Consider the following 57671-nt stretch of genomic DNA (forward strand, 5'->3'; position numbering starts at 1 on the left):
ACGCCCCCTCAGCCGGGCACCTCCGCTTCGCCACCGGCCGCGCGTGGCGGCGCAGTGCTGCTGCGCTCGACCAGCCGGGTGGCCAGGTCCACCCGGAGCGTGCCGGGCCGCACCCCCCGGGCCAGGTCGATCACCAGGCGGGTCGCCGTCTCGGCCATCTCGGTCAGCGGCTGGCGCACGGTGGTCAGCGGCGGGCCGACCCAGCGGGCCAGCGGGAGGTCGTCGAAGCCGACCACGCTGAGGTCCTCCGGGATGCGCAGCCCCAGTTCGCGGGCGGCCTCGTACAGGCCGAGCGCCTGGAGGTCGTTCCCGGCGAACACGGCGGTGGGCCGGTCCGGCAGGCGCAGCAGTTCGAGGCCGAGCCGGCGCCCGGACTCGTGGTGGAAGTCGCCCTCGCGGACCAGCGCCGGGTCGTACGGGAGGCCGGCCATGTCGAGCGCCGCCCGGTAGCCGTCGGCGCGGGCCCGGCTGCACATCATCCGGGCGGGGCCGCCGATCAGGCCGATCCGGCGGTGGCCGAGGTCGAGCAGGTGCCGGGTGGCGGCGAGGCCGCCGTCCCAGTTGGTGGTGCCGACGGCGGGCACCTCCTGGCCGGGGTCGCCGGCCGGGTCCAGCACCACGAAGGGGATGTCCCGGCGGGCGAGTTGCTCGCGCAGCGCGCGGTCCAGGTCGGAGAGCACCAGTACCACGCCGGTGGGCCGCCTGGCGAGCACCCCGTCCACCCAGGACTGCCCGGGGCCGTGCCGTTCGGCGGACTCGGAGAGCACTATGCTCAGGCCCTCCTCGCGGACGGCGTTCTCGACGCCGCGGATCACCTCCACCGCCCAGGCGCTCTCCAGTTCGTGGAAGACCAGTTCCAGCAGCGGGCTGGTCTGGCGGTTGCCGCGGCGCCGCCGGTAGCCGTACTGCTGGAGCAGTGCCTCCACCCGCTCCCGGGTGGCCGGGGCGACATCGGCGCGTCCGTTCAGGACTTTCGAAACAGTCGGGGCGGAGACCCCGGCCTCCTGGGCGATCTCGGCGAGCGTGGCCGCTCTGTTCACGGGTTCCTCCTGCACCGCCCCTTGCTGGGCGAACTCCGTCGTGGATGGCTGTCCGGCACGGTCCCGGGCGGTCCGCACCGCAGGGGATGCTAGCCCGCCGGTGGACCGGAACCGATCCTGTCAGCACTCTTGACGAGCGGTCAGGTCGGATCTAGGTTTCCCACAACATTCGGCAACTTGCTCGAAACATTCGAAACTGAGGGCAGGATATGCGATCCAAACTCGCCGCGGTCACCGCGGTCACCGCACTCGTCCTGGGTACGTCCGCGGCCTGCGGCTCCGGGAGCTCCTCCTCCGACTCCGGGGACGGCACGATCCACGTGCTGGTCTACGGGGACGCCGGCAACAAGGTCGAGAAGCAGATCATCGAGACCTTCAACAAGACCTCCAAGGTCAAGGCGGTGCTCGACACCGTCCCCGGTGCGGACTACCAGCAGAAGCTCCAGACCGTGATCAACAGCTCGCGGGCCCCGGACGTGTTCTTCAACTGGGGCGGCGGTTCCATCCAGCCGTTCGTCAAGGCGGACCTGCTGCTCCCGCTGGACGACTTCATCGCCAAGGACCCGGGCCTCAAGGACAACTTCCTGCCCTCGGTCTTCAACTCGGCGGTGATCGACGGCAAGGCGTACGGGGTGCCGATGCGCGGTACCCAGCCGGTGCTGCTGTTCCACAACAAGAAGGTGCTCGCCGACGCGGGCATCACCCCGCCGAAGACCTGGGACGAGCTGGTGGCCGCCACCAAGGCCCTGAAGGCCAAGGGCGTCACCCCGATCTCGCTCGGCGGCGGCGACCAGTGGCCCACCATGATGTGGTTCGAGTACCTCTACGACCGGATCGCCGGCCCCGGCCTGTTCCAGAAGGCCCTCGGCGGCGACAAGGAGGCCTGGGCGAGCGAGGACAGCCGCAAGGCGTTGGACACCCTCAAGCAGCTGGTCGACTCCGGGGCCTTCGGGACCAACTACGACTCCGTCAAGTTCACCGACGGCGGCTCCCCGGCCCTGGTCGCCAAGGGCAAGGCCGGCTTCGAGCTGATGGGCTCCTGGTACTACTCCACCCAGCAGGACGCCAACCCGGACTTCGCCAAGTCCGGCCTCGGCTACACCGGCTTCCCGTCCCTGAGCGGCGGCAAGGGCGACCCGGCCGACGTCGTCGGCAACACCAACAACTTCTACTCCGTGCTGAAGAAGACCAAGCACCCGGAGGCCGCCGCGGCCTTCCTCAAGCTGATGTACTCCGAGGAGTTCGTGAAGGCCCAGCTGGCGATCGGCAACCTGCCGACCACCACCAACACCCTCGACCACCTCGACCTCTCCGCCAGCCCCGCCTACTCCAAGGACCAGTACCAGCTGGTCAAGGCCGCGCCCTCGTTCCAGCTCTCCTGGGACCAGGCCTACCCGCCGAGCGCGATGACCCCGATGCACACCGCCGTCCAGCAGTTCTTCGACGGCAGGCTCGACGCCGACGGCTTCATCAAGGCCATGCAGGCCTTGCCGACCTCATGACCAGCCTGGCGACGAGCCGGGTGACACGCCGTACGGCCCGCCGTACGAAGCCCGGCGCGGGGGCGACCCGCCCGGGCTTCGTCTGGGCCCTCCCGGCGGCCGTGTTCTTCCTGTTGTTCGCGCTCACACCGCTGCTGCTGGTCGTCGTGCTCTCCTTCACCAGCTGGGACGGCATCGGCGAACCGCGCTTCAACGGCCTGGAGAACTGGACGGCCCTGATCGACGACCCGGTGATGCTCGAGTCCATCTGGACCACCCTGCTGCTCACCGTCCTCGGGGTGGTGACCCAGACGCCGGTCAGCATCCTGCTCGGCGTCTGGGCCGCCGGCAAGCAGCGCAACCGGGCCGTGCTCTCGGCGATCTACTTCGTGCCGCTGCTGCTCTCGGCGACCGCCGTCTCGGTGGTGTGGCGGGCCGTGCTCGATCCCAACTTCGGCGTACCGGCCGAGCTCACCTGGCTGTTCGGCGACGGCAACCTGCTCGGCACCAAGGGCGGGGCGATCGGCGTGCTGACCTTCGTCGGCGTTTGGCAGTTCACCCCGCTGCACGCGCTGATCTACCAGGGCGGGGCCCGGGCGATCCCCCAGGTGCTCTACCAGGCCGCGGCGGTCGACGGCGCGGGCCGGGTGCGGCAGTTCTTCCACATCACCCTGCCGCAGCTGCGCAACACCGTCATCACCTCGATGATCCTCATGGTGGTCGGAGGCCTGACCACCTTCGACACGGTGCTGATCCTCACCCAGGGCGGCCCCGGCAACGACACCACCGTGACGGCCTACTACATGTACCAGAAGGCCTTCAAGGGCTTCGACTTCGGCGTCGGCTCGGCGATCGCGCTGGTCCTGGTGGTGGTCGCCACCCTGATCTCGCTGGTGGTGGTCCGGGTCTCCGGCTACGACAAGATGCGCGGCACGACGGAGGGCCTGTGATGCGCCGACGCCCCAACGTCCTCGCCGGGTTCGGCTCGCTGGTCTGGCTGGTGCTGGTCGGCCTGCCGCTTTACGTGCTGCTGATCGCCACCTTCCGCACCCGCGCCGACTACTCCACCGAGGGCCCGCTCGGTCTGCCCGCCGAGTGGACGGTGCAGAACTACCTGACCGACCTCTCCAGCGGCTTCGGCCAGGACTTCCTCAACACCCTGACCGTCACGGTCGGCGTGGTCGCCATCGTCCTGCTGGTCGTCCCGCCGCTCGCCTACGCCATCGTCCGCGCCCGCGGCCGGGCGACCGGCTGGGTGTTCCGGCTGTTCCTGCTGGGCCTGGCGATCCCCGCCCAGGCGGTGATCGTGCCGATGTTCTACGTCATCAGCAAGACCGGCCTGTACGACCACCTGATCGGCGTCATCCTGCCGACCGCGGCCTTCTGCCTGCCGGTCTGCACCCTGGTGCTGACCGGCGCGATGCGTGACATCGGCCCCGAGCTGTACGAGGCGATGGCGATGGACGGCGCCTCCCCGGCCCGGGTGTTCCGGCAGCTGGTGCTCCCGATGTCCAAGGGCGGACTGGCCTCGATCACGGTCTTCGCCGCCCTCCAGGCCTGGAACGGCTTTCTCTTCCCGCTGATCCTCACCCAGTCCGAATCCACCAAGGTCGTCACCCTCGGCCTGTACGAGTTCCAGACCGAGCACGGCGTGGACGTCCCCGGACTGCTCAGCGCCGTCGTGCTGTCCATGCTCCCCGTCCTCGTCGTCTACCTGTTCGCCCGCCGCGCCCTGGTCCAGGGCCTGACGGGGGTCGGAGGAAAATGAACGACCACCGCAAGCCCGCGCCCGAGCTCGGGCTCCCGACCGAGTCGGCGTCCGCGTCCGAGGCCGCGTGGCACGACCCCACGCTCACCCCCGAGGCCCGGGCCGACGCCCTGATCGCCGCGATGACCCTGCGGGAGAAGACCGCCCAACTGGTCGGGGTCTGGGTCGGCGCCGACCCGGACGGCGAGGAAGTCGCCCCGCACCAGCACGAGATGACGCCGCAGCCCGACCTCGGCTCCCTGCTGCCCTTCGGGCTCGGCCAGCTGACCCGGCCGTTCGGCACCACCCCGGTCGACCCGGCGCTCGGCGCCCTCTCGCTGCTGCGCACCCAGCAGCGGATCGTCGCCGCCAACCGCTTCGGCATCCCGGCCCTCGCGCACGAGGAGTGCCTGGCCGGCCTCGCCGCCTGGGGGGCCACGGCTTACCCCGTCCCGCTCTCCTGGGGCGCCGCCTTCGACCCGGAGCTGGTCCGGCGGATGGCCGCCGCGATCGGCCGCGACATGCGTTCCGTCGGCGTGCACCAGGGGCTGGCCCCGGTGCTCGACGTGGTCCGCGACGCCCGCTGGGGCCGGGTCGAGGAGACCATCGGCGAGGACCCGTACCTGGTCGGCTCCATCGCCACCGCGTACGTCCAGGGCCTGGAGTCGGCCGGGGTCGTCGCCACCCTCAAGCACTTCGCGGGCTACTCCGCCTCCCGCGCCGGACGCAACCTCGCCCCCGTCTCGATGGGCCCGCGCGAGCGCGCCGACGTCATCCTGCCGCCCTTCGAGATGACCGTCCGGGAGGGCCGGCCCCGCTCGATCATGCCCGCCTACACCGACACCGACGGCCTTCCCTCCACCGCTGACCAGGCCCTGCTGACCGAACTCCTCCGGGACACCTGGGGATTCACCGGCACGGTGGTCGCCGACTACTTCGCCGTCGCCTTCCTCGCCACCCTGCACGGCGTGGCCGAGGACCGCTCCGACGCCGCCGGGCTCGCCCTGGCCGGGGGAGTCGACGTCGAACTGCCGACCGTCGACGCCTACGGACAGCCGCTGTTCGACGCCGTCGTGGCGGGCAGCGTCCCGGAGCGGCTGATCGACCGGGCGCTGCGCCGGGTCCTCGTCCAGAAGGCCGAACTCGGGCTGCTGGACGCTGACTGGAACCCCGTCCCGGCCGCCCTCGCCGACGCGGACCCGGGCGACCCGGCGGCGCTGCGCGGCCTGGTCGACCTGGACCGCCCCGCCAACCGCGCCCTCGCCGCCGAGCTCGCCGAGCAGGCCGTGGTGCTGCTGCGCAACGACGGCCTGCTGCCGTTGCGCGGCCCCGCCCGGATCGCGCTGATCGGCCCGAACGCCGAGGAGCCCACCGCGGTGCTCGGCTGCTACTCCTTCCCGGTGCACGTCGGCAGCCAGCACCCCGGGACGCCGCTCGGCATCGAACTCCCCACCCTGCGCGAGGCGTTGGCGGCCGAGTTCGAGGGCGCCGAGCTGCGCACGGTGCTCGGCGTGACGGTCGACGGCGAGGAGACCGCCGGCCTCGCCGAGGCGGTCGAGGCCGCCCGGTGGGCCGATGTGGTGGTGCTCGCCCTCGGCGACCGGGCCGGACTGTTCGGGCGCGGCACCAGCGGCGAGGGCTGCGACGTCGAGTCGCTCGAACTGCCCGGCAAGCAGCGGGAGTTGCTGGAGGCGGTGCTGGACGTCGGGACGCCCGCGGTGGTCACCCTGCTGGCCGGGCGGCCGTACGCGCTGGGCCGCGCCGTCACCGAGGCGGCCGGGATCGTCCAGTGCTTCTTCCCCGGAGAGGCCGGGACGAAGGCGCTCGCCGGGGTGCTGAGCGGCCGGGTCAACCCGTCCGGGCGGCTGCCCGTCTCCGTCCCCGCCCACCCCGGGGTCCAGCCCTCCACCTACCTGGCCGCCCGGCTGGCCCAGGCCGGCGGGGTCTCCAGCACCGACCCGACTCCGGCCTTCGGCTTCGGCCACGGGCTCGGCTACAGCGAGTTCAGCTGGTCCGCCCTCGCGGTGGCGACCGCCGAGACGGGCACCGACGGCGCGTTCCGGCTGGCCTTCGAGCTGCACAACACCGGCACCCGGGCGGGCACCGAGGTGGTGCAGCTCTACCTCCACGACCCGGTGGCCTCCGTCGTCCAGCCGGTGCAGCGGCTGATCGGCTACCGCCGGATCCCGCTGGACGCCGGCGCGGGCTGCCGGGTGGAGCTGACCGTCCCCGCCGACCTGGCCTCCTTCACCGGCCGCGACGGCCGGCGGATCGTCGAAGCCGGCGCCCTGGAACTGCGGATCTCCGCCTCCAGCACCGACCACCGGCTCACCGCGCCGCTGCGGCTCACCGGCCCGGTCCGCCCGGTCGACCACACCCGGCGGCTGCACCCGACCCTCACCGTCCACGCGCTCGCGCCGACCGGCGCGCCGTAACGGCGGATGCCGTACGGCCGGTCCCGCACCCTGGCGGGGCCGGCCGTACGGCGTTGTTTCAGCTGCGCAGGGTCCAGTGCTGGTTGCCCGCGCCCGAGCAGGCCCAGAGCTGGATCTTCGTCCCGTTCGCCGTGCCCGTGCCGGAAGCGTCCAGGCACAGACCCGACTGCACCCCGGTGATGGTGCCGTCGGAGCCGAGGTTCCACTGCTGGTCGGCCCCGCCGGTGCAGTCCGCGATCACCGCCGCTGCGCCGTTGCCGGTGCCCGCGGCGGCCAGGCACTTGGTGCCGTAGACCGTGAGCTGCTTGCCCGCCGTGGAGGTCCACCGCTGGTTGGTGCCGCCGTTGCAGTCCCACAGCTGGGCCTGGGTACCGTTGGCGGTGGAGGACTGGTTGATGTCCACGCAGCGGCCCGAGGCCTGGCCCACGATCTGCTGGCTGCCGCCGGACGGCGGAGCGGGGGTGGAGGAGCCGAACTGGCCGAAGAACTTCCACACCTCGCCGGACGTCCAGGTCCGCCAGCCGTCGCAGGTGCAGCCGTCGATCGGGCCCGGGTCGTGGCCCGCCCCGTCGAACGCGGCCCAGACCACCGGATACCCGGACTTGCACCCCGAGTAGGCGGTGACGACGTGCGTCAGGCTGCCGTACGCCGGCTCGGGCGGATTCTGCGCGTTGCAGCCGTTGTTCCGGACGAACTGGTCGCGCAGGGCCCGCCCGCCGTCGATGCCCAGGACGTTGTCCCGGAGGCCGTGCAGCCCCATGTAGGCGATCGGCTGGCTCCCGCCGTTGCAGCCGCTGAGGTTCGCGCCCGAGTAGACCGCGACCGCGCGGAAGACCGTCGGCCGGGCACAGGCGATCGCGTAGCTCATCGCGCCGCCGTAGCTGAAACCCCCGGCGAAGAGCTGGGTCTGGTCGATGCACAGGCCGGCTTCGAGCTGGCGGACCATGTCGTCGACGAAGGCGAGGTCCTGCCCGTCGGGGTTGGCCCAGCCGTCGCCGTTGCCCTGGGGCGCGACGAAGACGGTGCCGTTGCCGGCGGCGTCCGCCAGCTTCCGCAGGCCGTAGTAGGACCAGTTGTAGCCGTCGGTGCCGCCGGAGTCGACCTGGTCGGCGGTGCCGCCCCGCCAGTGGAATCCGAAGACCAGCCGGTAGGGGTGGTTGCGGTCGTACCCGGCAGGGACCCGCAGGATGTACGTGCGGTTCTGGCCGCCGCTGTTGATCGTGTGGGTGCCGCTCGCCAGCGGTGCGCTGCCGCAACCGGCCGTGCCCGCGGCGGCCGTGACCGGGGAGGCGGCCGTGGCGGTGCCCGGAACCAGGCCGAACACGGCCACGACGAAGGCCACCAGGGCCACCAGGGGCGCGAACGGGGATCTGCGTGACATGTGCTCTCCTTCACGCTGCGCTGCGGCAGCGGGTCTGACCGGCCGGGCCGAGAGGTGGTCGGCCCGGCCGTGGCGGATCAGGAGGCTCGGGTGGCGCCGGCGGAGTCCAGGCCCATGAAGTGGATGGCGTCGGCGGCCATCTGCGTGCCCTTGACCGGCAGTTCGTGCCCGGCGCCGGAGATGCCGTAGGTCTCGACCTGGGTCTTGCCGGAGCGGTCGTTGTACCGGGCCCGGTTCCAGTTGGCGGCCGGGGAGTCAGTCGACGAGGGGTTCTGGCCCACCCCGAGGACGTTCGTCCACTCCTTGGTCTCCTCGCCCAGGTTGCGGTAGTTCAGGATCGTGTCGTTGGTGCCGTGCCACAGCTGCACCCGGGGGCGCGGCCCGGTGTAGCCGGGATCGGCACGGCGCACCAGGTCGCCCCACTGCTGCGCGGTCATGTTGACCTGGCCTCCGGCGCAGGGCCCGTTCCAGCCGCGCACGGTGCCCGTGTAGAAGCAGTGGTACGGCACGCCCATGAACGCGGCGCCCGCCTTGAACACGTCCGGGTAGTCGGCGAGCATGACGTTGGTCATCATCCCGCCCGAGGACTCGCCGGTGACGTACACGGCGTCGCGGTTCCCGTTGTAGTGCTGCTCGACGTACGTGATCATCGACATCAGCCCGACCGGGTCGCTGCCGCCGCCGCGCCGCAGCGCCTGGTCGGAGGAGACGTCCCAGCAGCTGCCGGCGGGGTTGCTCGACGGGTAGATGACGACGAAGCCGTACCGGTCGGCCAGCCCGCCGAAGTCGGTGCTGGAGTACATGTACGGGCCGTTGCCCTGGCAGCCGTGCATCGCCAGCAGGACCGGCGGGTGGGCCTTGACGCTGTTCGGCACGTACACGTACATCTGGAGGCCGGTCGGGTTGTTGCCGAAGTCGGCGATCCGGGTCAACGAGGCGGCGCCGGCCTGGGGCGCGGTGGCCAGGTTCGCCCCGAGCGCGGCGCCGATGGCCAGGACTGGGGCGAGCAGGCGGGTCTTGAGGTGCCGGGAGCGCAGCAAGGGGATCTCTTCTCCGGGGAAGTGTCGACGGGTGGTGGTGGGCGAGCAGGCGCGTCCGGCTGCCCGGCGGCTCGTTCCCGGCTCATGTGAGCGTTCACATTCGGGGCCGGATACCAGGGTCGGGCACCTGCTCGTGTGTCGGGGATGTTTCGGACTGATGACGGTGCATCAGTGACCGCCACCTGTCAAGGAATTCGCGGGCCCTGCTCCGGAAGACCTGGGACGGCGGCCGGTGGGGGCGGTTCCACCGGTGAAAGTTTCACCGCGGCGGGGATGTACGGGGCTCCGGAGGCGGAGCGGTCATCCAGTGGCCGTCGACCGGCGGCGCCGACCGGCGGTGGGCGTTCGACCTCACCGGCAGCACGTACGCGCTGGTCAACGTCGCCAGCGGCCTGACCGTGGGCACCGGCGGCTCGACCGCGAAGGGAGCGGCGGTGCGGCAGGAGGCCGGAGACCGCGCGAAGGGCGCCGCCCGGAACCGGACCCCGTCCTGATCGGTTGAGAGGGCGGCGGGAGCCTGTCCCCGCCGCACCCTCAACGGCTCCCGGCGGGCTCAGGTGCACCAGAAGAGGACCGGCTTGCAGGTCGGCGTCGCGGAGGGTGTGGGGGAGGGTGTGGTCGGACTGGGGGAGCGCCCGGTGGTCGGCGCCGTGGTGGGCGGCGCGGGCTGGGGGGTGGTCGGCTGCTCGGTCGACGTGGCCGGGCGGGACGGGGTGGAGGTCGTCCGCGTCGCGCTGGGCCGGGCGGTGGTGGCCGACGGCTGCGCCGGGGCGCCCGTCGTGACCGGCGCGGCCGGGGTCGTCGTGGGGACGCTCGCAGAGCCGGGCGCGGAGGGCGCGGTGGTCGACGCGGGCGCCGTCGTCCCGCTCGACGGGAGCGGGGCGGCCGAGCCGTCGCCCTCGCCGAAGGCCACCACCGCGGTGGTCAGCCCGCCCGCCACCACGCCGAGCGCGACCAGGCCGAGCAGGGCGCCGCGCCGCCGCTTCGACCGCCGCCGGGTCCGCCGGACTGGGGGTGCCACGGCGGCCGGGGGCGCGGCCGGGTGGTCCGGCGCCTCCTGGGGGAGCGCCTCCGCGGGCCGCCCGCAGCCGGGGCAGGAGAAGGCGCCGTTGAGGTGCCGTTGGCAGAACGTGCAGTAACTCATTCGATCTTCCGTAGGTGCCCGCGTACCGCGACGGGTGTCTGCGGAGCCTACGCAGATCCGCCCCCGTCGCGACAGCCGTCCCGCGCGGGGCTTCTGCGGAGATCAAGTGTGCTTCGGGTGTGCGCGGCCGGCTCTCCGGAGACGTCGGACCATGGCGCCTGCCACCCGTCCGAGTGAGTGAAATACCGCTCCGCATTGACGGCGCGGCACTGTGCAGTCACATTCGGTCGATCATCTGCGGCACGTTTATCGCGTTGGATTTCCGTCCGGGAAATTGAATGGTGATAACAGTGCGAGAATATGACGGGGGCGCGGAATCGCCCCCCTCTCGGCCGCCCTCACAGCTGCGCCGGCTCCGCCGGCCGCTCGCCGCCCTGGCCGCCCTAGCCGTCTGCGCCGCCGTACCGGGCCTGGTGGCGGGCCGGGCCGCCGCCGACGTCGGCGACGGCACGGTCACCGTCCGGGTGGTCCGCGCGGTCGACGCGAGCGGGGTCTACGATCCCGTGCTGGAGCCGGGCATGGCCGGGGTGACGATCGACCTGACCGATGACGCGGGGGCGACCATCACCGGCACCACCGCGGCCGACGGCACCGTCACGCTGAACCCGAACGGCAGCCCGCTCAAGGGCGGCAAGTACCGGGTCCAGGTGATCAACCCCAAGCCCGGCCTGCTCTTCTCCGCCTTCGCCTCCCCGCAGGGCCTGGCCGGCGCCCCGCGCCAGCTCAGCAGCACCGAGGAGTTCGTCGACCTCTCCGCCGGGAAGAGCGTCTCCTACACCACGGCGCTGTGGAACCCCGGCGACTACTGCCAGAAGAACGCCCCGCTGGTCACCGCGTGCGTCCAGCCGCCGACCGCCGGCGCCTTCGCCCGCACCCTGGTCGAGTTCCCGTACAACGCGCGCGGGAACAACAACCAGACCACCGACCGGGCGACGGCCGACCAGACCGGTGCGGTGTACGGCATCGGGTGGAGCAAGCAGAAGAAGTGGATCTTCTCCGGCGCCCACGCCCACCGCGGCGCCGGCTACGGGCCGGGCGGCCAGGGCGCGGTCTACTTGACCGACCGGGCCGCCGGCACCACCGCGCTGTTCACCACCGTCCCCAACGCCGGCACCACCAAGCACGACCTCGCCACGGCGGGCGACGCGAACTTCATGGGCACCGTCGCCAAGGAGTCGCTCGGCGACGTCGAGGTCAGCGAGGACGGCAAGGACCTCTACGTCGTCAACCTCAACGACCGCAAGCTGTACCGCTACGACGCCACCCAGCGCACCGCCGCCGCCCCCAAGGCCGTCTACACCGTCCCCGACCCGGGCTGCGCCGCAGCCGGCGACTGGCGCCCGTACGGCCTCGGGGTACAGGACGGCACCGTGTACGTCGGGGGCACCTGCTCCGGCGAGAGCACCGGCAACCGGGCCGACCTGCGGGCCGTCGTCCAGACCTTCGACCCGGCCGCGGGCGCCTTCACCGCCACCGTGCTGGACCAGAAGCTCGACTACCCCCGGCAGCCCACCTACACGCTCACCGCCTGCCAGGGCACCGGCTGGTACACCTGGTCCGACGTGTGGCGCAACACCCAGGACGGCAAGACCTGCTCCGGGTACCTGAACGGCTATCCGCAGCCGATCCTGGGCGACATCGTGATCGACACCGACGGCAACATGATCCTCGGCTTCCGGGACCGCTTCGCCGACCAGATCGGCGCCGACGCCCGGATGTCGGCCACGGAGACCAGGCTCACCTCGGTGGCCTCCGGCGGCGACCTCAACCGGGCCTGTCCGGGCCCCGACGGCAGGTTCGTGCTGGACACCAACGGCGGCTGCGGGAAGACCGGTCGAGGCAACAAGTTCTACGACACCCAGCGGACGGTCTACCACTACAACGCGGCCTTCTCCGGCATCGCGCTGTCCAAGGTGGAGACCTCCATCGCCTCCTCCGCGATGGACCCGATCGCCAACGTCTACACCGGCGGCACCGGGTTCTTCCCCCGCACCGGGGCCAACAGCAACGGCGTCGGCAACCAGCTGACCGGCTCCTTCGGCAAGGCCGGTTCGATGGCCGACCTCGAAGTCCTCTGCGACGAGGCGCCGCTGCAGATCGGCAACCGGGTCTGGTACGACGTCAACAAGAACGGCATCCAGGACCCGAGCGAGCCGCCCGTCCCGGGCGCCACCGTCAACCTGTACGACGCCACCGGGAAGCTGGTCGCGACCACGAAGACCACCGGGCGCGGCGAGTACTACTTCGACGACACCAACGTGCCCGGCGGCCTCAAGCCACGCACCGCGTACACCATCCGCATCGACAACCCGGCCGACTACGCCTCCGGCGGGCCGCTGTTCCGCTGGGTGCCGACCGTCCCCGACGCGGGGAGCAACCGGTTCACCGACAGCAAGGGCGTCGTCCCGCCCGGCGGCCGGTTCCCCGAGTACTCGTTCACCACCGGCGGGCCGGGCGAGAACAACCACACCTACGACTTCGGCTACCACCAGGCCGAGGGCGCCGTCAGCGTGCTCAAGACCGCCCCGGAGGGCGGACCGCTCTCCGGGGCGGTGTTCCAGCTCTGGCAGGGCGATCCGGCGAACGGCGGGACGAAGGTCGGCGACCCGTGCACCACGGGCGCCGACGGCAAGTGCACCAGCACCGTCCCGCTCGGCACCTACTACTGGCAGGAGACCGCCCCGCCGCCCGGCTTCCAGCTGCCGGACCCGGCCGTGTTCGGGCCGCTGGAGCTGACCGAAACCAACTACCGGACGGGCGTGAGCACCACCGCCGTCGACCAGCCCGTCCGCGGCCAGGTGTCCGTGGCGAAGACCGACCCGGACGGCAAGGCCCTCTCCGGGGCCGTCTTCCAGCTCTGGCGGGGCGACCCGGCGAACGGCGGGACGAAGGTCGGCGACCCGTGCACCACCGGTGCCGACGGGCGCTGCTCGGCCGCCGTGCTGCCGGGCACGTACTACTGGGAGGAGACCAAGGCGCCCGCCGGGTACCAGCTGCCCAAGCCGGCCGTGTTCGGGCCGCTCGACCTCACCCTCGCGAACGCCGCCGTCGGCCTCACCGTGACGGCTGTCGACCAGCCGACCGTCGGGCGGGTGTCGGTGCTCAAGACCGACCCGGGCGGTGTGCCTTTGCCCGGTGCGGTGTTCCAGCTGTGGCGGGGTGACCCGGCGAACGGCGGGGCGAAGGTCGGCGGCCCGTGCAGCACGGGCGCTGACGGGATCTGCGCGGCCGCCGTCGGCCCGGGTTCGTACTACTGGGAGGAGACCCAGGCCCCGGTCGGTTTCCAGTTGCCGGAACCGGCCGTGTTCGGCCCGCTGGAGCTGACCGACGACAACGCCACGGCGGGCGTCTCGGCCACCGCGGTGGACCAGCCCACCCGGGGGCGGGTCCGGGTGCTCAAGGCGGACCCGGACGGCAACCCGCTCTCCGGCGCGGTGTTCCAGCTGTGGAAGGGCGACCCGGCCAACGGTGGCAGCAAGGTCGGCGGCCCGTGTACCACCGGCACCGACGGGACCTGCTCGGAGCTGGTCGGCCCGGGTTCGTACTACTGGGAGGAGACCCAGGCCCCGGCCGGGTACCAGCTGCCCAAGCCCGCCCTGTTCGGGCCGCTGACGATCACCGACGCCAACGCGGCCGCCGGGATGACCGTCACGGCGGTGGACCAGCCGACCCGGGGGCGGGTCAGCGTGGTGAAGACCGATCCGGGTGGCGCGCCGCTCGCCGGTGCGGTGTTCCAGCTGTGGCGGGGTGACCCGGCGAACGGCGGGGTGAAGGTCGGCAACCCGTGTACCACGGGCGTCGACGGGCTCTGCGCCGCCGAGGTCGGCCCGGGTTCGTACTACTGGGAGGAGACCAAGGCGCCCGCCGGGTACCAGCTGCCCAAGCCCGCCCTGTTCGGGCCGCTGACGATCACCGACGAGAACGCCACCGGCGGGCAGAGCGTCACCGCCGTGGACCAGCCGATCCTCGGCCGGGTGTCGGTGCTCAAGACCGACCCGGACGGCAAGCCGCTGTCCGGCGCGGTGTTCCAGCTCTGGCAGGGCGACCCGGCCAACGGCGGCACCAAGGTCGGAGCTCCGTGCACCACGGGGGCGGACGGCACCTGCTCCGTCACCGTGCGGGTCGGCACGTACTACTGGGAGGAGACCCAGGCCCCCGCCGGGCACCACCTGCCGGACCGGCCGGTGTTCGGGCCGCTCACGCTGACCGACGAGAACGCGGCGGCGGGTGTGTCGACCACGGCCGTGGACCAGCCGATCCTCGGGCGGGTCAGCGTGGTGAAGACCGACCCGAGCGGCAGGCCGCTCGCCGGTGCGGTGTTCCAGCTGTGGAGCGGGGACCCGGCCAACGGCGGTACGAAGGTGGGCGGTTCCTGCACCACTGGCGCCGATGGTACGTGCTCGGCCACCGTCCCGCCGGGGACGTACTACTGGGAGGAGACCAAGGCGCCGACCGGCTTCCAGCTGCCCGACCCGGCCGTGTTCGGGCCGCTGCGGCTGACGGACGCCAACGCGGCGGCCGGGCTGACGGTCACGGCAGTGGACCAGCGGACCCGCGGTCGGGTCAGCGTGCTCAAGACCGACCCGGACGGCAAGCCGCTCGCCGGAGCCGTCTTCCAGTTGTGGCAGGGCGATCCGGCCAACGGCGGTACGAAGGTGGGCAGTTCCTGCACGACGGCGGGTGACGGGCGTTGCTCGGCGACCGTCACCGTCGGGACGTACTACTGGGAGGAGACCAAGGCTCCGGTCGGTTTCCGGCTGCCCGACCCGGCGGTGTTCGGGCCGCTCGTCCTCAGCGACGAGAACGCGGCGGCGGGCGTGTCGGCCACCGCGGTGGACCAGCCGACCCGCGGTCAGGTCGGCGTGCTCAAGACCGACCCGGACGGCAAGCCGCTGGCGGGTGCGGAGTTCCAGCTGTGGAGCGGTGACCCGGCCAACGGCGGTACGAAGGTGGGCAGCTCCTGCACCACCGCTGCCGACGGGCGCTGCTCGGCGACCGTCACCGTCGGGACGTACTACTGGGAGGAGACCAAGGCTCCGGTCGGCTTCCGGCTGCCGGATCCGGCGGTGTTCGGGCCGCTCGTCCTGAGCGACGCCACCGCCGCCGCCGGGGTCACCCTCACCGCCGTCGACCAGCCCACCAGGGGCCAGGTCGGCGTGCTCAAGACCGACCCGGCCGGCAAGCCCCTCGCCGGCGCCGTCTTCCAGCTGTGGAGCGGCGACCCGGCCAACGGCGGCAGCAGGAACGGCGCGCCCTGCACCACGGGTGCCGACGGTGTCTGCACCGCCACCGCCGGCCCGGGGACGTACTACTGGGAGGAGACCAAGGCGCCGGAGGGCTACCGGCTCCCGGACCCGGCCGTCCTCGGCCCGCTGACGCTGACGGACGCCAACGCGGCCGCCGGGGTGAGCGTCACCGTCGTCGACCAGCCCGAGGAGGTGCCCACCGGCCAGGTCGGCGTGACCAAGACCGACCCGGCCGGCAACCCGCTCTCCGGCGCCGAGTTCCAGCTCTGGAGCGGCGACCCGGCCAACGGCGGCAGCAAGCTGGGCGCGCCCTGTACCACGGGCGGCGACGGACGGTGCAGCACGGTGGTGCCGCTGGGCACCTACTACTGGCAGGAGATCCGGGCGCCCCACGGCTACCAGCTGCCCGACCCGGCGGTCTTCGGGCCGCTGGTGCTCACCGCCGACAACCACCGGCAGGGCGTCGGCACCATCGCCGTCGACCGGCCGCTGCCCGGAGGGCTGCACATCGTCAAGCAGGACCGCCGGAGCCACCGGCGGCTCCCCGGCGCGGTGTTCGAGCTCTGGCACCGCACCGGTGAGCGGGAGGAGCGGATCGGCCGGGCCTGCACCACCGGGGCGGACGGCAGCTGCGACTTCGGCGACCGGGCTCCCGGCCGCTACCTGGTCAAGGAGACCGGCGCCCCGAAGGGCTACCGCCTGCCGGCCGACCCGGTCACCGAGGTGGAGATCCGGATCGGTGGGAACGGTCAGCTCGTGCTGACCATCGACAACGACCGGCTGCCCGAACTGCCCCCGACCGGCACCGAGGCGCTCCTCGCCGCCGCCGGGGGCGGGACGCTGCTGCTCGGCGGAGGCGTCCTCTACGCCGCCGTCCGGCGCCGCCGCGGCGCGTAACCGGGAGGTCGTCCCGAGACAGGGCGGGCGGTCGGCGTTCGAGCCGACCGCCCGCCCCTGTCGTGTTCGCCCTGACCGGCAGGCCCTGACGGGTGACCGGCCGCGCGTGTTGGGGGCGGGCCGGGCCTGCGGGGCGCTGGACTGTCCAGCGTGCTGAAACTCCGACACCCCCGCCGCCGCTGGTTCCGCCGTCCGCTCGTCCTGCTCGCCGGGGCCACCGCCCTCGCCGGGGCGCTCGCCGCCGGGGCGGTGTGGGCCGCCGCCACCCCCGGGGAGGGCGAGCGGCCCGTGACCACCGACGAGGCCGGGCTGCTCGCCGTCTCCCGGCTGACCACCTTCGAGGCCAGCCCGCTCCGGGTCCGGATCACCGTCCCCGCGCCCGGGCGGGCCGTGGTCGTGGACGGCCTGGTCGACTACCGCAGCCACCACGCCGTCGGCGCGTACCACCAGCGGGAAGGCGGCACCGACGGGCTGCTGGTCTGGGACGACCGGGGCCTCGGCCTCGCCCCCGGCGCCGCCACCGACACCCCCGCCCGCACCGCCGCCGACCTGCCGCACCAGGCCTGGTCGCCACGCGCCTACACCGCCGACCCGCTGGACGCCGCGCTGCGCCTCGCCATGGCCCTGGGCGCCGACCGCCCCGACAACCCCCAACTGCTCGCCCAGGCGGGCCCCCGCCGGCTGCGCACCGCCACCCTCGGCGGTCACCGCTACACCGTCTTCGCCGGTCCGCCGCCGGCCGAGGGCGCCCGCTCGCACCTCAGGTACTGGGTGGACGCGGACGGCCGGCTCGGCCGGGTCGAGGCGGACCTGCCGGGCCTGTCCGGCCCCGCCGTGGTGGAGCCCGCCGGACGGGCGGACGGCGAGCAGGTGCCGGACACGCCGTGGCAGGCGCTGCCGCAGGTGCCGTGACGCGAGCTCAGTGGATCGCGGGCACCGGCACGGCCACGGCGGGTGCCGGACGCTCCGGGATCTCGTTCCCGGGGTGATCAGGACGAAGGACGTACGGGTGGCGAGGCAGCCGGCTCAGGCGGCGGCCGGCTGGGCGGGCAGCACGTGGTCGCCGACCTTGTCGGTGCTGAGGCAGAGCGAGCAGACGGCCGCCTCGTGGATGGCGCAGGCCGTCAGGTCGGGGCGCTCGTAGGGCTGGTGGCAGACGTGGCAGTCGAGGGTGGCGGCGCTGGGGTTGCCCTCGGCGTCCAGCAGGGGCTCGGCGATGCCGTCGTCGGTGCGGCGCAGGTAGTAGTGGCCCTTGGTGACGACCGCCGTCAGCGGGGTGAGGACGAAGGCGATGACGGCGGCGGCCACCGGCGAGTACGGCTGGAGGGTGTCGCCGAGGGCGTGGAAGTACATGGCGATGGACAGCCCCGAGGCGGCGACGAAGGCCACCACGCCGACCGGATTGACGGCGTACAGCATGCCCCGGCGGAACTCGGGCTGGAGCGGGGAGAGCTTCAGGAGGTACTTGTTGACGCCGATGTCGGTGGCGACGGTGACGACCCAGGCGATCGCGCAGTTCGAGTAGAAGCCCAGGATGCTGTTGAGGAAGCTGAACATGTCGGCTTCCATCAGGGCGAGCGCGAAGCCCAGGTTGACCAGGACGAAGACCATCCGGCCGGGGTAGTGCCGGGTGACGCGGGTGAAGGAGTTCGTCCAGGCCAGCGAGCCGGAGTAGGCGTTGGTGACGTTGATCTTGATCTGGCTGATCACGACGAGGGCCACGGCGAGCGGCACGACGAGCCAGGAGGGCATCATCGCGTCGAAGGCGCCCCGGAACTGCTGGATCGGCTCGGGGGCGGCGTCCGCACCGACCTTGGCGAGGATGTAGACGGCGAGGAAGACGCCGATGGCCTGCTTCAAGGCGCCGAGCACCACCCAGCCCGGCCCGGCCATGACCACGGCCGTCCACCAACCGCGCTTGTTCGCTTCGGTCTTGGGCGGCATGAAGCGCAGGTAGTCGATCTGCTCGCCGATCTGCGCGATCAGGGACAGGCAGACCCCGGCGCCGAGGAGCACGGAGGCGGTGTCGACGCCGCCCCCGCCGTGGGTACCCGCGTAGGAGAGGAAGCGGTCGACGCTGCCGGGGTCGTGGGCGATCAGGTACACCAGCGGGGCGACCATCAGCACCAGCCAGACCGGCGTCGTCCACACCTGGAGCTTGCTGAGCGCCTTCATGCCGTAGATCACCAGCGGGATCACCATCAGCGTGGAGACCGCGTAGCCCAGCCACAGCGGGAGCCCGAGGCCGAGCTTGAGGCCCTGGGCCATGATCGATCCTTCGAGGGCGAAGAAGATGAAGGTGAAGCTGGCGAAGATGACGCTGGTCAGCACCGAGCCGTAGTAGCCGAAGCCGGAGCCGCGGGTGATCAGGTCGAGGTCGATGTTGTAGCGGGCGCCGTAGTAGGCGAGCGGGAAGCCGGTGATGAAGATGACCACCGCTGCCACGGCGATCGCCAGGAGCGCGTTGCCGGTGCCGTGGGCCAGGCCGATGCCGGCGCCGATGGAGAAGTCGGCCATGTAGGCGATGCCGCCGAGCGCGGTGGTCGCCACCACCATCGGGGTCCAGCGGCGGTAGCTGCGCGGGGCGAAGCGGAGGGTGTAGTCCTCCAGGGTCTCCTTCGTCGCCTGGCTCTTCTCGGCGCCGGGTGGTGCGGTCGTCGTGGTCGTCCGTGACTCGGTGGTGCTCATCATCAGCCCTTCCGATGGTGGGGGTCGGGGGTGCGGGGCGGACTGACGGGGCCTCGATCGCCCGTGCGACGCCGCGCGGTTCGGCGGTGACGCGGAGCTCGTGGAAGTCCTTCAACCGCGCCAGGTCGGGGATCGTGACGAAGAAGCCGCCGTCGCCCGCTCGATCGGCCCGTCGGCGGCCAGCCGCGCCGGCGCCTCGCGGACCGGCGTCCGCGACAACCCGAACCGCGCTGCCGGCCGCACCCCGCCCAGCCGCTCGCGCACGCCGAACTCGCCGTCGAGTACGGCCGCCCGGAGCCCCGTGCGGACCGCCTCGCGCAGCGAGGGCACGGGCGCCGTGGCCGCGGCCGGCGCGGTGACCAGGGGCGTGTACTGCCTCGCATCCATGGGCGGACACGCTAGGAACCGCGTGTTTCCCCGGCAGACCGCCCCGCGTGAACGGCTCGTTACCGGAACCTCGCCGACCCCCAAGGTCTGTCGGGCCGCTCTCCCCGTTCTCCCTGCACCCCCGCTCTCCCGGCACTCCGGTGCGCCTGGTGGCTCCCTGTCCTTCGGTTCGCCGATTCTTCGACGCTGGTTCGATGAATTCAATGGATATTTCGTTGCTATATATATTTTTTGACACACCATCAAGAGTTCTGGCAGATTTGGCGGAATGTTCGAATCGAAGCGCTTCGACAGTGCCGTTCGATCGTGGGGCGCCCATGCCGTCCTGCTGGTGCCCGGCCTGCTCAACCAGTACCTGCGCGTCCGCCAGGTGCAGCTCTTCACGAGGGTGTGGCGCGGCGGCGTCGAGCACGGGCTGCACGCCGACTCCTGGCGGGAGTCGCTCGTCGCGGTCGGCCCCAGCATGGAGGCGCGGGTCTTCGGCTTCGGCGAGTGGATGGCCGAGCGCGTCCAGTGGCACCTGCGGGAGATGTTCACTCCCGTCTGGACGGTGTCCCGCAAGCTGCTGCGCGACGAGTGGAGCCAGTTCCTGCTGGTCGGCGCCCCGATGCTGGCCGTGTACCTCGCGGTGGCCGGGGACGCCGCCCGCGGCTCGGTGGGCGTGCCGGTGCTGACCGCGGTGCTGACCGCCTCCTGGTCGCTGGTGCAGTCGTTCGGCTACAGCGATGACGTCCGCAGCATCCGCGCCGCCGCCGAGGGCATGAAGGCCTACCAGGAACTGCGGGAGGCCCTGGAGCCGCAGGCCGCCGCCGAGGCGGATGCGCAGAGCCTTCCGGCGCCCCGGGCGGAGCTGCGCCCCGGACCGCCGCTGGTCGCCTTCGAGGGCGTCTCCTTCACCTACCCGGGCACCGGGCGCACCGTGCTCGACGGGGCTGGACCTGGAGATCAGGCCCGGCGAACTGCTGGCCGTGGTGGGGCTCAACGGCGCCGGCAAGTCCACCATGATCAAGCTGCTGTCCGGGCTCTACCGCCCCACCGGGGGCCGGATCACGGCCGACGGGACGGACATCGCCGACCTGGGCGTCGCCGGCTGGCGGGAGCACGTCTCGGTTGTCTTCCAGGACTTCGTCAAGTACCAGCTGTCGGCGGCCGACAACGTCACGCTCGGGCACGCCACCGTCCCCGTCGACCAGGCCGCGCTGGCGGCCGCCGCCGAGGACTCCGGCTTCGACGCCGTGCTGGAGCGGCTGCCGGACGGCTCGGACACCCCGCTCGCGCGCACCCGCACCGACGGGGTCGACCTCTCCGGCGGCCAGTGGCAGCAGGCCGTCCTGGCCCGGGTCCTGTACTCCGTGCACACCGGCGCCGACCTGCTCGTCCTGGACGAACCCACCGCCCACCTGGACGTGCGTACCGAGTTCGAGGTCTTCAACCGCCTCGCCGAGCACCGTGGCCGGGCCGGCGTGGTGCTGATCTCGCACCGGCTCGCCACCGTCCGCCAGGCCGACCGGATCGTCCTCCTCGACGGCGGGCGGATCACCGAATCCGGCACCCACGACGAACTCGTCGCCCTCGGCGGCCGGTACGCCGAGCTCTACGGGATCCAGGAGACGGCCTACGCCGAGTCCTGAGCCCAGCCCACCCGGCCCGGTCTCCGCGTCTCGCATACATGGGATGTCCGAGGCTGTGAAGCGGCCCCGGAGGCCGCTGCTGGACGCGATCCCGGAGGCCCCGGCCGAGGCCGGTTTCGGCGCGACGCCCGTCGTCGTCGACGGTTTCACCCCGGCCGCCTCAACCACGAGCCACCCCCCCGTGACCGAGGAATCCTGACGTGCGAACACCAACACTCCCTGACGAACGGCGACCGTTGCGGCACCAGCGGTACCGCCCCCTGACCCCCTTCTTCCGGCACCTCCGCCCGGACGCCGGACCGAACCCGGTCCACTGGAAGGACGCCATGCCGATCGACGGCCGGCACCCCGCTACGGACCCGCTCTGGTACCGGCAGCCCGCCGCCGACTTGCTGGCCGCGCTGCCGCTCGGCAACGGCCGGCTCGGCGCCACGCTGTACGGAGGCGTGCGGACCGAGCGGATCGAGCTCAACGCGGACACCCTGTGGTCCGGCGGACCGGGCCCCCGCGACCGCGAGGCCGCCGAGCACCTCCCCGCCCTGCGGGAGGCGGTGCGCGACCGCGACCACGCCGCCGCCGACGCCATCGCCGCCGAGCACTTCCAGGGCCGCGACGCCGACGCCTACCAGCCCGTGGGCACCCTCGTGCTGACCTTCCCGTCGCTCGGCGAGGAGGGCGAGGACGGCGAGGAGGACGTGGCCGACTACCGGCGCGTCCTGGACCTCGACGACGCCGTGCACACCGTGGAGTTCACGGCAGGAGGAGTCCGCTACCGGCGGGAGAGCTTCGTCTCCGCCCCGGCGGGCCTCCTCGCCGTCCGCCTCGGCGCGGACGCCCCCGGCGCCCTGACCTTCCGTACGAGCCTGGAGACGCCCCACCCCGGCGCAGCCACGACCGCTGACGAGGGGGCGCTGTCGATCCAGGGCCGCGCCCCGGCGGCCGTCGCGAGCTGGGTCGGCGGCACGCCCACCGCCTACCGGGACGACGAGGGCACCGGATTCGCCGCCGAGGTCCGCGTGCGGACGGTGAACGGAAGCACCCGCGCCGTGGACGGCGGCATCGAGGTCAGCGGCGCCGACGAGGCGGTCCTCCTGGTCTCCGTCGGCACCGGGTTCCAGGACTGGCGCAAGCAGCCCGAGGGCCCCGAGACGGCGCTCACCGAAGCCCGTCGCTTCATCGAAGCGACCGCCGGACAGGAGTACGACACGCTGCGTGCCGCCCACGTGGCCGACCACCGGCGGCTCTTCGGCGCGGCCTCGCTCCGGCTCGCCGGTGCGGAGCAGGCGGCGGGCTTGCCGACCGACGAGCGCCTGGCCGCCGCCAACGCGGGCACCGCCGACCCGGGCCTCGCCGCCCAACTGTTCGCCTACGGCCGCTACCTGCTCATCGCCTCGTCCCGGCCCGGGACCCAGCCCGCCAACCTCCAGGGCATCTGGAACACCTTCGTCACGCCGCCGTGGAACTCAGACTGGACATCGAACATCAACCTCCAGATGAACTACTGGCTCGCGGAGACCACCGGCCTGGCCGAGTGCCACGAGCCGCTGTTCGACCTCACCACCGACCTCGCCGAGGCCGGGCGCTCCACCGCGCGGGCCTACTACGGCGCCCCCGGCTGGTGCTGCCACCACAACGTCGACATCTGGCGCGCCACCAACCCGGTGCTGGGGCAGCCGATGTGGTTCCACTGGCCGATGGCCGGGCCGTGGCTGGCCGCCCACCTGTGGGACCACCACCTCTTCCACGGGGACCGCGCCTTCCTCGCCGACCGCGCCTTCCCCGTCATGAGGGAGGCCGCGCGCTTCGTCACCCACCTCCTCGTCGAGGACGAGGACGGCGCGCTGGTGACCAGCCCGTCCACCTCGCCCGAGCACCGGTTCCGGCTGGACGACGGCACCATGGCCGCCGTCTCCGCCGGCTCGGCGATGGACTACTGGCTGACCGCCGAGCTGTTCGACAACACCGTCACGGCCGCTCGCGAACTGGGCGTCGACGACCTGGCGGAGGATCTGGCCGGCCTGCGCGCCCGGCTGCGGCCCCCGGCCCTCGCCGCCGGGGGCCGCCTGCTGGAGTGGCGGGACGACCTCCCCGAGGAGGAGCCCGGCCACCGCCACCTCTCCCACCTCTACGGCGTCTACCCGGGCAGTGCCGTCGACCCGCTCGGCGACGACACCCTGCTCGACCCGGCCCGCCGCGCCCTGGACCGCCGCCTGGAGCACGGCGGCGGCGGCACCGGATGGAGCCTCGCCTGGGTCGCCGCGCTGGCGGCCCGCTTCGGCGACGGAGCCCTCGCCGGGCACGCCGTCGAGCGCCTGCTCGCCACCTCGATCGCCCCCAACCTCTACGACCTGCACCCGCCCCGGCTGTTCCAGATCGACGGCAACTTCGGCATCACCGGAGCCATCGCCGAGATGCTGCTGCAGAGCCACAACGGCGTCCTGCGGCTGCTTCCCGCGCTGCCGCCGACCTGGGCGGAGGGCGACGTCCGCGGCCTGCGGGCGCGGGGCGGGCTCGCCGTCGGCCTGGACTGGCGCGAGGGTCAGCTGGCCGGGGCCGAGCTGCGGGCCACCCGGGACGTCGCGTTCGACGTCCAGCTGCCCGAGCGGCCGGGCAGTCCCGTACTGACCGACGAGGCCGGGAGCCCGGTCGAGGCGGTCTCGGTTCCGGGCGATCCGCGGCGCCTGCGGCTGACCCTGCCGGCGGGCGGCTTCCTCCGGATCTCCTACCCGGGCCCGGCCGCCGGGCACTGACCCCGCGGGCGGCCCTTGCTACCCGTGCTGGGGCGGTGGCGGAGGCAGGGTGTCGGCGCCCGGCGCCGGCTCCGGCCAGACGAGCAGCACGGGGCAGGGGGCGTGGTCGACCACGAAGCGGGTGGCGGGGCCGAGGCTGTGCGGTCCGAGCCGGGAGCGGTCACCGTCCCGGGCGAGGACCAGAAGCTCGGCCCCCTCGGCCGCCGCGACCACCTCGCGCTCGGTCCGGCCGGTGCGCTCCACACGGGTACACGGGCGGCCGAGGCGCTCGGCGGCGGCGTCCAGGAGCTGTTGGGCGGAGGTGGCCGCGAGGCGTTCCACCCGGTCGCCGGGGTCGCGTTCGCGGTGGCCGCGGCCGAGCAGCCCGGCGAACGCGCCGTGCGCGACTCCGGGGACGTCGGGGCCGCTGACGTGAAGCAGGACGACGTCGGCCGACTGCGGCGCGTGGGCGCGGGCGGCATCGACACAGGCGGGCCAGGTGCCCTCGGTGGTCCAGACGACGACGGTCACGGGCGTCGGCCTCCTCATGCGCTGAATGCGCTGATTCTCATGCTCCGATGATCTGCAGGGAGCCCCAGAGTGCCACCACGGCGAGCGCCAGGGCAGCGGGCACCACGAGCAGCCCGAGTCGGGTGAACTCGCCCAGGCCGATCTCGGTGTCGTGCTCGCGCACGATCCGCCGCCACAGCAGGGTGGCCAGTGACCCGGCGTAGGTCAGGTTGGGCCCGATGTTCACCCCCAGCAGCACGGCCAGGACGGCGCCCGGGCCGGAGGGGACGGCCAGCGGGAGCAGGACGAGCGTCGCGGGCAGGTTGTTGATGACGTTCGCCAGTACGGCCGCCAGCGCGGCGATACCCAGCAGGGCGGCCAGCGAGGTGCCGTGCGGGACGAGGTGTCCGAGCGCGGAGGCCAGTCCGTTGTCCACCACCGCGCGGACCACGACGCCGAGCGCGAGGACGAAGGCCAGGAACGGCACGGCGGCCGAGCGCACGATCGCCACGGGGGTGGTGCGGCGCCGGACGAGCGCCCGGACGGCCAGCACGAGGGCCCCGGCGAACGCCGCCCAGGCCGGGTCGATCCCGATCACCGAGGTCAGCACGAAGCCGACCAGCGTGCCCGCCACGGTGAGCAGCGCGAACAGCGGCATCTGCGGCGCCGCCACCTCGCCGCCGGTCGCGCTGCCCGTCTCCAGGTCGGTGGCGAAGAACCGGCGCAGCACCGCGTACTCGACGGCGATCGCCGCCAGCCAGGGCAGCGCCATCAAGGCGGCGAAGCGGGTGAAGCTCAGCCCGCTGGCGCTCAGGGCCAGCAGGTTGGTGAGGTTGGAGACCGGCAGCAGCAGCGAGGCGGTGTTGGAGAGGTGGGTACAGGCGTACAGGTGCGGCTTCGGGCGGGCGCCGAGCCGGGCCGCGGTGGCGAACACGACCGGCGTCAGCAGCACCACCGTGGCGTCCAGGCTGAGCACCGCCGTGACCACGGACGCGACGACGAACACCTGCGCCAGCAGCCTGCGCGGACTCCCGGCCGCGGTGCGGGCCATCCAGGCCCCGCAGGCCCGGAAGAGGCCCTCGTCGTCGCAGAGCTGCGCCAGGACCAACACCGCCGCCAGGAACCCGATCACCGGCCCGAGCCGCTCGGCCTCGGCCAGCGCGTGGTCCGGCGGGATCGCCCCGGTGACCACCACCAGCCCGGCCGCGGGCACCGCCACCACCGCCTCCGGCCACCCCCACGGTCGCGCCACCGCGCACACCAGGACGAGGACCAACAGTGCCACGGACAGCGCTTCTGCGAACGACGTACTCAGGGTCCTGCTCCTCGCGGGTGACGGTGACGGGCAGCCCCCCATCGAACCAGAGCATCCCAGGTAGCAGCACCTCGGGCGGCCCGGCGGCGGCCGTCGTCCGCTGTCATCACACTGGCGGACGCTGACGTCGATCGAGCGGGGAGGCGAGCGGCTTTCCTGCGGGCCGGCGTCAGCGGCGGCGGCGCCGAGGGCGGTGGTTGCCGCTGCGCCTGCTCCGGTGTTTGCGGACGAGGACGACGGCGCCGGCCGCGGCCGCCAGGGCTGCGGCGGCCGGGCCGAGTGCCGCCCAGGGTGTGCCGTCACCCGCCCGGGGCGCGGCCTGGGTGGCGGTCGGATCGTCGGGTGGGCCGGCGGTGGGCCCGTCCGTGGGGTTCGCCGCGGGTGGGGTGCTCGAAGTGACCGTCGGGGTGGCCGCCGTCGTGGCCGTCAGCTCGATGTGGCCGCCCGTGCGGGCGACCGAGAAGGTGGTGCCTCCCGCGCTGAGGGTGTCGCCGCTGAGCGCGGTCTCCTGGGAGCCCACGGTGAAGCTCTGGGCTCCGTCGGGCAGGATGATCTTCGCGCCCGTGACGACGTCCAGCTTGCGCAGCGTGGTGGATTTCGCGGTGCCGAGGTCGAGGACCGCGGTCGCCCCGGTGAGGGCGACCCCGCTGGAGGCGGTGAGCGATGCGCCGGCCAGCGCGAGCGTGCCCTTGGTGACGGTGGTGGTGCCGGTGTAGGCCGCGGCGGTCAGGGTCGTCGTCGCGGTGCCGTCCTGGGTGAGCGATCCGGAGCCGGACACCGGGGGCAGGGTCGCGGGCGTCCGGGCGTTCTGGACGATCAGTGACCCGTCGTCGCTGATCGTGTCGAGGGTGCCCTTGGTGTAGAGGCTGCCGTCGGCTCCCGCCGCGCCGGATCCGAGGCGCAGGGTGGCGCCCCGCTGGATGGTCGTGGAACCGTCGTAGAACTGCGCGGCGGCGAAGGTTACGTCGTTCCCGGCGGTGCCGGCGATGACGATGTCGCCCCCGCCAGGAGTGGAGAGGGTGTCGTGGTAGATCCCCCCGCCGATGGGCGCGCCGAGGGTGACGGGGCCGTTGTAGTCGAAGGTGAGCCGTGAGCGCTGCGGCCTGGCGTGCAGGTTGATGTACACCGTCTCGGCCGTGCCCGGCATGAAGATCTGGTGAGTGGTGCCGTCCCCCCAATGGACGTCGGCGCCCTCGATGTTGGTGCCGCGCTTGTTCGACTTGTGCGGCACCGTCACCCAGTTGAGGTTGCCGTCGCCCAGCGCGGGCGCGGCCGTGTCGGTGTTGTCGCTGTAGCTGTAGACGCCCGTCAGGACGACCTTGCTGCCGGGCCGGGAATGGACGTTGACGTCGTTGCCGTACTCGCGGCTGTAGAAGTTCTGGCGTTGGACGACGGTCTGGTTCAGCGGGGTGTCGATGATCCACGAGCCGCGGTTGACGACGGCCTTGGCGTTCGGCAGGTCGGCCGGACAGGTGGTGGCGGCGTAGTCGGCGCCCGTGCCGATGTAGAGCACCCCCGAGAAGGGACTGCTTCCGCAGAGCTGGAGCGTCCCCCACGTGTTTCGGGGCTGGACGATCGTCCCGGAGCCGCTGATGGTGCCCAGGTTGAACAGGCGGGTGAGCGACAGGTTCAGGGTGCCGTCCACCCGGATGTTGTCCTGGTTCTGCTGGTAGCCCGGCGAGTTGTAGGGGAAGGCGCCGATCAGCCCGGTGGTTCCGCCGTTGCCGTACTGGAGGGTGGCACCGGCGTCGACCGTGATCGCCGGTCGGTCGGGGTTGGCGACGAGCACGTAGGGGTGGTTCCCGCCGGGAGTGCTGACGGACTGGCCCTGCTGGGAGTCGGGCAGGGTGAAGGTGCTGTCCTTGGTGAGGACCAGGGTGCCGGTGCCGGAGATCCGCAGGGATCCCTGCCCGCTGATGACTCCCGAGTAGGTGTGTGTCCCGGGCGGTACGTTCACGACGGCGTTCCCGCCGAGGACGACGTCGGTGTTGGCGAGGATCGACGCGGTGATGTCGCCGTCCGCCGCGTGGGCGGCGGTCGGGGCCAGGGCCAGGGGCACGGTGGTCGCTGCCACTGTGGTTGCCGCCAGCAGTGCATGCCATGAACGTTTCATCGGGGGTGCTTCCTGGTGCGGGCAGAACAGGGCGGTGCCGGCGCGCCTCGGAGGCGCGCCCGCACGCAGGTCGGGTCAGCTGGTCACGCGGAAGGTGGCGTCGCTCTGGGCGGGGGTGCTGGGCCAGCGGGCGAGCACGCGGCTCTCCTCGGCGGCCGTCAGGTTGAGGATCCAGCCGTGGCGCTTCTTCGTGCCGCCCATGTCGTAGTCGGTCGACGCCTGCTGGTGGTAGGCCGCCGGGTTGGACGGGTCGGTGGTCACGACCGGCATGTAGCCGCGGTTGGTGGCGTACTGGTCGAGGTAGAGCGCCCACTTGTCGGTGCCGTTGAACTTCATCCACATCGGGCCCTCGACCTGGGAGCCGGTGAGGCCGATGCCGGAGAGGTTGCCGAGGTCGGTCCACGTCCCGAGGATCGAGTCGCTGCCCTCAAGGGTGATCTGTCCGTCGCCGGAGGCCCGCACGTAGCGGAAGTCGCCGACGCCCGAGGGCACTTCGATGATCTGGGTGTCGATGATGCCCTGGGTGCCGGGGCGGTCGATGTACAGCTGCGGGGTGGAGATGGCGCGGAAGTCCGTGGTGCGGGCGGCGTAGATGCGGTGCTTCAGCACGCCGTTCAGGGTCGCGTTGGTCGCCCAGTACAGGACGTAGCTGTTGGTCTCCGGGTCCCAGATCGCCTCGGGCGCCCAGGCGTTGCGGCCGTCGGGGATCGCACCGGCGACGTCGAGCAGCCAGGGCTTCGACCAGGTGACGAGGTCGGTCGACTCCCACACCACGATGTCGCGGCTGGCGTTGTTCTGGGCCTGGTCCCAGTTCTGCCCGCAGCCGATGCACAGGTCGGTCGCGAGGATCCAGTACCGGCTCCCGTCGGGGGAGCGCACCAGCGCCTGGTCACGCACGCCCCCGGTGCCGACCGTGGACCGCAGGACCGTCGCGCCGCCGTCGAGGTCGTTCCAGTGCACGCCGTCCGTGCTGTGCGAGAGGTACGTCTGCTGACCGGTCGCCCCCTCCCCGATGAAGTGCACCATCAGGTACCCGGGCGTGGCGGCAGCGGGTGCGGCAGCGGCCCGCTGCGGTGCGGCCAGGGCGAGGGCGGTGAAGAGGAGGCAGAAGACGAGCACCCCCGCCGAAAACCGTGCGCGAAGCGCGGACATGGACGTCTCCTGTCGTTCTGCCGGCGCCGACGGGCCGAAGGGGGGAGCGCTGGTCGCGCGGGCAGCTCGCTCCCTCGGAGGTGACGCCGCGTTACGCTCCTGAGCGATTGTTAACGTTCACATTTTGGGCGGACAAGACCCGGGATCCGCCGTTACCCAATCTTGATCAGTGGCGATCCCTTGCGGCCGGTCTCACCGGAGCCTTCGCACCGCGACCGCGTAGAGCGGGGCGTCCTCGAACGGGCGGTGCTCGCCGACCTTCCGGTACGCCCACCTTCCGTACATCTCCTGGACCCGCGGGCGGGTGACGTCGACGTACAGCACGGCCAGGCTCTCGACGGCGCGGCCGAAGTACTGCACATCGCCGACGGAGCGGCTGTGGCGTAGGGCCTGTCCGTCACGGCCCCGGGTGGGCGGCCCTCAGGTGGGCGACCAGGGCGGCGGTAGGGCGACCGGGGGAGCGACGAACGGCGGTCGGAACGGCGCGGGACCGGACCGGCCGTTGAAGCCGGCCGATCCGGTCCCGGGTCCTCGACTCCCGCGCCCTCGGCGCCGTCAGGGGTGCCCGTCCGATCCCGGTGCGCGGCCGGAGGCCGGAGGTGAGGGGCCGGGGGTGGGGAGTCGAAGGTCGGTGGCCGGTGGTCAGAGGGAGTCGCAGTACCGCGCGAACGCGGCCTCGGTCCCGGGGCCGGCCAGGCCTCCGGCGGTGAGTCCGACCGCGGCCGTGGCGGTGGCGAGCGTCTTCACGAGTGCGTTCGGTCGCATGAGTGCCCCCCTTCTGCGGTACTCGCGTCGCGGGTCATTCCGCATGGACATGATAACCATGCGGATGGCGGGCGCGGGTGCGTACGGATCGAACGACGCGGGCGGCCGGTGCCTCAGCTCCGCCGGCCGATCGCCCGGGGTTCGGGGCCGGGCCGCCGCCCGCGCCGAGCCGGACGAGCCGTCCTCCCGGTGGCGGCGGTGCATCCCCGGCCGCCCCGCGGGATTGCTGTTCCCGCCATCCCGCGCGCCCCGCTGCCGCCCGTGCCTACGATCGGTGCAGAGGGGGGAGAGCGGGGGGAGGGAGCGGGGGCGAGACGGAAGCCAGGTAGCCGATGGCCCCGAGGTCCGTGCAGTGGCCGCCGTACGTGCGGGTCGCGCCGTGGTTGCTGATCGTCGGCGGGCTGGTGTGGAACTCGCTGGATCCGACCGACTACTGGGGCGATCCGATGCTGGCGGCGGCCGCTGTGCTGGCGGGTGCGCTCCTGACGCTGCGGGACACCGTGGCGGTGGCGTTGGCGAACGTGACCGGGATCCTGGTGCTCTCGGTGCGGGAGGGGACGATCGGGACCCAGGACGGCTACCTGGAGCTGGTGAACACCGTCTTCGCGGCCCTGCTCGGGATCGGGGTGAACCGGGTGGTGGCCCAGCAGGGGCGGCGGCTGGCGCGGGTGCGGTCGGTGGCGGAGGCGGCGCAGCGGGCGGTGCTGCCGGAGCCGCCGGGGCTGGTGGCCGGGCTGGAGGTGGCGGCCTGCTACCGGGCGGCCCAGGACGAGGCGCTGATCGGCGGTGACGCGTACGCGCTGCAGGCCACGCGGTACGGGGTGCGGGTGCTGATCGCGGACGTGCGGGGCAAGGGGCTGCACGCGGTGGGGGCGGTGTCGGTGCTGCTGGGGGCGTTCCGGGAGGACGCGCACCGGGAGCCGGACCTCGGGGCGCTGGCGGACGCGTTGGAGCGCACGCTGGCCCGGGAGAGCGCGCAGCTGAGCGAGGAGCTGCGGCTGGAGGGGTTCATCACGGCGCTGCTGGTGGAGTTTCCGCCGGGGGAGGCGGTGGCCCGGACCCTGGACTGCGGTCACCCCGGGCCGTACCTGCTGGGGGCCGGCGCGCCGACGGTGTGCCGGTGGGACGCGGCGGATCCGGGGCTGCCGCTGGGGATGGGCGGGCTGGGGATGCCTCGCCCGGCGGTGGAGACCAGGCCGTTCCCGCCGGGGTGCACGCTGCTGCTGGTGACCGACGGGGTGACGGAGGCGCGGGACGCCGCGGGGGAGTTCTACGACCCGGTGCGCGGGCTGGCCCCGCTCGGGCCGTTCGCCGGGGCGCGGGCGGCGGTGGAGGCGTTGGTGGCGGACGTGGCCCGGTGGACGGGCGGCCCGCGGGACGACGACATGGCGGTGCTCGCGGTGACCCGGTGCGGGGACGACGAGGGGGCGTGAGGGCGACCGCCGACCCGGGCGCGCGGGAGCGAGGAGGGGCGTGAGGAACCCCGCCGGGCCGGTTGCGGTGAGTGGCCGACCGGCCACCGAGAAGCAGCCCGCAAGGCCCGTTGGTGGCTCCGAACGGTCACGCCGATATCACGATGGGGTTACGGAAGGCGGGTACCTCATGGATTCCGGCCAAGTTGAGCGGTCGGCTCCGGTGGCCGGAAAACGGGCGTCCGGATATCGGACGGCGAAATGGACTCCCTGGTCGTGGGCCCGGCCGGACGTCCCGGTGGGCCGTGGTGCCTTGGCGGACGGGTCAGGGTGGGCGCCGGCCGGATCGGGGCCGGGGCATAAGGGCCCGTAGGGGAGGTGCAAGGGGCCGTTCCGGCCGTGGCGGGATCCGGCCGACCCCAGGTTCGTCCGGAAACGGACCGGGTGCTTGCCCTGTGTCGAATGTGTGACCGAGAGTCGCATCGATGAACGAGAAGCCTCACCCCAGCCAGGCCCGTCTGTTCGGCCACCGCGACTTCCGGCTCCTGCTGACCGGAGCCGCGGCGGCCCAGACGGGCAGTCAGGTCACGCTGGTAGCCCTGCCGCTGGTGGCGGTGGTGGTGCTCGACGCCACCCCGTTCGAGGTCGGCCTCCTGACCGCGGCCGAGACCGCCGCCTTCCTGCTGGTCGGCCTGCCGGCCGGTGCCTGGCTGGACCGGATGCGCAAGCTCCCGGTGCTGATCCGCGCGGACGTGGTGCGCTGCCTCGCGGTGGGCTCGATCCCGCCGGCGGCGGCGTTCGGCGTGCTGACCATGCCGCAGCTCTACCTGGTCGCGCTGATCACCGGGGTGGCCACGGTGTTCTTCGACGTGGCCCACCAGTCCTTCCTGCCCGCCGTCCTGCCGCGCGAGCAACTGGTGGCCGGCAACGGCGCGTTGGAGACCGTACGGTCCTCGGCGCAGATCGCCGGGCCGGGCCTGGGCGGCGGGCTGGTCCAACTTCTCGGCGCGCCGCTCGCCATCGTGGCCGACGCCTGCGGCTACCTCGCCTCCGCCCTGCTGCTCACCCGGATCAAGGTCGAGGAGCCCCGGTCCGAGCCGGAGCCCGGGCGCTCGCTGCGCGCCGAGGTGGCCGAAGGCGTGCGCTTCGTACTCGGACACCCGCTGCTGCGGGCGATCGCCGCCGCCACCGCGACGTCCAACCTGTTCGCCGCCGTGCTGATGGCCGTCCAGACGGTGTTCTGGGTGCGGGTGCTCGACCTGTCGCCCGGGGCCATCGGCGCGCTGCTGTCGGCCTCCGCCGTCGGCGGGCTGGCCGGTGCGCTGTGCGCCGGGCAGCTGTCCCGCTGGGTCGGACAGGCCCGGTTGATCTGGCTGGCCACCGTGGTGAGCGCACCGTTCGCGCTGCTGTGGCCGCTCGCCGCCGGCGGCTCGGGCGCCCTGCTGTTCGGCCTCGCCTCCGGCGTGGTGCTGTTCGGTGCGGTGGCCTACAACGTCGCCCAGGTGAGCTTCCGGCAGAGCGTGTGCCCGCCCGAACTGCTCGGGCGGATGAACGCCACCATGCGCTTCCTGGTGTGGGGCACGATGCCGATCGGCGCCCTCGGCGGCGGGCTCGTCGCCGACTGGGCCGGTCCGCGCGCCGCGCTGTGGCTGTGCGCGGCGGGCTTCCTGCTGGTGCCGGTGCCGCTGCTGCTCTCGCCGCTGCGCCGGATGCGCGACCTGCCCACGGCCCCGGCCGAACCCCGGGCCGTGGCCGGCGATGACACCCAGGACGCCGTCGGCGCCGCCGAGGCCTCGGACGCCGTCGGCGCCGGGGACGCCCAGGACTCCCGTGACGCCCAGGATGCCCGTGAAGCCCAGGACGAGGAAGCCGCCCGGCACCCCGCCGCGAGCCCCACCTCCCCCTGACCCCCGACCCGAGCCGACACCGGAAACCGGAGACCGTTCCGTGCACGCCAGCATCACCGCCGCCTACCTCGCCCGGTACCGCTCCGCCGCCGCCGACTCCCCGGTGGAGCTGCTCCCGCTGACCGGCGCCCAGCGTCGGTTCCTGATCACCCGTCGACTCGCGCCGCTGACCCGCTCCGACGTCGCCCCACTGTTCTTCGCCTACCCGGGCGGCACTCTCGACCTGGCTCGGCTGGGCCGGGCCGCCGCCTCCGTCGCGGCCGGTCACCCGGCGCTGTGCGGCGCCTTCGCGATCGTGCGCGGCACGCCCGTCCTGCGCACCGGTGGCCCCTCGGTCGAGGTCGCCCGACTCCCCGTCGCCCCCGGCGGCAGCACCCACGCGGTGCTGCGCGAGGCGCTGCTGGACTGGCCCGTCGACGGGCCCGCGCTGCGCCTGCTGGTGGCCCGGGAGCCGGACGGCGGCGAGGAGTTGCTCGCCCTCGCGCTGGACCACGCGGCCTGCGACGAGCAGTCGCTCGGGGTGCTGGTCGGCGAGCTCACCGAGGCGTACCGGCGCGACGAGGAGCCCGCGCCCGGTCCCGCCGCGCAGGCCGTCGCCGACTTCCGGGAGGCCGTGGAGCTCCAGCTGGCCGCCGAGGAGTCCGCCGCCGGGCCCGCCGCCCAGGCTCACTGGGGGCGCCGGCTCGGCGGCATGGTCGGGGCGGGTAGCGGCGCCGCGACGGTCACCGGCATGCTCACCGAGCGGCTGCCCGCCGTCGAGGCGGCTGCCCGCAGCGCCGTCTTCCCCGCCCTGCTGGACGCCGTCGGCGCCGCCGCCCGTCGGCTGCACCGCGCGGACGGCCCGCTCGCGCTCGGCTACCCGTGGGGCGGCCGCCCGCCCGGGGCGCCCGCCGTGCTCGGGTGCTTCCTCAACACCCTGGTGCACGCCGTGCCGACGCAGCCCGCCACCGACCTGGAGGCGCTCTGCGACGACTGGTGGGACGACCTGGACCACGCCGGCACGCCGTTCGACGAGGTGGTCCGGGCCGCCCGCACCGCAGGGTCCCCCTGGTCGGGCGCGCTGGACGCGATGCTCACCTTCGAGGACCTCCAGCGCCGCCCGGCCCTGGTGCTCGGCGGGGTGCCCGGCCGGGAGGTCCACCTCGCGGGGCGTCCGCTCGCCGCTCCGATGGCCGTCTCCGCCTCCCACGGCGACGAGCTGACGGTGCGCCTGGCCTGGGACAGCGAGCGCTTCCCGGCCACCGACGCCGAGGCCGCCTTCGCCGACCTGCTCGCAGTCCTGCGCCGCCACTTTTAGGCCCGCTCCTCCCAGTCCTCCGGGCCCGCGTCCTCCAAGCCCGCGTCCTCCAAGCCCGCGTCCTCCGGGCCCGCTCCGGCTCCGGCCGCCCAAGACCACCGTCCCCCGACGGTTTCGCTCCCCGAAGCCCCGGGCCGCACCCTCACCCCGGTGCCGCCCGCCCCCACCGGCCGCGCCCGGGACCACCCCACGCCCGCAACCGGCCACCGAAGTGCCGACACGCCCACCACACAAGGGAATCATCCATGTTCGCACTCTCTCCGTCGCAGGAGATCGTCTGGCTGCACGAGCAGATGCAGCCAGGCAGCCGCGCCTACAACTTCACCGGCGTCCTCGACCTGTGGGGCACCCTGGACCGGGACGCCCTGCACGCCGGGCTCGCCGCCACCCTGGCCCAGCACCCGGGCCTGCGGCTGGAGTTGGTGGCCCGCCCGGAGGGCCTGCCCGGCCAGCGGGTCGCCGAGGACTGCCCGCCGGAGCTGCGGCACAGCGACTACTCCGCCGAAGCCGACCCGGAGGCCGCGTTCCGCACGCTGCTCGCCGCCGAGGCCGACGAGCCGCTGGACACCGAGCGGGCGCCGCTGCTGCGCTGGTACCTGGTCAAGCTCGCCGACGACCACCACCGGCTGATCCACGTCGAGCACCACCTCGTCCACGACGGCCACTCCTTCGCGATCTTCCTGCGCGACCTGTTCACCGTCTACCGCGCCCACGTCCTCGACCAGCCCTACGAGCTGGCCACCGCCCCGTCCTACGAGCAGCACGCCCGCACCGGGCCCGACCCGCAGGCCCGCGAGCGCGCCCTCGCCTTCTGGACGAAGGAGCTGGCCGACGCCCCGCGCGAGGTCACCCTGCCCGGACTGGCCCGGCCGGGCGTCGAGCGCCGCCACCGCGGCGGACAGCTGCGCCAGGCGATCGGCGCCGACCTCGCCGGGCGGCTGCGCGAGCGCAGCAAGGCCGACGGCCACACCCCGTTCAGCACCCTGCTCGCCCTGTTCGCCGAACTACTGCGCCGGCACAGCGGCCACCACGAGGTGACCGTCGGCACCGCCGTCGGCAACCGCCCGGAGGGCTTCGAGGGCACCGTCGGCATGTTCGTCAACACCGTGCCGCTGCGCCTTCGGCTGGACCCGTCCGCCTCCGGCACCGACGCGGTGGACGAGGTGACCGACGTCCTGATGCGCGCCCTGCCGTACCAGGACCTGCCGGTCCAGGAGCTCACCCGCCGCCTCGGGCTGCACACCAGCGGCGCCGACAACCCGTTGTTCAACGTGATGTTCAGCGCCCACGACGCCGCGCTGCCGGACGTCCAGGCGCCCGGCCTCGACGTCTCGCTGTACGAGGGCTTCAACACCGGCACCACCCGCTTCGACCTCGACCTGGTGCTGCTGCCGGACGACCGCCGGGTGGTCGGCGAGAAGCACGGCGCCGCCGGGATGACCCTGATCTGGGACTACGACGCCGACCTGTTCGGCGAGGCCAGGGCGGTGCTGCTCTCCGAGCGCCTGCTGGATCTGCTGCGCCGCTACCTGGACAGCCCCGGGACGGTGCTCGCCGAGCTGGCCCCCGCGCCCGAGGCCGAGCCGGCCGCCCCCGTCGCCCCGGTCGGGCTCGACCCGGCCGCCGCCCACGACCCGACCGCGCTCGCCCTGCTGGCCGGCACCGAGCGCATCACCTACGGCGAACTCGACCGGCGCGTCGGCGAGTTGGTCGACCGGATGCGCGCCGCCGGGGTTACCGCCGGCCAGCCGGTGGCCGCCGTACTGCCGCGCGGCACCGACAGCGTGGTCGCCCTGCTGGCCTGCCTGCGCCTCGGCGCCGTGCACGCGCCGCTGTCCACCGAGGACCCGGCCGCCCGGCTCGGCCTGCTGCTGGAGCGGCTCGCCCCCGCGCTCGTCCTCGCCACCCGGCAGAGCGCGCTCGTGCTGCCGGCCGAGGGCGTCACCCCGGCGCTGCTGGACGGCCCCGCCTTCCCGAAGGCCGAGCCCGCCGCCGCCCTGGAGGGTGGCGCGTACATCATCCACACCTCCGGCTCCACCGGTGTGCCCAAGCCCGTCCTGGTCGGCCGCGAGGCGCTCGCCGGGTACGTCGCCGCGATCGCCGCCCGCTACGAACTCACCGCCGCCGACCGGGTGCTGCTGTTCGCCCGGCCGTCCTTCGACGTGTCGCTGGAGGAGGTGCTGCCCGCCCTCGCGGTCGGCGCCGCGCTGGTGGTGCCGCAGCGCGAGGTACCCACCGGGCCCGAGCTGGTCGCCGTGCTCGCCGCCCGCGGCGTCACCGTCGCCAACCTGCCCACCAGCTACCTGCTCGCCGTCCGCGAGGATCTGCGCGAGGCGCTGCGCGACGGCCGCTGGTCGCCGCGACTGCTCGTCCTCGGCGGCGAGCGGCTGCCCGCCCGGGCCCTGGCCGGGCTGACCGAGGCCACCACGGTGCTCAACGCCTACGGCGTCACCGAGGCCACCGTCACCTCCACCGTCCACCAGGTCACCGAAGCCGATGTCGCCGCGGACGGCGAGATCCCGCTCGGCGCCGAACTCGACGGCGTGCGCCTGCACGTGCTGGACGAGACGCTGCGCCCGCTGCCGTACGGCTGCGTTGGCGAACTCGCCGTCAGCGGCGATCTGTTGGCGGAGGGGTACATCGGCCTGCCGGAGCCCACCGCGGCCCGGTTCGTCACCGTCCCCGCGCTCGGCGGCGCCCGGGTCTACCGCACCGGCGACCGCGGCTACCGCGACACCGAGGGCCGGCTGTGCTTCCTCGGCCGGGCCGACAACCAGGTCAAGCTGCGCGGCCACCGGATCGAGCTGGAGGAGATCGAGGCCGCCGCCTCCGCCGAACTCGGCGGCCGCTCCTGCGCGGTGGTGCTGCACACCGACCCGCGGACCGGCCCCCGGCTGGTCGGCTTCCTGGAGGGCGCCGAGCGCCCCGACCAGGCCGCGCTGCACGCCGCGCTCGCCCGCCGGCTGCCCGGCGGACTCGTCCCGGCGAGCTGGACCGCCGTCGAGGCGATGCCCACCCTGCCCGGCGGCAAGCCCGACCGCGCCGCCCTGGCCCGGCTGGTCCAGGAGGCCCCGGAGGAGCCGGAGAGCGCGCCCAGCACCTTCGACGACCCCGGCCAGGAGCTGATCGCCGCCGCCTGGCGCGAGGTCCTCGGCCACGACCGCTTCGGCGCGGACTCGCACTTCTTCGAGGTCGGCGGCCACTCGCTGCTCGCCGCCCAGCTGGCCGCCTTCCTGGAGCCGCACCTGGGCAGCCGCCCGCCGCTGCGCACCCTGTTCCGCCACGCGGTGCTGGCCGACCAGGCCCGCGTCCTCACGGGTGAGTCGAAGTGACGGCCCCCTCCGCCGTCCTGGAGGACGGCCACCGCGAGATCGTCGAGGCCTTCGAGAGCTTCATCCGCCGCGAACTCGTGCCGCTCGCCGCCGAGTTGCCCGAGACCGCCGACCAGGTCCCGACCGACCTGCGGGCCTACGTCCGCAAGCGCTCCGCCGCGCTCGGCTTCTACGCCGGCGACTACCCGGAGGAACTCGGCGGCTCCGACATGCCGTTCACCGCCGTCGTGCTGCTGCACCACGCCGCCGGGCGCAGCGGCTGCGTGCTCGCCCCGTACGCGCTGGCCGGCTCCGACGGGCCCAGCCCGCTGCTGCGGCACGGCACGCCCGAGCAGGTCGAGCAGCACCTCGTCCCGCTGGTGCGCGGCGAGCAGACCCGCTGCCTGGCGCTCACCGAGCCGCAGGCCGGCTCGGACGCCTTCCACCTCACCACCACCGCCGTGCGCACCGGCGACGGCTGGGTGCTGAACGGGCGCAAGACCTTCGTCAGCAACGCCGAACACGCCGGGATCGCCCTGGTGGTCGCCGCCACCGACCTCGGTGACGGCAAGGGCCCGAGCGCCGGGGCCACTGCCTTCGTGCTGCCGATGGACCAGCCCGGTCTGCGGATCGGCCAGCGCTACGAGGGGATGTCCGGCGAGCCGCTGTTCGAGCTGCTGCTCGACCAGGTCACCGTCGGCCCGGAGGCCGTGATCGGCGGCGAGGAGGGCATCGCCGCGGCCACCGCCCTGGCCATGGACAGCCTCTCCCGCGGCCGCCTGGTGGTCGCCGCGATGTGCAACGGCATCGCCGAGTACGCGCTGCGGGCCGGCGTGGAGTACGCCAGGGAGCGGCGCGCCTTCGGCAAGGTCATCGGCGAGTACCAGCACATCCAGGAGCACCTGGTGGCCACCCGCGCCGAGGTGGAGTGCTCCAAGCTGCTCACCCTCGCCTGCGCCCGGCTGGTCGACGAGGGCACCGAGTCGCCCGAGAACGCGGCGCTCGCCAAGCTGACCGCCTCCGAGACCGCCGTGCGCGCGGTGGACCGCTCGCTCCAGGTCCACGGCGCCACCGGCTGGGTGCGCGGCCACCCGCTGGAATTCCTGTACCGCTACGTCCGGATGACCACGATCATCGAGGGGACCTCCGAGGTCCAGAAGGTGATCATCGCCCGTTCCATGGGCCTGAACTGACGGTTTCTCGTACGTACTTGGAGACGATGATGGAATCCCTGAGCATCGGCTACGGCCGTCCCCACCAGGACGGCGCGGTCCTCGACCTGTTCACCGGCCAGGCGCAGCGCACCCCGCAGGCGCCGGCCCTGATCGACGGCGAGCACACCTACGACTACGCCGGACTCGACCGGCTCGCCGACACCGTGGCCACCGCGCTGCGCGGCAAGGTCGGCCCGGGCGACCTGGTCGGCGTCTGCCTGGGCCACTCGGCGGCGCTGGTCGCCGTCACCCTCGGCATAGCCAAGCTGGGCGCCGTCCACCTGCCGCTCGGCCCGCGCCCCGGCGAGAAGCGGCTGCAGGCCGTCGCCGAGCAGCTGCGCCCGGTCTGCCTGGTCGGCGAGGCCGCCGTGCTGCCGCCCGGCGGCGAGCGGCTGGCCCTGGACCTGCCCACCGCGGACCAGCCCGGCGCCGGCGTGGTCGCCGCCCTGACGCCCGGCGGGCAGGTCAGCGTGCCCGTCGGCACCCACTACGCCGTCCTCACCTCCGGCTCCACCGGCACCCCCAAGGCCGTCGCCGTCACCGAGCCGGCCCTCGGCGCGCTGTTGCACTGGTACCGCGAGCTGACCGGCCTCGGCCCCGGCGAGCGGCACAGCATGCTGATCGGGGTGGCCTTCGACCCGCACGTCATGGAGCTGTGGGCCACCCTCACCTCCGGCGCCGCGCTGGTGGTCGCCCCCGAGGCCGTCCGCTGGGACTCCGGCGCGCTCACCGACTGGCTGGGCGAGGCCGGCATCACCGCCGCCGTGCTGCCCACCCCGCTGGCCGAGCCGATCCTCAGCCGGCCCTGGCCGGCCGGGCTGGCGGCCCTGCGCCACCTGGTGATCGGCGGCGACCGGCTGCGCCGTGCCCCCGGACCGGAGGTGACCGCGACCGTCCACAACGCCTACGGCCCCGCCGAGGCCACCGTCGCCACCACCGTGCACACCATGGCACCCGGCGGCGACCACGGCGCCGGCGCGCCGCCGATCGGCCTGCCGATCCCCGGCGCCGTCCTGCTGGTCACCGACGAGCAGGGCCGCCCGGTGCCCAGAGGCACGGCCGGCGAGCTGCGGATCGGCGGCCGGGGCCTGGCCGCCGGGTACCTCGACCCCGAGCTGACCGCCCGCCGCTTCGTCCAGGTGCCGCCCGGCGTGGACGGCACCGACCGGGTCTACCGCACCGGCGACCGGGTGGTGATGCGCGCCGACGGCGTGCTGGAGTTCCACGGGCGCCTGGACGACCAGGTCAAGGTCAGCGGGGTGCGGATCGAACCCGCCGAGGTCGAGGCCGCCTTCGAGCGCGACCCCCGGGTGCGCCGCGCCGTGGTCGCCGCCGAGACGGCGGAGACCGGCGTCCGGCTGCTCGCCTTCGTGCAGACCGGGACGGACACCGAGCCCGGCAGCCTCCTGGAGGCCGTCCGGCCCTGGCTGCCCGAGCAGGCCGTGCCCTCGGCGGTCCGGCTGGTCGACACCCTCCCGCTGGACGCCAACGGCAAGGTGGACCGCGCGGCGCTGCTCGCCGCCGAGCCGCCCGCCCCGGAGGCCGTCGGCGAGGAGGGTGAGACCCCGGTCGAGCGCACCGTGCTGAAGCTCTGCCGGGAGCTGATCGGCCGCGCCGACCTCGGCCCGGGCGACAACTTCCTCGCCGCGGGCGGCAACTCGCTCGCCGCCGCCCGACTGCTGGAGTCCCTGGAGGGGGAGTACGGCGTACGGCTGCGCGCCCCCCTGCTGCTGCGCCAGCCCGACCTGCGGGCGGTCGCGCGGCTGGTGGAGGAGCGGATGCCCAGCGCGTCCCTCGCGTAGCGGCCCGTACCCGGGGCGGCCCGCACCCCGGGTACGGACCGCCCCCCCGGCGGGGCCCGGGCGTTGCCGCCGTGCACCGCGGCAGAGGTCGCCGTCGACCCGTCCGGCCCCGCCCCGCCGTACCTCCTGTCCTGAACAGCGGCGCCCCGGCCTCACCGCCGGGGCGCCCGGAAGGGAACCCGTCATGACGCCCGCCCGCCCCACCCTCCCCGCCCTGGTCGCCCGGCAGGCCGAGCAGCACCCGACCGCGCTCGCCCTGACCGACGGCGACACCTACCTCACCTACCGCGAACTCCTGGACGCCTCCGGCCGGTTGGCCGCCGTCCTGGCGGCCCGCGGGATCGGCCCCGGCAGCGCCGTCGGCCTGCTGTGCGCCCGCTCCGCCAGGTTCGCCGTGGCCCAACTCGCCGTCTGGCGGGCCGGCGCCCTCGTCGTCCCGCTCGACCCGGCCTACCCCCGCCCGCGCATCGCCGAGATGACCGGGGACGCGGACGTACGGCTCGTCCTCGGCGACAAGGCGCTGCTCGCCGACGCCGGACTGCCCGCCGAACGCACCCTGGTGCTCACCGAGCGCGGCACCGAGGAGACCGGGGCGGCGGCGCCCGACGCCTCCGAGCCGGACGCGCCCGCGCTGCTCTACTACACCTCCGGCTCCACCGGCCGCCCCAAGGGCGTGCTCGTCCCGCACCGTGCCGTCGCCGAACTGGTCACCGCCCCCGACGGCCTGGCCCTCGGCCCGCGCGACCGGGTGCTCTTCCACTCCACCCCCTCCTTCGACGCCGCCACCTTCGAACTCTGGGCCCCGCTCGCCCGCGGCGCGGCCGCCGCCGTCTCCCCGGCCGAGCGGCCCAGCGCCGAGGAACTCGTCCGCGACATCGAGCGGTTCGGCGCCACCACCGCCTTCATCACCACCGCGCTCTTCCACCACCTGGCCGCCAAGCAGTCCCGGATCTTCGGCGTGCTGCGCACCCTGGCCGTCGGCGGCGAGGCGCTCGCCCCCGAGTACGCCGGGGCGGTGCTGCGGGCCTTCCCCTGGCTGGAGCTGTACAACGTCTACGGGCCCACCGAGGCCACCACCTTCACCACCGCGCACCGGATCACCCCGGCCGACTGCGAGGGCGGCCCCGTTCCGATCGGGCGGCCCTTCGGCGGCGCCCGCGCCCTCGTCCTGGACGAGCGGCTCGCGCCGGTCGAGCCCGGCACCGTCGGCGAACTCTGGATCGGCGGCGGGCGGCTCGCCCAGGGCTACCTCAACCGGCCCGAGCTGACCGCCGAGCGCTTCCGCGACCTCCCGGGCAGCGGCCGCGCCTACCGCAGTGGCGACCTGGTGCGCCAACGCGTCGACGGCGCACTGGAGTTCCACGGCCGCACCGACGACCAGGTCAAGGTCCGGGGCTTCCGGATCGAGCCCGGCGAGGTCGAGCAGGCACTGCTGCGGTTCGCCGAGGTCGCCGAGGCGGCCGTGGTGGTCCGCCGGGCCGGACAGCCCGACGCCGCGCTCACCGCCTGCGTCGTCCTCGCCGAGGGCGCCGGGGTGGCCGTCGAGACCCTGCGCACCCGGCTCGGCGAACGGCTGCCCGCCCACCTGGTGCCCACCGCCTGGGCCGTCCTCGCCGAGCTGCCGCTCACCGGCAGCGGCAAGGTCGACCGGCGGGCGCTCGCCACCGCCGCGGACCCCTCGGCGGACCGCGCGACGACAGAGGCCGAACTCACCCCGATCCAGAAGGTCGTCGCCGAGGCCTGGAGTCGCGCCCTGGAACGCCCGATCACCGACCCGGCCGCCGACTTCCTCGCCGAGGGCGGCCACTCGCTGCTCGCCATGTGGGTCGTCGACGACCTGGCCGGGGAGTTCGGCATCGACCTGTCCCTGGCCGACCTCCTCGGCCACCCCACCGTGGCCGGCCAGGCCGAACTGCTAGAGCGCGCCCTGCGAGCCGCCGACGACACCCCGGGAGCACCCCAGCGATGACCAGCGACCAGAACGACCTGCTCCGCCGCGCCCGCAACCGCCGCACCACCGCCGCCGCCACACCGGAGCACCCGACGGCCGCCGACACCGGCCCGGCCCCGCTCTCCCACGCCCAGCAGCGGATGTGGCTGATGGACCACCTCGGCCAGGGCGGCGCCCTCTACAACGTCCCGATCGCCACCCGGCTGCGCGGACCGCTCGACCGGGAGGCCCTGGCCACCGCGCTCGCCGGCCTCACCGAGCGGCACGCCGTGTTGCGCACCCGCTACCCGCGCCGGGGCGAGCAGCCCTACCAGCACATCGAGCCGGCCGGACCGGTGCCGCTGGCCGTCGTGGACGCCTCCGCCGACGGCACGGAGCAGCTGGCGGCCGAGGCCGCCCGCCCGTTCGACCTCACCGACGGGCCGGTGCTGCGCGCCCTGCTGCTGCGGCACGCGCCCGATGACCACACCCTGCTACTGACGATCCATCACATCGCCGTCGACGGCGGCTCGTTGCCCGTCCTCGCCGCCGACCTCGCCGAGCTGTACGCCGCCGCCCGCGACGGCGTCGAGCCCCGACTGCCGCAGCCCGGCCTGCCCTACGCCGAGTACGCCCGCCAGGAGCGAGCTCGGGGCGCCGAACTCACCGCCGCCGCCGACGCCCTCGCCGCCCAGCTGGCCGGCGCCCGGCCGCTGCCGCTGCTGCGGCCCGTCGCCCCCGGTGCCCGCGACCGCCGTGCCGGGCTGCACGCCGTACCGCTCGACGCCGCCACCGTCGAGGGCCTGCGGCAGCTCGGCGCCCGGCACGGCGCCACCCTGTTCGCCGTCGTCCTCGCCGCCGCCTTCGCCACCCTGCGCACCGCTGCCGGGCAGGACGACCTCACCCTCGGCTGCGCCAGCGGCCACCGCGCCCGGCCCGAGCTGCGCCGCACCGTCGGCCTGGGCGTCAACACCCTCGCGGTGCGGGCCGAACTGGCCGGGGAGGAGTCCTTCGCCGAGGCGCTCGCCCTGGTGCGCGGCGCCCTGCTGGAGGCCCAGCAGCACCACCAGGTGCCCTTCGACCTGGTGGTCGAGCGGCTCGGCGCGGCGGCCCGCGGCACCGACGGCACCCCGCTGCTCTCGGTCAGCTGCGACCTGGTCCAGCCCGCCGCCCCGCTGACGCTGCCCGGCCTCGACGCCGAGAACGTCGAACTCGACCTGGAACTCGCCAAGTTCGACCTCACCCTGGTGCTGGAGGAGGGCCCGCGGCCGCGCTGCCTGATCCAGCACGACCAGGCGGCGCTGGACGAGGCGACCGCCGCCCGGCTGGCCGAGGCCTTCGCCGCCGTGCTCCGGGCCGTGGCCGAGGGCGAGGGCGAGGACCGCCCGCTCGCCGAACTGCCCGGCGAACTCCTGGTCTCCGCCGTCCGGCACCCGGTGCTGGCGGCGCTGTCGGCCGCCCCCGGCGTGGCCGACGCGGCCGTGGTCGAGACCGCCGACGGACCGCCGCTCGCCTACGCGGTGGTGCGCGGCCCGGTCTCCCCCAGCGGCACCGAGCTGCGCTCGCTGCTCCGGCGATCCGTCGCGGCAGCCGAACTGCCGCTAGCCGTAACCCTGTTGGACCGGATACCGCGCGGCTCGGACGGCGCCGTCGACCGCGACCGGCTGCCCGGGGCCGCTCCCGCTCCGGCGCCCGCCGACGACGACCGGCCCGGCCCGCTCGAACTGGTCCGCGCCACCTTCGGCGACCTGCTCGGCAGCGTCCCGCCCGCCGACGGCGACTTCTTCGCCCTCGGCGGCCACTCGCTGGTCGCCGTCCAGCTCGCCGAACGCCTGCGCACCCGGCTCGGAGTGCCGCTCACCGGCCTCGACGTCCTGGAACACCGCACCCCGCGCGCCCTCGCCGCCCTGCTCGCCGCCCGCGAGGAGGAGCGCCGCGCCGCCCTCACCCGCACCGGCGTCCGGCCGAGCGGCGAGCCCCGCACCGGCACCGTGCTGCTCACCGGCGCCACCGGCGGCGTCGGCGCCGCCGTCCTGCAGGAGCTGATGGCCCAGGGCCGGCCGGTGCGCGTCCTGGTCCGCCCGGAGTCGGCCCACCTGCCGGCCCTGCACGGCGCCGAGATCGCCGAGGGCGACCTCGGCGACCCGGACAGCCTCCAGCGTGCCGTCAAGGGCGTGGACGCCGTCATCCACGCCGCCTGCACCTTCACCGAGCACGCGACCGACGTCGCCGCCATGCGCGCCCTGCTGGACGGCTGGTCCGGCGGCCCGTTCGTCTTCGTCAGCAGCATCGACGCCTACGGGCGCCCGCCCGGCACCGAGGTCGCCGAGGGCGGCCCCAGCGGCGCACCGGTCTCCCCGTACGGGCAGGCCAAGCTCGACTGCGAGCGGATGCTGTTCGAGACCGCCGAAGCCACCGGCCACGGCCCGGCCACCGTGGTGCGCGCGCCGATCGTCTGGGGACCGCACCACCGTCTGCGCGACCAGCTGCGCTGGGGCTCCACCGGCGACCTCTACCAGGCCGCGCTGGCCGGCCGGCCGATCGTCCTGCCCGCCGGCGGCCAGGACGAGTGGAACGGCGCCGCCTGGGTGCACTCAGCCGCCCTGGCCCGTGCCCTCGCCGCCTGCGCCCTGCCCGACGGCCCCGCCGCCGGCCGGATCGTCAACGCGATCACCGGGCACGTGTCCTGGGCGGAGTTCGGCACCGAGCTGGTCCGGCTGCTCGGCACGGCCGGCACGGTAGAGCAGGGCCCGGACGCCGACCCGGAGCTGCGGCGCCCGTGGCACTACCGGGCCGAGACCCTGGCCGCCGCGCTGCGGCCGGAGCCGGGGGAGGACTGGCGCAGCGTGCTGGCCGCCATGGTGGGCTGACGGCTCCTGACGAGGGGCGGAGGTGCCCGGCGCTCCTCCGCCCGGTCCCGCCGGGTGAGTCGGCCCGGGCGCGGCCGGTGGTCGTCCACGAGCCGCACGCGCGGCCGGCGCGTCCGTGTCCAGGCGGAAGCCTCCGGGTGCCGTGCCCGGTCTCAGCCGATGTGGACCACCCGGGCCCAGTCCGGTGGCGTGTCCGGCCGGTACTCGCCGTGGTTCTCGTTGTACCGGGCCGGCCGCCGGAAGAGCCCCACCACCGTGCGGCAGGACGGCGGGACGGCCGGCCACGGCGTCTGACCGTCGGTCAGCACCACCACGACGTCCGGCTGCGGCCTGGTCCGCAGCGCCGCCGCGAAGCCCGTCCGCAGGTCGGTGCCCCCGCCGCCGACCAGCGGGACGCCGGCCGCCCGGCAGAGCGCGGTGGCCGTCTGGAGGGCCGCGTCGCAGGACAGCACGGTGACCAGGTCGTGCCGCCCGCCGACCGCCCGCCCGATCGCGGCGACCTCCAGCAGCGCACTGCCCAGCTCCTGGTCGGAGACCGACCCCGAGGTGTCGATCACCACCGAGACCCGGGGCGGACGCCGCCGCAGGCTCGGCAGCACCACACCGGGGATCCCGACCGAGCGGCGGGCCGGGCGGCCGTAGCTGTAGTCGCCGCCCGCGCCCGGCCCGGACGCCGCCGAGCGCATCGCCGCACCCAGCAACTGCCGCCACGGCTGCGGCGGGTGGAACACCTCCGCGGCCCAGCGCCGCCAGCCCGCCGGGGCGTTCCCCGGGCGGCCCCGGATGCCCTCGGCGACCCGGAACCGCACGGCGTCCTGCTCCTGGGCGGTCAGTCCGTGGGCACCGTCCGGGCCCAGCTCCCAGGGGCGGTCCACGCCGTCGGCGCCGCTGCCGCAGTCCAGCCAGGCCAGGTTCAAGCGGCGCAGGTCGAAGCCGAAGCCACGGACGTAGTCCTCCATCAGCTCGCCCGCCGGCAGGTCGAGGAGCGCCGGCGTCAGCGCGCCGGCCGGCGTGACCAGGCCGTCCCCGAAGGCGTCGTCGTTGATCTCGCAGTCGGCGGCGATGTTCATCCGCAGCCGGTCCGCGGAGCCCGTCAGCCCGAGTTCGCCGGCCAGGCGGTCGCTGCGGCCGTGGTGGTCGCGCAGCAGGTGCGAGACCTCGTGCACCCAGACCGAGGCGAGGTCCTCCACCGGGGTGCGCTCGACGAAGCCGGGCGAGGCGTAGCAGCGCCAGTGGCGGTCCACGGCCATCGTCGGCACCTGCCGGGACTCCACCAGGTGCAGGGCGAACAGGGCCGTCGCCAGGTAGGGCCGGGCCCGGACGGCCTGCAGCCGGGCGGCGTACAGCTTGCCGAGGTCCAGCGGGCGGGCGTCCGGTGGGCTGGCGTCCGGTGGGCGGAGACCCGGTGGGGCGGAGGCCGCTACGCCCGGTCGGCGGGCGGTCAGCGCTCTGCCACGCCTGCCGACGTCCAGCGGGGTGGGGGCGGGCCGGGCGCTCCAGCCGGTGTCCGGCGGCGTGCTGCCCGCGCTCATCGGACCGTCACGTCGGTCCGGGCGGCGACGCGCACCGCGGCGCGGTCGGCCCGCCGGGACAGCGCCACCGTCGAGGCCAGGTGCTCGATCGCCGCCGGGACCTCCCAGTCCTCCCGGCGCAGCGAGGCCAGCGTGGTGGCCGGGACGACCAGCACGTCCGGTGCGCCGGTCGCCATCGCCCGCACCAGCAGCGCCCAGGCCGCGTCCCAGCGCGCCCGCTCCGGCCGGTTGCGCACCGCGGCCACCACCCCGTCCAGCACCACCTGGCGCAGGTCCCCGCGCTCGGGCAGCACCGCGTGCGCAGGGTCGGCGAGCAGCTGCTCCGGGTCCGGCAGGTCCATCCGGTCCATGCTCGCCATCAGCTCCAGCCCGGGGCCGTCCCCGACCGTGCCCCGGACCAGCAGCGACAGCACCTCCCGGGAGGAGCCGGCCGCGGTGGCGAAGGCGATCAGCCGCAGCGTCATGTCCCAGCTGCGCGGGGACGGCCAGGCCCCGCCCCGCTTGGTCTCGGTGGTGGGCATCCGGTGCACCAACTCCGGTCGAACGGCCAGCAGTTCGCAGACCGCCCGGCGGGCGAGCGCGACCGCGGCGGTCAGCTCCGCCGGATCGAGCCGGGGAAGGGTGGCGACCGGCCACACCCCGCCGAGCCCGCGCACCACCACCTCGTGCTCGTGCACCCACTGCAGATGGACGAACCGGTTCGCCAGCGGTGGGCTCAGTTCCCACCCGTCGGCCGCCGAGGAGCGCGGGTTCGCCGCGGCCACGATCCTGACGCCCGGCGGCAGTTGGAGCGCGCCGATGCGCCGCTCCAGGACCAGCCGGAGCAGCGCGGCCTGGACGGCGGGCGGCGCGGTGGACAGCTCGTCCAGGAACAGCAGCCCGCGGCCGGCCCGGACCAGCCGCACCGCCCAGTCCGGCGGGGCCAGCGGGACGCCCTGCTGCGCCGGGTCGTCGCCGACGATGGGCAGGCCGGAGAAGTCCGAGGGCTCGTGGACGCTGGCGATGACGGTGGTGAGCGGCAGGTCCAGGGCCTCGGCGAGCTGGTTGAGGGCGGCGGTCTTGCCGATGCCGGGCTCGCCCCAGAGCAGCACCGGCAGGTCGGCGGCCACGGCGAGGGTGAGCGCCTCCAGTTGGTCGTCGGCGCGGGGCTCGGTGCGGGTGTCGCCGAGCAGGTCGAGCAGTTGGCGGGCGACGTCGAGCCGGGCGTGGGTGGGCGTGGGCATCGGTGCGGACGTGGGCGTGGGCATGGCCGTGGGCATGGGGGATCACCTTGGGAGGTCGGAGGAAGCCGGTGGGTTCCGCGCGGGTCTTCGCGCGCTTCAGCGGGTGGCGATGCGGGGCGGCCGCGGGAACGGGTAGCCGCGGCGTTGGTACCGGGACCGGCCGAACCGGTAGAGCTCGTAGGAGGTCATGGCCTCCACGGCCCTGGCCCGCAGGTCGAGGGTCAGGCCGGACCGGTAGAGGCCGTAGGCGAGCCGGCGTTCCGCCGCCGCCGCGAGCTCGTCCCGCAGCGGGCCGTCGCGCAGCGCCGCACGCGGGCCGAGCAGGCCCTCCAGCACGGCCAGCGCCCCGGCGGTGTCGCCGTGGTTCAACCGCTCGCGCACACCGGCCAGTTCGGCCGGATCGCGGTGCGCCTGGTCGATCGCTCGCAGACAGGGCAACGGGGTGCCGGACAGCGCGACCAGCAGCTCCTCGCGGCGCAGTTGGGCCGGGTCGTGGTCGATCGCGGTGAGCGTCCCGTCGATCACCGCGATCCGGTGCCGGGCGCCGCGACACTCCACCACCCGGTGCCCGGGCGGTGGTTGGGGTTGTGGTTCGGCCCGGTGCCCGGGCGCCAGCGCGGCCGCGACCAGCGGATGCAGCCGGTCCGGCGTGATCGCCCCGCTGCGCAGCAGGTCGACGTCGGGCGGCACCCAGGTCGCCGCGTCCGGCAGCAGCGGCAGCGCCCGGACGTCCCCGGTGGCGTCCTCGACGCTGGTGCTGGTGCTGGTGCTGGTGCTGGTGCCGGGCCGGAGCACCAGCCGTCGGTGCCGCCCGAGCCGTACCGAGACGGGCCCCGGGGGGAGTCCCTCGGCGCGCAGCAGCAGTTCGGCCTCGGCGGCCCAGCGGTCGACGGCGAGGTGCAGGCCGCGCGGGCCGACTCCCGTGACCGGCAGGCCGGTTGGTGGATCGGCTGCGGAGTCCGGCAGGCCGGTCAGCGGATGGGACGCGGATCGCAGCGCCAACTCACCGCTGCGATCCGCGTCCCACAGGTGCCGGTGCAGGTCGAGCCGGTAGCGGCGGCTGGGGCGCGGACGGGGGTGCGGGGCGGATCCGGTTCCAGGCCCGGAGTCGGGGTCGGGACTCAGGCCCGAGCCGTCCCACAGCGCCAGGCTGATCCGCTGTCCGTACTCCGCCCAGGCGGGCGGCGTGCGGACCACCAGGTGCACCGGCCGCTCGGCCGGGTAGCGGGCCAGCGGTACGGTCAGCCCGGCGCGCAGCAGGCCGTCGGGTGCGGTTCTGGGCAGGTGCCAGCGCAGCAGGTCCGGTGCCAGGCGGCGCAGGTCCTCGCGTACCCGGTCGGCCACTTGCCGACCATGGGTGCGCGAGACGTCCCGCAGCCGGAAGTCCACCTCGACGTTGGCGGCGGCGCAGGCCCCGGCCCAGTCGCCGGCCAGTCGGCGCGCGGTGGCGGTTTCGATCATGGAGGGCGGCACGGCGTACTCGCGTACGCGCCGCCAGAAGGAGAAGCGGGAGTCGTCCTCGTTCGCGGTGTGAGTGAGCATCAGCACTCACCTTGGGCGAACGGGACCTCCGATCCGAGAGCAGCGAAAGTCTTCATCGCCGGGGAGCATAGTGCCTGCCCTGGCCGCCGCGCTACACCCTTTTGCCGGCCTGCCTGGCGGGCCGAGCGCTCCCTATGCATTTCAATTATTTGCCTAAACCCCCTAGGCAACCTCATGCTCGTATCAGGGAGTGGGGGGATCGCCGCTCCACGCCTCCGCACTCCCCACCTCTGCGCTCGCGCCTCCGTCCCACCGAACGAAGAAGCACCATGATCACCACGCCCGTCACCGAGTCCCTCCTGCACGGCCACCTGGACGTCGAGCACACCGGCCGCGGCCTGCTCCCGCACCGGCTGCCCGCCCGCGCCCGCCGCCAGATCCCCGACGAACAGCTGGCGATGGCCCAGTCGCAGCCCTCCGGCGTCCGCCTGGCCTTCCGCACCCGCGCCACGACGCTGGCCCTCCACACCGTCCCCACCAAGCGCGCCTACCCGGGCGTGCCCAGCCTGCCCGACGGCGTCTACGACCTCCTCGTCGACGGCCGACCGCACGCCCAGGCCACCGTCCCCGGCGGCAACCTGCGCACCGTCGACCTCACCACCGGCCGCACCACCCTCACCGAAGGCCCGCCCGGCACCGCCCACTTCACCGGCCTGCCCGCCCACGACAAGACCGTCGAGATCTGGCTCCCGCACACCGAGACCACCGAACTCATCGCCGTCGACTCCGACGCGCCCCTCGCCCCCGTACCCGCCGCCACCCGCAACCGCTGGCTGCACCACGGCAGTTCGATCAGCCACGGCTCCAACGCCACCCACCCCACCGGCACCTGGCCCGCCCTCGCGGCCCTCGCCGCCGGCCTCGACCTCACCAACCTGGGCTTCGGCGGCGGCGCCCTGCTCGACCCCTTCACCGCCCGCGCCATCCGCGACACCCCCGCCGACCTGATCAGCCTGAAGCTCGGCATCAACCTCGTCAACGCCGACCTGATGCGCCTGCGCGCCTTCACCCCGGCCGTCCACGGCTTCCTCGACACCATCCGCGATGGCCACCCCACCACCCCGTTCCTGGTCGTCTCCCCCCTCCTCTGCCCCATCCAGGAACACACCCCCGGCCCCCTCGCCCCCGACTTCACCAGCGGCACCCTCCGCTTCCGCGCCACCGGCGACCCCGCCCCCGGCCGCCTCACCCTCACGGTGATCCGCGCCGAACTCGCCCGCATCGTCGAAGCCCGTACTGCCGACGGCGACCCCAACCTCCACTACCTGGACGGCCTCACCCTCTACGGCGAGACCGACCACGACACCCACCCCCTCCCCGACGCCCTCCACCCCTCCCCGGAAGCCCACCGCCTCATCGCCACCCGCTTCGCCCACCTCGCCCTCGGCCCGGACGGCCCCCTGGCGCTCTGACGGCAGCGGCCGCAGGCTGTCCGTGCCGTCAACTGCGGCGCCAGAGGAGGCGGGCGATCCCGAACCCGTCGGCATGCCCGGACCAGCCGACCTCGTGCCGGCCCGGCGTCCCGGCATCCCGGCGGGCCACCGGGTTCCGGCCCCCGACCCCTAGGGGTCGGGGAAGCCCGCCGTCGGTCCGGCGAACCCGGGGGAGCGGGGACGCCGGGCCCAGTGGCCCGACGGGCCCAAGCGGTGCGCGCCGTAGCCGCGCTGCAGGTCGGGGGGCCCACGGCGCGGTCGTCGGCGGTCAGCTGATCGGTCGTCGACCCTGAGCGGTGAACGGCCGGACATAGGAGTCAGGTCGCAGGTCGGAGCGTCGGCCTCAACCTCCGGTCGGATCGGGAGCCCATCCCGGCGTCGGACGAGGGACGGAGGTGGCGATACGGAGACTGGAGGCAATTCGAGACACCTGATGCACAAGAGGACTGGCATGGTTCTGCGAGACGGACGAACGATCTCCGCGCTGACGGTCGGCGCGCTGACCAGCGTGATGGCGGCGCTCACCCCCGCGACGGCGTTCGCGGCGGGGGATCCGCTCCAGCGGTACGCGCAGCAGGAACTCCGCTGGGAGCGTTGCGACCCGGGCCGGCCGGCCGCGTTCGAGTGCGCGAAGGTCAAGGTGCCGCTGGACTACGGCGCCCCGGGGGGCCGGGCGATCGACCTCGCGGTGTCGCGTGTCGCGGCGAGCAACCCGAAGGAGCGGCACGGCGTGCTGCTGATGAACCCCGGGGGTCCGGGCGGTCCGGGACTGACCATGCCCGTGGAGATGGAGACGCTGCTCCCGGCGCAGGTGCGCGAACGGTTCGACCTGATCGGCTTCGACCCGCGCGGAGTCGGGCAGAGCTCGCCGATCGGCTGCGACCTGACGGGCGATGAGCAGACCGTCCTCCACCCCTACGGCGCGCGGACCTTCGCGAAGGACGTGGCCCGGGCCCGGTCGGTGGCCGACAAGTGCTGGGCCAAGGCGGGGGACCTGCTGCCGCACATCACCACCCGCAACACGGCACGGGACATGGACGTCCTGCGGGCGGCACTCGGGGAGCGGAGGATCTCCTACTTCGGGCACTCGTACGGCACCTATCTGGGCGCCGTCTACACGCAGATGTTCCCCCAGCGCTCGGACCGGTTCGTGCTCGACAGTGCGCTCGACCCCGCGCTCGCGTGGCGAGGAACGTTCCGGGGCTGGGCGGCGGGGGCCGAACTCGCCTTCACCCGGTGGACCGAGTGGGCCGCCGCGCGCGACGCCACGTACGGGCTGGGCCGGACTCCGGCGCAGGTCCGCAGGACGTACTGGGAGCTCATCGCCCGCGCCGACCGCACGCCCGTCCCGGTGGAGGGCGGGGCGCTCGACGGCGGTGCGATCCGTTCCGAGTACACCGCGTTCGTCCACGTCGAGACGGTGACCCCGTGGATCGTCGCACTGAACGCGGCGGCTGCGGGAGGAGCGCCCGCCCCGGCCACGGCGGCCGCTGCGACATCGGCACCGTCAGTGCCCGGAACGGTCGGATCCGCGGTGTCCGACGCCGGCACGGGGGCCGGAGCGTTCACCGCGGACGTCCCGGCGGACAACCCGGTCGCCGTCGTGTGGGCCGTCTCCTGCGGCGACGCCCGCAGCTGGCCGCGCGATCCCGAGCAGTACCGCCGGGACGCGATCCGGGACCGGGCCAAGTACCCGCTGGCCGGCGACCTGGGAGCCAACGTTCAGCCGTGCGCGTTCTGGAAGTCGTCGGCCGGCGAACCGGCCACCGTGGTGAACAACGACGTCGACGCGCTGATCGTGCAGAACCAGTGGGACCCGCGGACGCCACTGGCCATGGCGCAGGGCATGCGCCGGGCACTGCACGGTTCGCGGATGGTCACGGTGGCCGACGGCGAGGGCCACGGCGTGGTGGTGAACGGCCCCTCCTGCGCGGACGCGGCCGTCACGCGGTACCTGACCACGGGCCGGCTGCCCGCCAGGGACCTGACCTGCGGCGCCCGGTAACGCGCTTCTTGGCCTGCTTGATCCCGGCTGCACCGCTGCACCGCTGCGCCGCTGCACCGTCGTGCAGTTGTTGTCAGCAGCGGAGCGGCGCCGCACCTCGGGGGTGCGGCGCCGCGTTCGTTCTTCCGGGCCTTCGGAGTTCATCCTGCGGTGCAGATGGTCCGGTCCCTCAGTCTCGGGAACTCAGGAGGCGCGGCCCGTCACGTTCTCCGCGGTGGCGTTCAGGTCGCACCAGACGGTCGAGGTTCCACCGCTTTCGACGCGGTTGCCGTAGTGGTGGTAACGGCCGTAACCCGGCTTGTAGCACGTCACATCCGCAACGAAGGGCCCGCCGGTGCACCTGATCGACGCGCCCGCATGACCTCCGCTTCCGGTGAAGAACTGCTTGTTGCTGCAGCTCAACGCCGTCGTGGTGGCGGAGGCCGACGTCGAGGAGATGCCGACGAATCCCGCACCGGCCAGGGCCGTGGCCAGGGCGAACGCCGCGACTCGCTTCCGAGTGCGCATGATGATCATCCTCCTTCGTGTCCAAATGGATCGGATGGAACAACCCTAGGATTGTGAATGGTGGAGACGGTAGACGGTTGCGATGAAATGGCCAGAAGGCGGCATTTCTAATGCAAACACTCTCCCTTGTTCGACCCTTGAACAGGAAAAGCGATGTCAAATCCTCATGGTGGTCGAACGATTCAAGTGGCGAGATCTGTTCGGTGCCGGCCTGCATGTCGGCCGGACGTCCGGCGTGTCAAGACCGCCGTCCGGGTCGGCCCCGCCCGGCCGGTCCACCCCGCACCGCGACCGTCCGACGAACGGCGCGGCACCCGTCCGCCGCACTTGCGAGCCCCCAGTTGCGTCCTGCCGGTGGCGCCGACGTCACGCTGTGCCGAGCCACACTGGTGGTCGGCCTCGCCCTCCCGTACGGGGAACGCCACGGAGACCGAACGCAAGGGCAGGTGCGGCGCGAAACCACCCCTGGGGCAGCGGGGAGGGTGCCAAGTCGCCTGCGCCTCGGGATTGTTCGGCAGGAGGTCGGGTCCGAACGGGGTGAGGGGTGTGGCGGACCTCGTGGCCGTGGCGCCGGATGGTGATGGCTCCGGCGGCGCGCTCTTGAGGCGCGGAGGGTGCGCCGATTCCCGGTATGGGGCACACGCTGTTCTCTCCCGGGCTTCCCCACCGGATCGGCGAAATCATTCGCGAGCACACCGCTTGGAGAGCGGAATGCCGAGCGGATGCCTGCCTTCTGCCTTGACCGTCATTGCCCGGCCCGGTGCCGACAGGACCCCGGTCGGGGCCGGCTGGGCGGTGGCTCCGGGGTGTCAGGCCAGGAAGCCGCGCAGCAGGGAGGCCGTGGCGGCGAGGTGTTCCTCGGTGGCGCGGCGGGCGGCGTCGCCGTCGCCGTCGAGGATCGCCCGGACCATGGCGCGGTGCTGTTCGGCGGCGTGCTCGATGTTGCGGTCCAGCATGGGGATCGCGTTCAGCAGGTCGTTGAGGCGCATCCTGGCCTCGGCGATGGCCGCGGCGAGGGCGGGGGAGCCGGTGAGTTCGCCGATGGCGAGGTGGAAGCGCGAGTCCAGTTGGCGGTACTGCTCCGCCGGGGCCCCGTCCAGTTCGGTCAGCCGGTCCTGCAGGTGGGCGCGCTGCTCGGGGGAGAGGGGGCGCCGGGCGGCGGCCTCGGCGGCGCCGACCTCCAGGACCTGCCGGTAGGTCAGCGCGTCCTCCAGCGCGCCGCCGAGGTCGCGGGCGGCGCGGCGCAGGTCGGCGACGTCCGGTTCGGGCATCCGGTAGGTGACGAAGGTGCCGCCGTAGCGGCCGCGGCGGGGCTCGACGCAGTCGGCCTGCTGGAGCGTCCGGAGCGCCTCGCGCAGGGTCTCGCGGCTGACGCCGAGCCGGGCGGCGAGGTCGCGTTCGGCGGGCAGTCGGTCGCCGGGGCCGAAGACGCCGAGCTTGATCGCCTGGAGCAGCCGTTCGACGGTCTCCTCGAAGGCGTTGCCGGTCCGGATCGGGCGGAAGATCGCCCCGGCGTCCCAGTCGAGCCGCGCCTGCTCACGTGCTACGTCCACGTCCACGCCGGAATCGTACCTGTGAACGGATATCCCGCACTCGTTCCCGTCCTGCCCTTGACGTGGCCACCGTCCAGCCGGAACGATGCTGCTCACCCACCAAATGGTCTGACTTTAGACCATTGAAGAGCTGTCCGAAGAGCCGTTCGACCGTCGAACCCGCCGGGGCGGGTGCGCCACGCCGTCGTGGCCGCGCGCACCCCGGCACACCCTCAACCCCCAGGGGTGCCCATGACCGACGCACGCTCACCCGACCACCCTGGCTCCGTCGTGTTTCCGGTGGACTCCTCCCCGGTTTCCGCCGACGAACAACGCCTCCGCGAGCTGGGTTACACCCAGGAGCTGGCCCGCTCGATGTCGGGCTTCTCCAACTTCGCCGTCTCGTTCTCCATCGTCTCGATCCTGTCCGGCTGCCTGACCCTCTACGGGACGGGGATGAAGACCGGCGGCCCGGCCCTGATCATCTGGGGCTGGCCGGTGGTGGGCCTGCTGACGCTCTGCGTCGGCCTCGCGATGGCCGAGATCTGCTCCAGCTACCCGACGGCCGGCGGGCTCTACTACTGGTCCGCCAAGCTCACCCGCAGCCGTAGCCGCGGCCCGGCCTGGAGCTGGTTCACCGGCTGGTTCAACTTCCTCGGCCAGGTCGCGGTGACCGCCAGTGTCGACTACGGCGCCGCCTTCTTCACCAACGCGTTCCTGGAGCTGCGCTTCGGCGTCGCGGCCACCCCCGCGCACACCATGGAGATCTTCGCGGTCATCCTGCTGGTGCACGGCCTGCTCAACACCTTCGGGGTGCGCCTGGTCGCCGTCCTCAACAGCGTGTCCGTGTGGTGGCACCTGATCGGCGTCGCGATCATCGTCGGCGCGCTCGCGCTGCTCCCCGAGCGGCACGCCTCCGCCTCCTTCGTCCTCACCGAGTTCGTCAACCGGACCGGCTTCCACAGCCAGTTCTACGTCGCGATGCTCGGCCTGCTGATGGCCCAGTACACCCTCACCGGCTACGACGCCTCCGCGCACATGACCGAGGAGACCCAGGACGCCGCCCGCTCCGGTCCGCGCGGCATCGTCAACGCCATCACCGTCTCCCTGGTGGCGGGCTGGATCCTGCTGCTCGGCATCACCTTCGCGATCCGCGACTACGACGGCGCGCTCAACAGCGACACCCAGGTCCCGCCCGCGCAGATCTTCATCGACGCGATCGGCTCCGGTGGCGCCCAGTTCCTGCTGCTCATCGTCATCGGCGCCCAGTTCTTCTGCGGAATGGCCTCCGTCACCGCCAACTCCCGCATGATCTACGCCTTCTCCCGCGACGGCGCGCTGCCCGGCTCCCGCCTCTGGCACCGCATCTCCCCGCGCACCCGGACGCCGACCAACGCGGTCTGGCTGGCCACCGGTGGCGCGCTGCTGCTCGGACTGCCCGCGCTCTGGAACAACACCGCCTACACGGCCGTGACCTCGATCTCGGTCATCGGCCTCTACATCTCGTACGTCATCCCGGTGTACCTGCGGCTGCGCCAGGGCGAGGACTTCCCGCGCGGCCCCTGGCACCTGGGCCGCTGGAGCCGGCCGATCGGCGTCGTCGCCGTCGGTTGGACGGCGGTGATCACCGTTCTGTTCATGCTGCCCACCGCCAGCCCGATCACCGCCGAGAGCTTCAACTACACCCCGGTCGCGGTGGCCGTGGTCGTCGGCTTCGCCGGCGTGTGGTGGCTGGCCTCCGCCCGGCACTGGTTCACGGGGCCGCACCTCGGTGGCGAGTCCGAGCTCCTGGCCGGGCCCCACTTCGGCGCCGAGCTGTCCGCACCGCCCGTACTGTCCGCGCCGCCCGTACCGCCCGTGCCGCCCGTACCGTCCGCGTCCGACACCGAACCGGAGACCCGATGACCACCCCCCGGCTCACCCTCGACGAACTGCGCAGCCGCGTCGCCGACGGGTCCGTCGACACCGTCGTGCTCGCCATGACCGACATGCAGGGGCGCCTCCAGGGCAAACGCGTCGCCGCCGAGTACTTCCTCGACGACGTCGTGCCCGGCGCCGCCGAGGGCTGCGGCTACCTGCTGGCCGTCGACGTCGACATGAACACCGTCGACGGGTACGAGGTCTCCTCCTGGGAGAACGGCTACGGCGACCTGACGCTGCGCCCCGACCTCGCCACCCTGCGGTCCATCCCCTGGCACCCCGCCACCGTCATGGTCCAGTGCGACGTCGTCCACCACGACGGCACCCCGGTCGCCGTCTCCCCGCGCCAGGTCCTCCAGCGCCAGCTCGACCGCCTGGCCGGCTACGGGTGGCAGGCCCAGGCCGCCACCGAGCTGGAGTTCATCGTCTTCCGGGACAGCTACGAACAGGCCTGGGACAAGGACTACGCCCGGCTCACCCCGGCCAACCAGTACAACGTCGACTACTCCATCCTCGGTACCGGGCGCATCGAG

Annotated in this window: 37 protein-coding genes and 2 pseudogenes (1 of these 39 only partly in view); 23 read left to right on the top strand and 16 right to left on the bottom strand. The window is 73.9% G+C overall.

Going from position 1 to position 57671, the window contains the following annotated elements:
* Window positions 1–8: 8 nt before the first annotated feature.
* Window positions 9–1040 (bottom strand): LacI family DNA-binding transcriptional regulator, encoded by a 1032-nt coding sequence (locus ACZ7BZ_RS27575; protein ID WP_470360684.1) that lies wholly within the window; start codon window positions 1038–1040, stop codon window positions 9–11.
* Window positions 1041–1249: 209 nt separating this feature from the next.
* On the opposite strand from ACZ7BZ_RS27575, the gene ACZ7BZ_RS27580 reads away from it, so the two are divergent.
* From ACZ7BZ_RS27580 to ACZ7BZ_RS27595, 4 genes are read left to right on the top strand one after another with little or no spacing between them, the layout of a single operon-like run.
* Window positions 1250–2542 (top strand): ABC transporter substrate-binding protein, encoded by a 1293-nt coding sequence (locus ACZ7BZ_RS27580; protein WP_470360685.1) that lies wholly within the window; start codon window positions 1250–1252, stop codon window positions 2540–2542.
* The gene (locus ACZ7BZ_RS27585) at window positions 2539–3471 is read left to right on the top strand and encodes a carbohydrate ABC transporter permease (protein WP_470360686.1); all 933 of its coding nucleotides are present in this window, start codon (window positions 2539–2541) and stop codon (window positions 3469–3471) included. The genes ACZ7BZ_RS27580 and ACZ7BZ_RS27585 overlap by 4 nt, the downstream gene beginning before the upstream one ends.
* Window positions 3471–4289 (top strand): carbohydrate ABC transporter permease, encoded by an 819-nt coding sequence (locus tag ACZ7BZ_RS27590; protein WP_470360687.1) that lies wholly within the window; start codon window positions 3471–3473, stop codon window positions 4287–4289. Before ACZ7BZ_RS27585 ends, ACZ7BZ_RS27590 begins: the two co-directional genes overlap by 1 nt.
* Window positions 4286–6703, top strand: coding sequence for a beta-xylosidase/alpha-l-arabinosidase (locus ACZ7BZ_RS27595; RefSeq protein WP_470360688.1), 2418 nt, complete (start codon window positions 4286–4288; stop codon window positions 6701–6703). The genes ACZ7BZ_RS27590 and ACZ7BZ_RS27595 overlap by 4 nt, the downstream gene beginning before the upstream one ends.
* Before the next feature lie 58 nt (window positions 6704–6761).
* Here the strand turns inward: ACZ7BZ_RS27595 and ACZ7BZ_RS27600 are convergent, their stop codons facing one another.
* The gene (locus tag ACZ7BZ_RS27600; protein WP_470360689.1) at window positions 6762–8084 is read right to left on the bottom strand and encodes a ricin-type beta-trefoil lectin domain protein; all 1323 of its coding nucleotides are present in this window, start codon (window positions 8082–8084) and stop codon (window positions 6762–6764) included.
* Window positions 8085–8161: 77 nt separating this feature from the next.
* The gene (locus ACZ7BZ_RS27605; RefSeq protein WP_470360690.1) at window positions 8162–9124 is read right to left on the bottom strand and encodes an extracellular catalytic domain type 1 short-chain-length polyhydroxyalkanoate depolymerase; all 963 of its coding nucleotides are present in this window, start codon (window positions 9122–9124) and stop codon (window positions 8162–8164) included.
* Window positions 9125–9420: 296 nt separating this feature from the next.
* Here ACZ7BZ_RS27605 and ACZ7BZ_RS27610 point away from each other — a divergent pair.
* The 4 genes and pseudogenes from ACZ7BZ_RS27610 to ACZ7BZ_RS27625 all read left to right on the top strand — a co-directional run.
* Window positions 9421–9618: pseudogene (locus tag ACZ7BZ_RS27610) on the top strand (RICIN domain-containing protein); the annotation flags it as partial.
* Between the two features lie 63 nt (window positions 9619–9681).
* A complete protein-coding gene (locus ACZ7BZ_RS27615; protein WP_470360691.1) occupies window positions 9682–10263 on the top strand; it encodes a hypothetical protein in 582 nt (193 codons plus the stop codon).
* A gap of 295 nt (window positions 10264–10558) precedes the next feature.
* On the top strand, window positions 10559–16411 hold the full coding sequence (locus tag ACZ7BZ_RS27620; RefSeq protein ID WP_470360692.1) for a SpaA isopeptide-forming pilin-related protein: 5853 nt from the start codon (window positions 10559–10561) through the stop codon (window positions 16409–16411).
* A gap of 150 nt (window positions 16412–16561) precedes the next feature.
* The gene (locus ACZ7BZ_RS27625; RefSeq protein ID WP_470360693.1) at window positions 16562–17323 is read left to right on the top strand and encodes a hypothetical protein; all 762 of its coding nucleotides are present in this window, start codon (window positions 16562–16564) and stop codon (window positions 17321–17323) included.
* Window positions 17324–17437: 114 nt separating this feature from the next.
* On the opposite strand, the gene ACZ7BZ_RS27630 is transcribed toward ACZ7BZ_RS27625, so the two are convergent.
* Together ACZ7BZ_RS27630 and ACZ7BZ_RS27635 are read right to left on the bottom strand one after the other, a co-directional pair.
* A complete protein-coding gene (locus ACZ7BZ_RS27630) occupies window positions 17438–19099 on the bottom strand; it encodes an allantoin permease (protein ID WP_470360746.1) in 1662 nt (553 codons plus the stop codon).
* A gap of 111 nt (window positions 19100–19210) precedes the next feature.
* Entirely contained in the window at window positions 19211–19486 is a 276-nt protein-coding gene (locus ACZ7BZ_RS27635; RefSeq protein ID WP_470360694.1) for a GntR family transcriptional regulator, read from the bottom strand.
* 818 nt (window positions 19487–20304) lie between these two features.
* Between ACZ7BZ_RS27635 and ACZ7BZ_RS27640 the strand changes: the two genes are divergently transcribed.
* The 3 genes from ACZ7BZ_RS27640 (at window position 20305) to ACZ7BZ_RS27650 (ending at window position 23867) form a co-directional block, all read left to right on the top strand.
* Window positions 20305–21117 carry an ATP-binding cassette domain-containing protein gene (locus ACZ7BZ_RS27640; protein ID WP_470360695.1) on the top strand — a complete coding sequence of 271 codons (813 nt, stop codon included), beginning with the start codon at window positions 20305–20307 and terminating at the stop codon, window positions 21115–21117.
* A gap of 43 nt (window positions 21118–21160) precedes the next feature.
* Window positions 21161–21316 carry a hypothetical protein gene (locus ACZ7BZ_RS27645; RefSeq protein ID WP_470360696.1) on the top strand — a complete coding sequence of 52 codons (156 nt, stop codon included), beginning with the start codon at window positions 21161–21163 and terminating at the stop codon, window positions 21314–21316.
* Window positions 21317–21443: 127 nt separating this feature from the next.
* Window positions 21444–23867: a glycoside hydrolase family 95 protein gene (locus ACZ7BZ_RS27650; protein ID WP_470360697.1), complete on the top strand. Its 2424-nt coding sequence runs from the start codon at window positions 21444–21446 to the stop codon at window positions 23865–23867.
* A gap of 18 nt (window positions 23868–23885) precedes the next feature.
* Here ACZ7BZ_RS27650 and ACZ7BZ_RS27655 read toward each other — a convergent pair whose 3' ends face one another.
* The 6 genes and pseudogenes from ACZ7BZ_RS27655 to ACZ7BZ_RS27680 form a co-directional block, all read right to left on the bottom strand.
* Window positions 23886–24377, bottom strand: a complete 492-nt coding sequence (locus ACZ7BZ_RS27655) for a universal stress protein (protein WP_470360698.1) — start codon at window positions 24375–24377, stop codon at window positions 23886–23888.
* 37 nt (window positions 24378–24414) lie between these two features.
* Entirely contained in the window at window positions 24415–25713 is a 1299-nt protein-coding gene (locus tag ACZ7BZ_RS27660) for an arsenic transporter (RefSeq protein ID WP_470360699.1), read from the bottom strand.
* A 127-nt stretch (window positions 25714–25840) separates the two neighbouring features.
* Window positions 25841–27784: an autotransporter gene (locus tag ACZ7BZ_RS27665; RefSeq protein ID WP_470360700.1), complete on the bottom strand. Its 1944-nt coding sequence runs from the start codon at window positions 27782–27784 to the stop codon at window positions 25841–25843.
* Window positions 27785–27889: 105 nt separating this feature from the next.
* Window positions 27890–28936 (bottom strand): annotated as a pseudogene (locus ACZ7BZ_RS27670) (glycoside hydrolase family 43 protein); the annotation flags it as partial.
* Window positions 28937–29128: 192 nt separating this feature from the next.
* Entirely contained in the window at window positions 29129–29296 is a 168-nt protein-coding gene (locus ACZ7BZ_RS27675) for a hypothetical protein (protein ID WP_470360701.1), read from the bottom strand.
* Window positions 29297–29578: 282 nt separating this feature from the next.
* Entirely contained in the window at window positions 29579–29701 is a 123-nt protein-coding gene (locus ACZ7BZ_RS27680; RefSeq protein ID WP_470360702.1) for a hypothetical protein, read from the bottom strand.
* A gap of 332 nt (window positions 29702–30033) precedes the next feature.
* On the opposite strand from ACZ7BZ_RS27680, the gene ACZ7BZ_RS27685 reads away from it, so the two are divergent.
* From ACZ7BZ_RS27685 to ACZ7BZ_RS27720, 8 genes are all read left to right on the top strand, one after another.
* Window positions 30034–31134 (top strand): PP2C family protein-serine/threonine phosphatase, encoded by a 1101-nt coding sequence (locus ACZ7BZ_RS27685; protein ID WP_470360703.1) that lies wholly within the window; start codon window positions 30034–30036, stop codon window positions 31132–31134.
* Window positions 31135–31598: 464 nt separating this feature from the next.
* A complete protein-coding gene (locus ACZ7BZ_RS27690; protein WP_470360704.1) occupies window positions 31599–33020 on the top strand; it encodes an MFS transporter in 1422 nt (473 codons plus the stop codon).
* 40 nt (window positions 33021–33060) lie between these two features.
* Entirely contained in the window at window positions 33061–34317 is a 1257-nt protein-coding gene (locus ACZ7BZ_RS27695) for a condensation domain-containing protein (RefSeq protein WP_470360705.1), read from the top strand.
* 245 nt (window positions 34318–34562) lie between these two features.
* Window positions 34563–37649: a non-ribosomal peptide synthetase gene (locus ACZ7BZ_RS27700; RefSeq protein ID WP_470360706.1), complete on the top strand. Its 3087-nt coding sequence runs from the start codon at window positions 34563–34565 to the stop codon at window positions 37647–37649.
* Window positions 37646–38821: an acyl-CoA dehydrogenase family protein gene (locus ACZ7BZ_RS27705; RefSeq protein WP_470360707.1), complete on the top strand. Its 1176-nt coding sequence runs from the start codon at window positions 37646–37648 to the stop codon at window positions 38819–38821. The genes ACZ7BZ_RS27700 and ACZ7BZ_RS27705 overlap by 4 nt, the downstream gene beginning before the upstream one ends.
* 29 nt (window positions 38822–38850) lie before the next feature.
* Window positions 38851–40644 carry a non-ribosomal peptide synthetase gene (locus tag ACZ7BZ_RS27710; RefSeq protein ID WP_470360708.1) on the top strand — a complete coding sequence of 598 codons (1794 nt, stop codon included), beginning with the start codon at window positions 38851–38853 and terminating at the stop codon, window positions 40642–40644.
* A gap of 184 nt (window positions 40645–40828) precedes the next feature.
* Window positions 40829–42613, top strand: a complete 1785-nt coding sequence (locus ACZ7BZ_RS27715; protein ID WP_470360709.1) for a non-ribosomal peptide synthetase — start codon at window positions 40829–40831, stop codon at window positions 42611–42613.
* The gene (locus tag ACZ7BZ_RS27720; protein ID WP_470360710.1) at window positions 42610–45444 is read left to right on the top strand and encodes a condensation domain-containing protein; all 2835 of its coding nucleotides are present in this window, start codon (window positions 42610–42612) and stop codon (window positions 45442–45444) included. The genes ACZ7BZ_RS27715 and ACZ7BZ_RS27720 overlap by 4 nt, the downstream gene beginning before the upstream one ends.
* Before the next feature lie 152 nt (window positions 45445–45596).
* Here the strand turns inward: ACZ7BZ_RS27720 and ACZ7BZ_RS27725 are convergent, their stop codons facing one another.
* From ACZ7BZ_RS27725 to ACZ7BZ_RS27735, 3 genes are all read right to left on the bottom strand, one after another.
* The gene (locus tag ACZ7BZ_RS27725) at window positions 45597–46976 is read right to left on the bottom strand and encodes a vWA domain-containing protein (protein WP_470360711.1); all 1380 of its coding nucleotides are present in this window, start codon (window positions 46974–46976) and stop codon (window positions 45597–45599) included.
* On the bottom strand, window positions 46973–48223 hold the full coding sequence (locus ACZ7BZ_RS27730) for an AAA family ATPase (protein WP_470360747.1): 1251 nt from the start codon (window positions 48221–48223) through the stop codon (window positions 46973–46975). Before ACZ7BZ_RS27730 ends, ACZ7BZ_RS27725 begins: the two co-directional genes overlap by 4 nt.
* Window positions 48224–48295: 72 nt before the next feature.
* Window positions 48296–49741 carry a hypothetical protein gene (locus ACZ7BZ_RS27735; RefSeq protein ID WP_470360712.1) on the bottom strand — a complete coding sequence of 482 codons (1446 nt, stop codon included), beginning with the start codon at window positions 49739–49741 and terminating at the stop codon, window positions 48296–48298.
* A 269-nt stretch (window positions 49742–50010) separates the two neighbouring features.
* On the opposite strand from ACZ7BZ_RS27735, the gene ACZ7BZ_RS27740 reads away from it, so the two are divergent.
* Both ACZ7BZ_RS27740 and ACZ7BZ_RS27745 read left to right on the top strand, forming a co-directional pair.
* The gene (locus tag ACZ7BZ_RS27740; protein WP_470360713.1) at window positions 50011–51153 is read left to right on the top strand and encodes a GDSL-type esterase/lipase family protein; all 1143 of its coding nucleotides are present in this window, start codon (window positions 50011–50013) and stop codon (window positions 51151–51153) included.
* A 472-nt stretch (window positions 51154–51625) separates the two neighbouring features.
* Window positions 51626–53179, top strand: a complete 1554-nt coding sequence (locus ACZ7BZ_RS27745; RefSeq protein ID WP_470360714.1) for an alpha/beta hydrolase — start codon at window positions 51626–51628, stop codon at window positions 53177–53179.
* 183 nt (window positions 53180–53362) lie between these two features.
* Here the strand turns inward: ACZ7BZ_RS27745 and ACZ7BZ_RS27750 are convergent, their stop codons facing one another.
* Complete coding sequence (locus ACZ7BZ_RS27750) at window positions 53363–53695, bottom strand: hypothetical protein (protein ID WP_380458290.1); 333 nt, start codon at window positions 53693–53695, stop codon at window positions 53363–53365.
* Between the two features lie 800 nt (window positions 53696–54495).
* Window positions 54496–55245 (bottom strand): FadR/GntR family transcriptional regulator, encoded by a 750-nt coding sequence (locus tag ACZ7BZ_RS27755; protein WP_470360715.1) that lies wholly within the window; start codon window positions 55243–55245, stop codon window positions 54496–54498.
* A 348-nt stretch (window positions 55246–55593) separates the two neighbouring features.
* Between ACZ7BZ_RS27755 and ACZ7BZ_RS27760 the strand changes: the two genes are divergently transcribed.
* Both ACZ7BZ_RS27760 and ACZ7BZ_RS27765 read left to right on the top strand, forming a co-directional pair.
* Entirely contained in the window at window positions 55594–57123 is a 1530-nt protein-coding gene (locus tag ACZ7BZ_RS27760) for an amino acid permease (protein ID WP_470360748.1), read from the top strand.
* Window positions 57120–57671, top strand: partial view of a glutamine synthetase family protein gene (locus tag ACZ7BZ_RS27765; protein WP_470360716.1) — the start only. Its footprint extends 807 nt past the window's final position; only the first 552 of its 1359 coding nucleotides appear in the window; it begins with the start codon at window positions 57120–57122; its stop codon lies off the right edge, out of view. The genes ACZ7BZ_RS27760 and ACZ7BZ_RS27765 overlap by 4 nt, the downstream gene beginning before the upstream one ends.

The organism is Kitasatospora sp. NPDC036934, from assembly GCF_055608425.1.

What these genes read in the sequence shown, in the direction of transcription:
- ACZ7BZ_RS27580 (WP_470360685.1), top strand. Translation starts at nt 1,250, where the DNA reads ATGCGATCCAAACTCGCCGCGGTCACCGCGGTCACCGCACTCGTCCTG.
- ACZ7BZ_RS27585 (WP_470360686.1), top strand. Translation starts at nt 2,539, where the DNA reads ATGACCAGCCTGGCGACGAGCCGGGTGACACGCCGTACGGCCCGCCGT.
- ACZ7BZ_RS27590 (WP_470360687.1), top strand. Translation starts at nt 3,471, where the DNA reads ATGCGCCGACGCCCCAACGTCCTCGCCGGGTTCGGCTCGCTGGTCTGG.
- ACZ7BZ_RS27595 (WP_470360688.1), top strand. Translation starts at nt 4,286, where the DNA reads ATGAACGACCACCGCAAGCCCGCGCCCGAGCTCGGGCTCCCGACCGAG.
- ACZ7BZ_RS27600 (WP_470360689.1), bottom strand. Translation starts at nt 8,084, where the DNA reads ATGTCACGCAGATCCCCGTTCGCGCCCCTGGTGGCCCTGGTGGCCTTC.
- ACZ7BZ_RS27630 (WP_470360746.1), bottom strand. Translation starts at nt 19,099, where the DNA reads ATGAGCACCACCGAGTCACGGACGACCACGACGACCGCACCACCCGGC.
- ACZ7BZ_RS27635 (WP_470360694.1), bottom strand. Translation starts at nt 19,486, where the DNA reads ATGGATGCGAGGCAGTACACGCCCCTGGTCACCGCGCCGGCCGCGGCC.
- ACZ7BZ_RS27640 (WP_470360695.1), top strand. Translation starts at nt 20,305, where the DNA reads ATGCGCAGAGCCTTCCGGCGCCCCGGGCGGAGCTGCGCCCCGGACCGC.
- ACZ7BZ_RS27645 (WP_470360696.1), top strand. Translation starts at nt 21,161, where the DNA reads ATGTCCGAGGCTGTGAAGCGGCCCCGGAGGCCGCTGCTGGACGCGATC.
- ACZ7BZ_RS27650 (WP_470360697.1), top strand. Translation starts at nt 21,444, where the DNA reads ATGCCGATCGACGGCCGGCACCCCGCTACGGACCCGCTCTGGTACCGG.
- ACZ7BZ_RS27660 (WP_470360699.1), bottom strand. Translation starts at nt 25,713, where the DNA reads ATGGGGGGCTGCCCGTCACCGTCACCCGCGAGGAGCAGGACCCTGAGT.
- ACZ7BZ_RS27665 (WP_470360700.1), bottom strand. Translation starts at nt 27,784, where the DNA reads ATGAAACGTTCATGGCATGCACTGCTGGCGGCAACCACAGTGGCAGCG.
- ACZ7BZ_RS27680 (WP_470360702.1), bottom strand. Translation starts at nt 29,701, where the DNA reads ATGCGACCGAACGCACTCGTGAAGACGCTCGCCACCGCCACGGCCGCG.
- ACZ7BZ_RS27685 (WP_470360703.1), top strand. Translation starts at nt 30,034, where the DNA reads ATGGCCCCGAGGTCCGTGCAGTGGCCGCCGTACGTGCGGGTCGCGCCG.
- ACZ7BZ_RS27690 (WP_470360704.1), top strand. Translation starts at nt 31,599, where the DNA reads ATGAACGAGAAGCCTCACCCCAGCCAGGCCCGTCTGTTCGGCCACCGC.
- ACZ7BZ_RS27700 (WP_470360706.1), top strand. Translation starts at nt 34,563, where the DNA reads ATGTTCGCACTCTCTCCGTCGCAGGAGATCGTCTGGCTGCACGAGCAG.
- ACZ7BZ_RS27710 (WP_470360708.1), top strand. Translation starts at nt 38,851, where the DNA reads ATGGAATCCCTGAGCATCGGCTACGGCCGTCCCCACCAGGACGGCGCG.
- ACZ7BZ_RS27715 (WP_470360709.1), top strand. Translation starts at nt 40,829, where the DNA reads ATGACGCCCGCCCGCCCCACCCTCCCCGCCCTGGTCGCCCGGCAGGCC.
- ACZ7BZ_RS27720 (WP_470360710.1), top strand. Translation starts at nt 42,610, where the DNA reads ATGACCAGCGACCAGAACGACCTGCTCCGCCGCGCCCGCAACCGCCGC.
- ACZ7BZ_RS27725 (WP_470360711.1), bottom strand. Translation starts at nt 46,976, where the DNA reads ATGAGCGCGGGCAGCACGCCGCCGGACACCGGCTGGAGCGCCCGGCCC.
- ACZ7BZ_RS27730 (WP_470360747.1), bottom strand. Translation starts at nt 48,223, where the DNA reads ATGCCCACGCCCACGTCCGCACCGATGCCCACGCCCACCCACGCCCGG.
- ACZ7BZ_RS27735 (WP_470360712.1), bottom strand. Translation starts at nt 49,741, where the DNA reads ATGCTCACTCACACCGCGAACGAGGACGACTCCCGCTTCTCCTTCTGG.
- ACZ7BZ_RS27740 (WP_470360713.1), top strand. Translation starts at nt 50,011, where the DNA reads ATGATCACCACGCCCGTCACCGAGTCCCTCCTGCACGGCCACCTGGAC.
- ACZ7BZ_RS27745 (WP_470360714.1), top strand. Translation starts at nt 51,626, where the DNA reads ATGGTTCTGCGAGACGGACGAACGATCTCCGCGCTGACGGTCGGCGCG.
- ACZ7BZ_RS27750 (WP_380458290.1), bottom strand. Translation starts at nt 53,695, where the DNA reads ATGATCATCATGCGCACTCGGAAGCGAGTCGCGGCGTTCGCCCTGGCC.
- ACZ7BZ_RS27760 (WP_470360748.1), top strand. Translation starts at nt 55,594, where the DNA reads ATGTCGGGCTTCTCCAACTTCGCCGTCTCGTTCTCCATCGTCTCGATC.